General features: G+C 30.3%; 61 protein-coding genes and 5 tRNA genes (1 of these 66 only partly in view). 42 read left to right on the forward strand and 24 right to left on the reverse strand.

The genetic code is table 11. The features are described 5' to 3' along the window. From ACKGJI_RS00615 to ACKGJI_RS00655, 9 genes are all read left to right on the forward strand, one after another. Positions 1 to 1032, forward strand: the 3' portion of a protein-coding gene (locus tag ACKGJI_RS00615; RefSeq protein WP_458700637.1) for an NAD(P)H-hydrate dehydratase. Its footprint begins 363 nt before the window's first position; the window shows 1032 of its 1395 coding nt (coding positions 364-1395); its start codon lies beyond the left edge, outside the window; the stop codon is at positions 1030 to 1032. Beyond that, on the forward strand, positions 1014 to 1595 hold the full coding sequence (gene purN / locus ACKGJI_RS00620) for a phosphoribosylglycinamide formyltransferase (protein WP_458700638.1): 582 nt from the start codon (positions 1014 to 1016) through the stop codon (positions 1593 to 1595). The genes ACKGJI_RS00615 and purN overlap by 19 nt, the downstream gene beginning before the upstream one ends. Positions 1596 to 1693: 98 nt before the next feature. Beyond that, positions 1694 to 1771 (forward strand) — tRNA-Pro (locus ACKGJI_RS00625). A gap of 9 nt (positions 1772 to 1780) precedes the next feature. Beyond that, positions 1781 to 1857 (forward strand) — tRNA-His (locus ACKGJI_RS00630). A gap of 15 nt (positions 1858 to 1872) precedes the next feature. Beyond that, positions 1873 to 1949, forward strand: a tRNA-Arg gene (locus ACKGJI_RS00635). A 10-nt stretch (positions 1950 to 1959) separates the two neighbouring features. Further along, a tRNA-Arg gene (locus tag ACKGJI_RS00640) sits at positions 1960 to 2036 on the forward strand. Positions 2037 to 2052: 16 nt separating this feature from the next. After that, positions 2053 to 2137: transfer RNA gene (locus ACKGJI_RS00645), tRNA-Leu, on the forward strand. Positions 2138 to 2305: 168 nt separating this feature from the next. After that, complete coding sequence (locus tag ACKGJI_RS00650) at positions 2306 to 3310, forward strand: BMP family ABC transporter substrate-binding protein (RefSeq protein ID WP_458700639.1); 1005 nt, start codon at positions 2306 to 2308, stop codon at positions 3308 to 3310. Further along, positions 3307 to 4476, forward strand: a complete 1170-nt coding sequence (locus tag ACKGJI_RS00655) for a sensor domain-containing diguanylate cyclase (RefSeq protein ID WP_458700640.1) — start codon at positions 3307 to 3309, stop codon at positions 4474 to 4476. Before ACKGJI_RS00650 ends, ACKGJI_RS00655 begins: the two co-directional genes overlap by 4 nt. Position 4477: 1 nt before the next feature. Here the strand turns inward: ACKGJI_RS00655 and namA are convergent, their stop codons facing one another. After that, complete coding sequence (gene namA / locus ACKGJI_RS00660) at positions 4478 to 5482, reverse strand: NADPH dehydrogenase NamA (protein ID WP_458700641.1); 1005 nt, start codon at positions 5480 to 5482, stop codon at positions 4478 to 4480. A gap of 122 nt (positions 5483 to 5604) precedes the next feature. Here namA and ACKGJI_RS00665 point away from each other — a divergent pair, with 122 nt between their 5' ends. Both ACKGJI_RS00665 and ACKGJI_RS00670 read left to right on the forward strand, forming a co-directional pair. Continuing rightward, positions 5605 to 6888: a GGDEF domain-containing protein gene (locus tag ACKGJI_RS00665; RefSeq protein ID WP_458700642.1), complete on the forward strand. Its 1284-nt coding sequence runs from the start codon at positions 5605 to 5607 to the stop codon at positions 6886 to 6888. 18 nt (positions 6889 to 6906) lie between these two features. Then, positions 6907 to 8196 carry an NAD(P)/FAD-dependent oxidoreductase gene (locus ACKGJI_RS00670; protein WP_458700643.1) on the forward strand — a complete coding sequence of 430 codons (1290 nt, stop codon included), beginning with the start codon at positions 6907 to 6909 and terminating at the stop codon, positions 8194 to 8196. Between the two features lie 46 nt (positions 8197 to 8242). Here ACKGJI_RS00670 and ACKGJI_RS00675 read toward each other — a convergent pair whose 3' ends face one another. Genes ACKGJI_RS00675 through ACKGJI_RS00685 form a run of 3 tightly spaced genes read right to left on the reverse strand, consistent with a single transcriptional unit; the run spans position 8243 to position 11011 of the window. Next, on the reverse strand, positions 8243 to 9778 hold the full coding sequence (locus ACKGJI_RS00675; protein WP_458700644.1) for a SagB/ThcOx family dehydrogenase: 1536 nt from the start codon (positions 9776 to 9778) through the stop codon (positions 8243 to 8245). Further along, on the reverse strand, positions 9768 to 10667 hold the full coding sequence (locus tag ACKGJI_RS00680; protein ID WP_458700645.1) for a DMT family transporter: 900 nt from the start codon (positions 10665 to 10667) through the stop codon (positions 9768 to 9770). The genes ACKGJI_RS00675 and ACKGJI_RS00680 overlap by 11 nt, the downstream gene beginning before the upstream one ends. Continuing rightward, positions 10664 to 11011, reverse strand: a complete 348-nt coding sequence (locus tag ACKGJI_RS00685) for a winged helix-turn-helix transcriptional regulator (RefSeq protein WP_458700646.1) — start codon at positions 11009 to 11011, stop codon at positions 10664 to 10666. Before ACKGJI_RS00685 ends, ACKGJI_RS00680 begins: the two co-directional genes overlap by 4 nt. A gap of 132 nt (positions 11012 to 11143) precedes the next feature. On the opposite strand from ACKGJI_RS00685, the gene ACKGJI_RS00690 reads away from it, so the two are divergent. Next, positions 11144 to 11770: an NAD(P)H-dependent oxidoreductase gene (locus ACKGJI_RS00690; protein WP_458700647.1), complete on the forward strand. Its 627-nt coding sequence runs from the start codon at positions 11144 to 11146 to the stop codon at positions 11768 to 11770. On the opposite strand, the gene ACKGJI_RS00695 is transcribed toward ACKGJI_RS00690, so the two are convergent. The 8 genes from ACKGJI_RS00695 to ACKGJI_RS00730 form a co-directional block, all read right to left on the reverse strand. After that, entirely contained in the window at positions 11738 to 12352 is a 615-nt protein-coding gene (locus ACKGJI_RS00695) for a choline/ethanolamine kinase family protein (RefSeq protein WP_458700648.1), read from the reverse strand. The two genes, ACKGJI_RS00690 and ACKGJI_RS00695, sit on opposite strands and share 33 nt — an antisense overlap. Continuing rightward, positions 12349 to 12996, reverse strand: coding sequence for a thiamine ABC transporter ATP-binding protein (locus ACKGJI_RS00700; RefSeq protein WP_458700649.1), 648 nt, complete (start codon positions 12994 to 12996; stop codon positions 12349 to 12351). Before ACKGJI_RS00700 ends, ACKGJI_RS00695 begins: the two co-directional genes overlap by 4 nt. After that, complete coding sequence (locus ACKGJI_RS00705; RefSeq protein ID WP_458700650.1) at positions 12989 to 14605, reverse strand: ABC transporter permease subunit; 1617 nt, start codon at positions 14603 to 14605, stop codon at positions 12989 to 12991. Before ACKGJI_RS00705 ends, ACKGJI_RS00700 begins: the two co-directional genes overlap by 8 nt. Beyond that, positions 14581 to 15579: a thiamine ABC transporter substrate binding subunit gene (gene thiB / locus ACKGJI_RS00710; protein ID WP_458700651.1), complete on the reverse strand. Its 999-nt coding sequence runs from the start codon at positions 15577 to 15579 to the stop codon at positions 14581 to 14583. Before thiB ends, ACKGJI_RS00705 begins: the two co-directional genes overlap by 25 nt. Before the next feature lie 119 nt (positions 15580 to 15698). Beyond that, positions 15699 to 16061: a type II toxin-antitoxin system PemK/MazF family toxin gene (locus ACKGJI_RS00715; RefSeq protein ID WP_458700652.1), complete on the reverse strand. Its 363-nt coding sequence runs from the start codon at positions 16059 to 16061 to the stop codon at positions 15699 to 15701. Then, positions 16051 to 16290 carry a hypothetical protein gene (locus ACKGJI_RS00720; protein WP_458700653.1) on the reverse strand — a complete coding sequence of 80 codons (240 nt, stop codon included), beginning with the start codon at positions 16288 to 16290 and terminating at the stop codon, positions 16051 to 16053. Before ACKGJI_RS00720 ends, ACKGJI_RS00715 begins: the two co-directional genes overlap by 11 nt. Positions 16291 to 16437: 147 nt before the next feature. Next, a complete protein-coding gene (locus ACKGJI_RS00725; protein ID WP_458700654.1) occupies positions 16438 to 17160 on the reverse strand; it encodes a transposase in 723 nt (240 codons plus the stop codon). Continuing rightward, positions 17129 to 17803 (reverse strand): transposase, encoded by a 675-nt coding sequence (locus tag ACKGJI_RS00730; RefSeq protein WP_458700656.1) that lies wholly within the window; start codon positions 17801 to 17803, stop codon positions 17129 to 17131. Before ACKGJI_RS00730 ends, ACKGJI_RS00725 begins: the two co-directional genes overlap by 32 nt. Before the next feature lie 474 nt (positions 17804 to 18277). Between ACKGJI_RS00730 and ACKGJI_RS00735 the strand changes: the two genes are divergently transcribed. The 10 genes from ACKGJI_RS00735 (at position 18278) to ACKGJI_RS00780 (ending at position 26079) form a co-directional block, all read left to right on the forward strand. Then, positions 18278 to 19405 (forward strand): ABC transporter permease, encoded by a 1128-nt coding sequence (locus ACKGJI_RS00735; RefSeq protein ID WP_458700657.1) that lies wholly within the window; start codon positions 18278 to 18280, stop codon positions 19403 to 19405. After that, on the forward strand, positions 19402 to 20130 hold the full coding sequence (locus ACKGJI_RS00740) for an ABC transporter ATP-binding protein (protein WP_458700658.1): 729 nt from the start codon (positions 19402 to 19404) through the stop codon (positions 20128 to 20130). Before ACKGJI_RS00735 ends, ACKGJI_RS00740 begins: the two co-directional genes overlap by 4 nt. Further along, positions 20131 to 21096: an MlaD family protein gene (locus tag ACKGJI_RS00745; protein ID WP_458700659.1), complete on the forward strand. Its 966-nt coding sequence runs from the start codon at positions 20131 to 20133 to the stop codon at positions 21094 to 21096. Then, positions 21093 to 21677 (forward strand): ABC-type transport auxiliary lipoprotein family protein, encoded by a 585-nt coding sequence (locus ACKGJI_RS00750; protein WP_458700660.1) that lies wholly within the window; start codon positions 21093 to 21095, stop codon positions 21675 to 21677. The genes ACKGJI_RS00745 and ACKGJI_RS00750 overlap by 4 nt, the downstream gene beginning before the upstream one ends. Further along, positions 21667 to 22701: an AI-2E family transporter gene (locus ACKGJI_RS00755; RefSeq protein ID WP_458700661.1), complete on the forward strand. Its 1035-nt coding sequence runs from the start codon at positions 21667 to 21669 to the stop codon at positions 22699 to 22701. Before ACKGJI_RS00750 ends, ACKGJI_RS00755 begins: the two co-directional genes overlap by 11 nt. Before the next feature lie 369 nt (positions 22702 to 23070). Continuing rightward, the gene (locus tag ACKGJI_RS00760) at positions 23071 to 23286 is read left to right on the forward strand and encodes a DUF1104 domain-containing protein (RefSeq protein ID WP_458700662.1); all 216 of its coding nucleotides are present in this window, start codon (positions 23071 to 23073) and stop codon (positions 23284 to 23286) included. Then, positions 23283 to 23951, forward strand: coding sequence for a response regulator transcription factor (locus tag ACKGJI_RS00765; RefSeq protein ID WP_458700663.1), 669 nt, complete (start codon positions 23283 to 23285; stop codon positions 23949 to 23951). The genes ACKGJI_RS00760 and ACKGJI_RS00765 overlap by 4 nt, the downstream gene beginning before the upstream one ends. After that, entirely contained in the window at positions 23914 to 25092 is a 1179-nt protein-coding gene (locus ACKGJI_RS00770) for a sensor histidine kinase (RefSeq protein ID WP_458700664.1), read from the forward strand. The genes ACKGJI_RS00765 and ACKGJI_RS00770 overlap by 38 nt, the downstream gene beginning before the upstream one ends. After that, a complete protein-coding gene (locus ACKGJI_RS00775) occupies positions 25065 to 25412 on the forward strand; it encodes a hypothetical protein (protein WP_458700665.1) in 348 nt (115 codons plus the stop codon). The genes ACKGJI_RS00770 and ACKGJI_RS00775 overlap by 28 nt, the downstream gene beginning before the upstream one ends. Before the next feature lie 370 nt (positions 25413 to 25782). Continuing rightward, the gene (locus tag ACKGJI_RS00780; RefSeq protein ID WP_458700666.1) at positions 25783 to 26079 is read left to right on the forward strand and encodes a c-type cytochrome; all 297 of its coding nucleotides are present in this window, start codon (positions 25783 to 25785) and stop codon (positions 26077 to 26079) included. 12 nt (positions 26080 to 26091) lie between these two features. Here ACKGJI_RS00780 and ACKGJI_RS00785 read toward each other — a convergent pair whose 3' ends face one another. Then, a complete protein-coding gene (locus ACKGJI_RS00785; RefSeq protein ID WP_458700667.1) occupies positions 26092 to 26727 on the reverse strand; it encodes a class I SAM-dependent methyltransferase in 636 nt (211 codons plus the stop codon). A 67-nt stretch (positions 26728 to 26794) separates the two neighbouring features. On the opposite strand from ACKGJI_RS00785, the gene ACKGJI_RS00790 reads away from it, so the two are divergent. The 6 genes from ACKGJI_RS00790 (at position 26795) to ACKGJI_RS00815 (ending at position 32423) form a co-directional block, all read left to right on the forward strand. Then, positions 26795 to 27949 carry an ABC transporter substrate-binding protein gene (locus tag ACKGJI_RS00790; protein WP_458700668.1) on the forward strand — a complete coding sequence of 385 codons (1155 nt, stop codon included), beginning with the start codon at positions 26795 to 26797 and terminating at the stop codon, positions 27947 to 27949. Further along, positions 27939 to 29558, forward strand: coding sequence for an ATP-binding protein (locus tag ACKGJI_RS00795; protein WP_458700669.1), 1620 nt, complete (start codon positions 27939 to 27941; stop codon positions 29556 to 29558). Before ACKGJI_RS00790 ends, ACKGJI_RS00795 begins: the two co-directional genes overlap by 11 nt. A gap of 1 nt (position 29559) precedes the next feature. After that, positions 29560 to 30222, forward strand: coding sequence for a response regulator (locus ACKGJI_RS00800; protein WP_458700670.1), 663 nt, complete (start codon positions 29560 to 29562; stop codon positions 30220 to 30222). A 1-nt stretch (position 30223) separates the two neighbouring features. Further along, a complete protein-coding gene (locus ACKGJI_RS00805; protein ID WP_458700671.1) occupies positions 30224 to 30751 on the forward strand; it encodes a peptidylprolyl isomerase in 528 nt (175 codons plus the stop codon). Positions 30752 to 30833: 82 nt separating this feature from the next. Then, complete coding sequence (locus ACKGJI_RS00810) at positions 30834 to 31172, forward strand: P-II family nitrogen regulator (RefSeq protein WP_458700672.1); 339 nt, start codon at positions 30834 to 30836, stop codon at positions 31170 to 31172. 69 nt (positions 31173 to 31241) lie between these two features. Beyond that, positions 31242 to 32423: an ammonium transporter gene (locus ACKGJI_RS00815; protein ID WP_458700673.1), complete on the forward strand. Its 1182-nt coding sequence runs from the start codon at positions 31242 to 31244 to the stop codon at positions 32421 to 32423. On the opposite strand, the gene ACKGJI_RS00820 is transcribed toward ACKGJI_RS00815, so the two are convergent. The 3 genes from ACKGJI_RS00820 to ACKGJI_RS00830 are packed head-to-tail and all read right to left on the reverse strand — an operon-like array spanning position 32420 to position 35605. Further along, entirely contained in the window at positions 32420 to 33595 is a 1176-nt protein-coding gene (locus ACKGJI_RS00820) for a diaminopropionate ammonia-lyase (RefSeq protein WP_458700674.1), read from the reverse strand. The two genes, ACKGJI_RS00815 and ACKGJI_RS00820, sit on opposite strands and share 4 nt — an antisense overlap. Positions 33596 to 33631: 36 nt before the next feature. Beyond that, positions 33632 to 34591 carry an arginase gene (gene rocF / locus ACKGJI_RS00825; protein ID WP_458700675.1) on the reverse strand — a complete coding sequence of 320 codons (960 nt, stop codon included), beginning with the start codon at positions 34589 to 34591 and terminating at the stop codon, positions 33632 to 33634. A gap of 9 nt (positions 34592 to 34600) precedes the next feature. Next, complete coding sequence (locus tag ACKGJI_RS00830) at positions 34601 to 35605, reverse strand: ornithine cyclodeaminase (protein WP_458700676.1); 1005 nt, start codon at positions 35603 to 35605, stop codon at positions 34601 to 34603. A gap of 275 nt (positions 35606 to 35880) precedes the next feature. Here ACKGJI_RS00830 and ACKGJI_RS00835 point away from each other — a divergent pair, with 275 nt between their 5' ends. The 6 genes from ACKGJI_RS00835 to ACKGJI_RS00860 are packed head-to-tail and all read left to right on the forward strand — an operon-like array spanning position 35881 to position 42846. Beyond that, on the forward strand, positions 35881 to 36798 hold the full coding sequence (locus ACKGJI_RS00835) for a cytochrome-c peroxidase (protein ID WP_458700677.1): 918 nt from the start codon (positions 35881 to 35883) through the stop codon (positions 36796 to 36798). After that, positions 36779 to 39238, forward strand: coding sequence for an EAL domain-containing protein (locus ACKGJI_RS00840; RefSeq protein ID WP_458700678.1), 2460 nt, complete (start codon positions 36779 to 36781; stop codon positions 39236 to 39238). The genes ACKGJI_RS00835 and ACKGJI_RS00840 overlap by 20 nt, the downstream gene beginning before the upstream one ends. Then, positions 39235 to 40239, forward strand: a complete 1005-nt coding sequence (gene pyrC / locus ACKGJI_RS00845; protein ID WP_458700679.1) for a dihydroorotase — start codon at positions 39235 to 39237, stop codon at positions 40237 to 40239. Before ACKGJI_RS00840 ends, pyrC begins: the two co-directional genes overlap by 4 nt. Continuing rightward, the gene (locus ACKGJI_RS00850) at positions 40221 to 40886 is read left to right on the forward strand and encodes a response regulator transcription factor (protein WP_458700680.1); all 666 of its coding nucleotides are present in this window, start codon (positions 40221 to 40223) and stop codon (positions 40884 to 40886) included. Before pyrC ends, ACKGJI_RS00850 begins: the two co-directional genes overlap by 19 nt. After that, positions 40876 to 41727, forward strand: a complete 852-nt coding sequence (locus tag ACKGJI_RS00855; RefSeq protein ID WP_458700681.1) for a sensor histidine kinase — start codon at positions 40876 to 40878, stop codon at positions 41725 to 41727. Before ACKGJI_RS00850 ends, ACKGJI_RS00855 begins: the two co-directional genes overlap by 11 nt. A 6-nt stretch (positions 41728 to 41733) precedes the next feature. Continuing rightward, positions 41734 to 42846 carry a PilZ domain-containing protein gene (locus tag ACKGJI_RS00860; protein WP_458700682.1) on the forward strand — a complete coding sequence of 371 codons (1113 nt, stop codon included), beginning with the start codon at positions 41734 to 41736 and terminating at the stop codon, positions 42844 to 42846. Positions 42847 to 42865: 19 nt separating this feature from the next. On the opposite strand, the gene ACKGJI_RS00865 is transcribed toward ACKGJI_RS00860, so the two are convergent. The 5 genes from ACKGJI_RS00865 to ACKGJI_RS00885 form a co-directional block, all read right to left on the reverse strand. Then, entirely contained in the window at positions 42866 to 43834 is a 969-nt protein-coding gene (locus tag ACKGJI_RS00865) for an amino acid ABC transporter permease (RefSeq protein ID WP_458700683.1), read from the reverse strand. Between the two features lie 3 nt (positions 43835 to 43837). Continuing rightward, positions 43838 to 44641 carry a transporter substrate-binding domain-containing protein gene (locus ACKGJI_RS00870; RefSeq protein WP_458700685.1) on the reverse strand — a complete coding sequence of 268 codons (804 nt, stop codon included), beginning with the start codon at positions 44639 to 44641 and terminating at the stop codon, positions 43838 to 43840. Positions 44642 to 44667: 26 nt separating this feature from the next. Further along, entirely contained in the window at positions 44668 to 45408 is a 741-nt protein-coding gene (locus ACKGJI_RS00875; protein ID WP_458700686.1) for an amino acid ABC transporter ATP-binding protein, read from the reverse strand. 144 nt (positions 45409 to 45552) lie between these two features. After that, positions 45553 to 45873, reverse strand: a complete 321-nt coding sequence (locus tag ACKGJI_RS00880; protein ID WP_458700687.1) for a cytochrome C — start codon at positions 45871 to 45873, stop codon at positions 45553 to 45555. Between the two features lie 13 nt (positions 45874 to 45886). Beyond that, positions 45887 to 46210: a c-type cytochrome gene (locus ACKGJI_RS00885; RefSeq protein ID WP_458700688.1), complete on the reverse strand. Its 324-nt coding sequence runs from the start codon at positions 46208 to 46210 to the stop codon at positions 45887 to 45889. Positions 46211 to 46371: 161 nt separating this feature from the next. On the opposite strand from ACKGJI_RS00885, the gene ACKGJI_RS00890 reads away from it, so the two are divergent. The 8 genes from ACKGJI_RS00890 to ACKGJI_RS00925 all read left to right on the forward strand — a co-directional run bounded on the left by ACKGJI_RS00890 (position 46372) and on the right by ACKGJI_RS00925 (position 54984). Beyond that, on the forward strand, positions 46372 to 47265 hold the full coding sequence (locus tag ACKGJI_RS00890; protein ID WP_458700689.1) for a DMT family transporter: 894 nt from the start codon (positions 46372 to 46374) through the stop codon (positions 47263 to 47265). Next, positions 47258 to 47734, forward strand: a complete 477-nt coding sequence (locus ACKGJI_RS00895; RefSeq protein ID WP_458700690.1) for a hypothetical protein — start codon at positions 47258 to 47260, stop codon at positions 47732 to 47734. Before ACKGJI_RS00890 ends, ACKGJI_RS00895 begins: the two co-directional genes overlap by 8 nt. Then, complete coding sequence (nfo, locus tag ACKGJI_RS00900; protein WP_458700691.1) at positions 47731 to 48576, forward strand: deoxyribonuclease IV; 846 nt, start codon at positions 47731 to 47733, stop codon at positions 48574 to 48576. The genes ACKGJI_RS00895 and nfo overlap by 4 nt, the downstream gene beginning before the upstream one ends. A gap of 16 nt (positions 48577 to 48592) precedes the next feature. Next, positions 48593 to 49870, forward strand: a complete 1278-nt coding sequence (locus ACKGJI_RS00905; RefSeq protein ID WP_458700692.1) for an OmpP1/FadL family transporter — start codon at positions 48593 to 48595, stop codon at positions 49868 to 49870. A gap of 1 nt (position 49871) precedes the next feature. Next, the gene (locus ACKGJI_RS00910; RefSeq protein ID WP_458700693.1) at positions 49872 to 51437 is read left to right on the forward strand and encodes a fatty acid--CoA ligase; all 1566 of its coding nucleotides are present in this window, start codon (positions 49872 to 49874) and stop codon (positions 51435 to 51437) included. 149 nt (positions 51438 to 51586) lie between these two features. Continuing rightward, on the forward strand, positions 51587 to 53323 hold the full coding sequence (locus tag ACKGJI_RS00915) for an ATP-binding protein (RefSeq protein ID WP_458700694.1): 1737 nt from the start codon (positions 51587 to 51589) through the stop codon (positions 53321 to 53323). Between the two features lie 50 nt (positions 53324 to 53373). Beyond that, positions 53374 to 53865 carry a sensor histidine kinase gene (locus tag ACKGJI_RS00920; RefSeq protein ID WP_458700695.1) on the forward strand — a complete coding sequence of 164 codons (492 nt, stop codon included), beginning with the start codon at positions 53374 to 53376 and terminating at the stop codon, positions 53863 to 53865. Positions 53866 to 53871: 6 nt separating this feature from the next. After that, positions 53872 to 54984: a PilZ domain-containing protein gene (locus ACKGJI_RS00925; RefSeq protein ID WP_458700682.1), complete on the forward strand. Its 1113-nt coding sequence runs from the start codon at positions 53872 to 53874 to the stop codon at positions 54982 to 54984. Between the two features lie 19 nt (positions 54985 to 55003). On the opposite strand, the gene ACKGJI_RS00930 is transcribed toward ACKGJI_RS00925, so the two are convergent. From ACKGJI_RS00930 to ACKGJI_RS00940, 3 genes are read right to left on the reverse strand one after another with little or no spacing between them, the layout of a single operon-like run. Then, complete coding sequence (locus ACKGJI_RS00930; RefSeq protein ID WP_458700683.1) at positions 55004 to 55972, reverse strand: amino acid ABC transporter permease; 969 nt, start codon at positions 55970 to 55972, stop codon at positions 55004 to 55006. A 3-nt stretch (positions 55973 to 55975) separates the two neighbouring features. After that, positions 55976 to 56779 carry a transporter substrate-binding domain-containing protein gene (locus ACKGJI_RS00935; protein ID WP_458700685.1) on the reverse strand — a complete coding sequence of 268 codons (804 nt, stop codon included), beginning with the start codon at positions 56777 to 56779 and terminating at the stop codon, positions 55976 to 55978. 26 nt (positions 56780 to 56805) lie between these two features. Continuing rightward, positions 56806 to 57546, reverse strand: coding sequence for an amino acid ABC transporter ATP-binding protein (locus ACKGJI_RS00940; RefSeq protein ID WP_458700686.1), 741 nt, complete (start codon positions 57544 to 57546; stop codon positions 56806 to 56808). Between the last annotated feature and the right edge of the window lie 125 nt (positions 57547 to 57671).

Below are 57671 nucleotides of genomic sequence, written 5' to 3' on the forward strand. Positions count from 1 at the left end.
AGAGAGCTTAGTGAAGAAGTAAATAATATCATAGATAAAGTAAATGCAAAAGATGGACAAAAAATTGCATGTGATATTCCAACTGGAATTGATTTTATGGGAAATATAAAAAGCAAATGCTTTAAAGCAGATGTAACAATTACAATGGGAGCTTTAAAAGAATCACTTTTTAGCGATAGTGCAAAAGATTTTGTAGGAAAAATAAAAGTTGCCAATCTTGGTATATCAAGAGAAAATTATGAGAGAGAAGCTAAAACATTTTTATTGCAAAAAAGTGATTTAAAACTTCCTTTAAGGAACAAACAAAAGACTAACAAAGGAAGTTATGGACATGTTAGTATTATTGCTGGAGATAAGGTAGGTGCATCTATACTAGCGGCATCTAGTGCTTTTAACTTTGGAGCTGGGTTAGTAAGTATAGTTAGTAAAAGTGAGTTTGATTTTCCAGTTTTCTTGATGAAAAACAAAGTAGTTCCTAAAACTTCAAATACAATGGTTTTTGGAATGGGATTGGGAGATATTTGGAGAGAAGAAGAGTTAAGAGATTTTGCAAATAGTAAATCTTTAGTAATTGATGCTGATATGTTTTATAAAGATTTAGTTTTAGAATTTTTAGATAAAGAAGTAGTACTAACGCCTCATCCAAAAGAGTTTAGCTCGCTTTTGAAAATAAGTGGTTTTGGAGATTTCAGCGTTGATGAAATACAAAGCAACAGATTTGAATTAGCAAGAAAATTTAGTTTAAAATATCCTAGTGTTGTATTGTTGTTAAAAGGAGCAAATACTCTTATAGCTCAAAATGGTATAATCTATATAAATAATCTTGGCTCATCCATCTTAGCAAAAGGCGGAAGTGGAGATGTTTTAGCAGGACTTATTGGTGCTATGTTAGCACAAGGTTATAGCCCAATTGAGAGTGCAATAAACGCAAGCCTAGCTCATGCTCTAGCAGCAAAAAAAATAAAGTATGCAAATTATGGATTAAATCCATTAGATTTATGTGAAGGTATAAAATGGTTACAAAAAAAATAGCAGTCTTATTTAGTGGAAGTGGATCGAACTTAGAAAAAATTTTAGAAAAAGTTCACAATAAAAGTTTTTCTATATGTAAAGTAGAAGTTGCTTGTCTTATTTGCAATAAAAAAGATGCTTTTGGGATAGAAAGAGCAAAAAAGTTTGGGCTTGAAACTACTATTGTAGAACATAAAAATTTTAAGAGTAGAGAAGAGTTTGATAAAGAATTGGTAAAAATTATAAACAAAAGTGGAGCTGAACTTAGTGTACTTGCTGGTTTTATGAGGATACTAACACCAGAATTTACAAAAAATATAAAAGCTATCAACTTGCATCCATCACTTCTTCCTTTATTTAAAGGAGCTCATGCGATAGAAGATAGTTTTAATAGTGATATGAAAGTTGGTGGAGTTAGTGTTCATTGGGTAAATGAAGAGTTAGATGGTGGAGATATTATAGCTCAAGAGTGTTTTAGTAAAGTAGGTATGAATTTAGAAGAATTTGAAGATAGAATCCACAAAATTGAGCATGAACTTTTACCAAAAACAATCATAGATATATTAGAAGGTAAAATTTTATAAAAAATTTTACAAAATTTGCTTTTTTGCTTGACAAAGTTTGTTTATTTGGGTAAAATTTCAGCCTTATTACGGAAGCTGGTCTTTTGTTTTGAGAGGCTCGGGGCGTAGCGCAGTCTGGTTAGCGCACCTGGTTTGGGACCAGGGGGCCGAAGGTTCGAATCCTTTCGCCCCGACCATTTATTATGGTGAGTGTAGCTCAGCTGGTTAGAGCATCGGATTGTGGTTCCGAGGGTCGTGGGTTCGAACCCCATCATTCACCCCATGATTTCGCGGGTCAGCGCCCGTAGCTCAATTGGATAGAGCAACGGACTTCGGATCCGTAGGTTGTAGGTTCGACTCCTGTCGGGCGCACCATTTTTTATATGCTTCCTTAGCTCAGCTGGATAGAGCAACGCCCTTCTAAGGCGTAGGTCACACGTTCGAATCGTGTAGGGAGTACCACTTTTTATTGTTAGGTGCGGATGTGGTGGAATTGGTAGACACGCTAGACTTAGGATCTAGTGCAGCAATGCGTGAAGGTTCAAGTCCTTTCATCCGCACCATTTTTTACCCTGTTTTATGGGCTTTAATCCCCCCCCCATTTTAATAATCAATTATATTTCCTTATAATTTTATATCTTTTTTAAGTATTTTTAGAATCTTTAAAGAGTATAATTACTTGTTCTATTGGATTGTAATTTATCCTTTAAATCTAAAATATAGGGTTTATTTTGTTAAAAAAAGTTTTTCTTTTAGTAATAGTGTCAGTATATTTGTTTTCAAATGAAATAAAGCCTGTTGTTATGTATGATGGTTCAGTGATTTTTGATAAAGGCTGGAATGAAACTATATACAATGGTGTTAAAAAATTTGAGAAAAAAACGAATATTAAAGTTAAGATAGTAAATGAACCAGATGCTAATAAGTCAATCAAACTTATTGATGAATTAGTAGCTAAAGGGCACAATCCTATTATATTAAGTGCTACAAAATATACAGAAAATACAGTTAGAAAAATCTTGGGAAATCATCCAAAAACTAGATTCATTGTTCTTAGTGGCTACACTGACATGCCAAATGCTCGCTACCTGTCTTTTTCAAATCAAGAGAGTTCGTTTTTAGCTGGATATTTGGCAGCTAAAAAAAGCAAAACTAAAAAAATAGGTTTTGTTGGTGGAGCTGATATACCTGTTATTCAAAATTTTCTTTGTGGTTACATAAAAGGTGCAAAGTATGCAGATAAAAATGTAGTGGTTGATTATAAGTATCTTGGTCATACTTTTGCAGAATGGATTAAATCAATCAATCAGTACGAAATTACTGCACAAATGATAAAAAATGGCGCAGATGTCATATTTGCACCAGCTGGAGATAGAAGTGTTGATATACTAAAAGCTGCGCATGATCATAATGTATATGGGATTGGAGTTGATTCTAATCAAAATTATCTGTTTGCCGGCAGTGTTCTTACATCTACTATGGTTAGAATAGATAATGCTATCTATAGAGAGCTTATGGCTGCAAAAGCTAATGTTTGGGGAGACCAAATACAAAAGATGGGGCTTCAAGAAGAAGGTGTAGAATTGGCATTTGATGAATACAACGAAAACTTAATATCAAAAGAATTAAGAAATGAATTGAATCAAATAAAATCAGATATAATTTTAAAAAATATTGATTTACCATACTATACTATCTCTCAAGGATGTATATATGAGGGGAAAAAATTGTTTTGAAGAATAAATTTTCTTTATCATTAAGCACTTACATTTTACTTGCTGTATTTGTTAGTGTTTTTGGTTCATTTCTTTTTGCTAAAATGTATATTGAAAAGCAAAATAGCGAGGCATTGTACAAATCTTTCAAAGAAGAAAGAGAAGAAATTACTAAAAATATCGCTAGATATATGGTGGAGCCTATCAAGAAATTTTCTCCAAGTGAGGGTTCAAAAGCTCTTGAGATTACAAAAAACGATAAAAAAATCGTAAAAATTCTAATATATGATGAGCTTTTAGATATTGATTTTATAAATATCTATATACCAAATAGAGCAAAAGGAAATTTATTTAAAAATCGTGAAACTATTTATGATAACTCTAAAAAGATTGGATGGGTAGAGATAACTTTTAATGATGCAAAAATACAAAAAGAGTTAGAAAGTGCAAATAGTATAATTTTCAATATTTTGCTTTTTTCATCTTTAATCCTAATGATAACTATGTATAGTATCTTACAGTATAAAATATTGCGTCCTATAATGGTGCTTAACAATCAAGCTTTGGATTTTCAAAATAATAGATTAGATAAACAATATTTTTGGTCTGGTAATGATGAGCTTAGTTCACTTGGTAAGAGTTTTGAGTCTGCAAAAGTATCGATTTTGAATTTATTAAAAAAGCTATCTAAAAAGAATGAAGAGCTTGAGAGGTTGTATATCACAGATAAGTTAACTGGTATTTATAACAGGCATAAACTTGATATTGTGCTTGAAGAAGAAGAAAGAAGATGTGATAGATATAAGCAAAGCTTTGGGGTTATAATTGTAGATATTGATAATTTTAAATATATAAATGATACTTATGGACACTTAGTAGGAGATAGAGTTTTAAAAGAGATAGCATGGATTTTAAAAGAAAATGTTCGCAAAACTGATACCCTTGGCAGATGGGGAGGAGAAGAATTTCTTATCATAGTTCCTCAGTGCAGTAAAGAAGATTTATTTGAAATATCTAAAAAATTGAAAGATTATATCTCAAATTATGATTTTAAATTAGACAAGCACATCACTGCAAGTTTTGGTATATCTATGTATAAAAACGATTTAAATACTCTTTTAAAAAATGCAGATGATGCCTTGTATCAAATAAAAACAAATGGTAAAAATGCCATCTTATTTCTTTAGATTACAAATAAGCTCTTTCGTAAGCTTTAGGGTATAGTTTTATACCTTTTTTATTTGCTTCATTGATTGCCCAGTATGGCTCTTTTAGTAGGGCTCTTCCTAAAAAGATTAAATCAGCAAACTTTTCTTCTAGTAAAAATTGAGCGAAATTTGCATCTTGTATGAGTCCTACTGTGCCAGTTTTTATCTCTGCTTTTTGTTTTATCTCTTTTGCATATAAGCTTTGATATCCAGGATAAAATTTTGGAGCAATTGGAGCTACTCCACCTGAGCTAACATCTACAAGGTCAACTCCAAGGCTTTTTAACATTTTTGCTGTTTTTATGCTTTGGGATATGTGGTTGCCCTCTTTTAGTGTTTCATCTGCCGAAATTCTTACAAAAAGTGGTCCCTCAAATATATCTCTTATGTCACTTACGATTTCTTTTAAAAGTCTATTTCTATTTTCAAAATTTCCTCCGTAAATATCGTCTCTCTTATTTGAGATTGGAGATAAAAATTGGTTGATTAAGTAGCCATGTGCTGCGTGTATTTCTATGATGTCAATGTCAGCTTTTATCGCTCTTTTTGTTGCTTCTAAGAAATCATTTTTGACTTTATCGATGTCGCTTTGGCTCATTTTGTTAGGTACTCTAAAATCTTCTTTAAAAGCAATTGGACTTGGAGCAATTGGTGTGTCTTTTGCTTCAGATTTTCTTCCAGCATGAGCTAATTGTACTGCTATTTTAGCACCATGAGCATGGATTTTATCTGACAATTTTTTATACATGTAGATTTGTTCATCATACCATAAACCAAGGTCGTTATTGCTTATTCTACCTTCAGTAGATACTGCAGTTGCTTCAGTCATAATCATACCAATTTGTCCAGCAGCCCTTGTTTCGTAGTGATTTAAATGCCAAGGTGTTAATATGCCATCTTCTTTAGCACTATACATGCACATAGGACTCATAACCAAACGATTTTTTAAAGTTATATCTTTTGTAGTAAAGTTTTCAAACAGCATGGATTTCCTTTTTTGTTTATTATATCAAATTTTAAAAATCTAATTAAATTGATTTATTATAAGCAAATCTACAAAAAAGTGATATAATGTTTGCTACTAATTAAGTGGATAGGATTATGAGATTGTTTAAATATATAGATATGCTAGAAAAAGATATAGAAGAGGCTTTCAAAGAGTTTTACGAAACTATGTTAAGCGATACGAGGTTGGGAGTTTTTTTTGATTCTCAAGCACAAGTAGATGCTCTCATACAAAAGCAAAAAGAGTATTTTAGAGCTTCTTTGCATATGGATAAGTCTACTTTAAAAAAGGTTTATGTAAAACTTGGAGAGTATCATTATGATATACGAATTCCGTATATTGATTTTATCAAGGGAGCAGATATACTAGAAGAGCATTTTTTGATGCACTCCTATGATATCTCTAATTCAAATGATTTGATGGAAGAGATACTTTACTATTTTAAAATCATGAAATCATATACTGCAAAGGGTTACTTAAACCGTATGATTCAACAAGACCAAAAAGATATTGATCTATTTTTTAATCAAACACTTGAAAAAAGTGATGATGACTATCTTCCAAAGCAAGTAATCTTTAAAAAAATTGAGTGGCTTAAAAATCTTTTAAATGCCATTGAAAAAAGTGAAGATTTTGAGATAGATGCTAACTCAGCTTTGTTTACAGATTGGATAAATTTATCAGATAATATCTCTCCTGAGAGAAAAGAGATGTATCTTGAGATAGAAAATCGTATATTTATTGATGCTCAAAATTTATTTTTCTTTTTGTATAGAGAAGAGTACTTGGAGATTTTACCTCTTTACTCATCACTTTTAAACATATATAAACTAACTCTTATTTTAAATAATGCTTTAACTGTTGAGTACGCAAGTCAAGTTATTGATCACATGAAAACAGATCCAATGACTGGCTTGTTTAGAAAAGAGATTTTTAAAGAGCTTTTAAAAAAGAAAATTGCTTTTTTAAAAAGAAATCCTGATAGGATATTTTCTATTATTTATCTAGATATTGATGATTTTAAAAATATAAATGATAGATATGGGCATTATAGTGGGGATAAAGTCATAGAAAATCTTGGTAAAATTATCAAGAAAAACATAAGAGCATCTGATCTTGGATTTAGAATTGGTGGTGATGAATTTGCTATCATTTTAGAAGATGCAAACCTGAAAAATGCACAAAAAGTCGGTAAAAAGATTTTATACGAATTTGCAGAAGCAAAGTATAAATTTAATGAAGAGATAAATTTCAACTCTACTCTTAGCATAGGTATTGTTGAAGTAAATGATGATAAAGATTTAGATGAAGAAAAATTAATAAAAGAGGTTGATAACAAATTATATATTTCCAAAGAAAATGGAAAAAATCAAATATCAGTTTAATTAAGGGTATATTTTTTTATGAAAGAACAAAGTATCAATTCTTATTATGATGTTATCATAGTTGGCTCGGGTCCAGCTGGTTTGGGTGCGGCTTTTAAGGTGGCTGAAAATTCTGATAATTCTGTTTTATTGATAGAGAAAAAAAGAATTAGCTCAGGTGGTCTTAGAAATGATTGTAAACAAAACTATACTTATCCTGTTGGTTTTCCCTTTGAGCATTGGGAAGAAGATGAGGCAAATGAACTTTTAAAAGAGGTAGAAGCTCATCTAAAGCCAACACATAAAACAAGATTGAGTATAGATAAGTATGTAAAAAGAGCTAAAAAAATAGGAGTAAATATCTTAGCGATTGATCAAGCTCATGTAGGAACAGATAAATCTTCAGCGCTTATAAATGGCCTTTTAGAAGAACTAAGGGCTTTACATGTAGATATAGCTTTAAAAACAGAAGTTAGCAGGCTTGAAAAAGATAAAAAAGAGATAGTACTAAGTGATGGAAGAGTTATAGAATTTAAGCACATCATATTAGCACCAGGTAGAGCTGATTATGACTGGCTTCAAGACCAGATGGACACTCTTGGAGTTAAATATAGCGATAATATAGTAGATATTGGTGTTAGAGTAGAGATGAAAGAGGAGAACTACTCTATTGTTAAGGATTATTATGATCCAAAGATTTTACTTCCAAATAAAGTAAGGACATTTTGTACTAACTCAGGGTGTGCTCACATCGTTAGAGAAAAATATAAAGGTTATTACTCTGTAAATGGGCACTCTTTATCCAGCGATAACGAACCAAACCATCTTGTAAACTTTGCTCTTTTAAAAACGATAAGACTAACAGAACCTGTTGTTAGTGGACAACAGTTTGGAAAGATTTTGGGTGAAATGGTTATGCAACTTAGTGGTGGCTCAGTCATCATGCAAAGAGTTGGAGATTTTAGGATGGGAAGTCGAAGCAAAAAAGAGACTTTCAATAGTGACTTATATGATTTTAAACCAACACTAAAAAGTGCAGTTGCTGCTGATTTATCTCTTAGTATGCCAGCTAAAATTCTAAGAGATATTTGGAAAGCTCTAAAAATGCTTGATACAATAATCCCCGGAGTTTTACATCCCTCAACGATACTTTATTATCCAGAGATAAAAACTTACTCAAATAAGCCAGAGTTTATTGATAAATATTTTATGGTCAAAGATGGATACTACATCATTGGAGATGGCGCAGGAACTAGTAGAGGAATTACTGCTGCTTGGGCATCAGGTATCAGAGCTGCCAATGGGATTTTGAAACAAAAAGGTACTTGATAGTACCTTTTTAATTTTCTTAATAGTTCAAATTATTTATTGTCTACTAGTCATCAAAAATATTTATATCTAAAATGCGATTATCTCTTAATGCTTTTCCAATTGTAAAGTGGTAGAGTGATTGAAATTGATTTGATTGAAAACCTAAAAGTTTGTGAAATAAATCATCCAAAAAACAACCAATGCCAGTTGCACTCAAATCCAGTGATGTTGCTTCTAGATAAAGTTGCTGGCCTATAGCTCCACACTCCCAATGAAGTTCTTTGTATCTGTGAGTTCCTTGACTTATTATCTCTTGGCTAAAAGGAGCTATCATGCCTAAAGAAAAAGAGTCATCACTTGCTATGTCTTGTGAACAAGAGATTTGTTTTGCAATGCTTCTAAAATCTCCACTTTTGAGTAGATACAAATCATCAGCAACCATTTCCCATAAAAATTCATTTTTGCAGACTTCTTTTAACTCTTTTAAGTATCTATTTACTCTTATGTACATGTAAAGCCCACTTTGTAAGCCTTTTACATCATGAACAAATAAAGCTAGATTAAGAAAACTCTCATCCTTATAAAAATGCTCTTTAGTGCTTTTTAGCAGTGCCAAAAAATCTTCTAGCTCTATTTTTGTATTTGATTTATCCATGTGCTGAGCACTTCTTCTTTTTAGTATTACCTCTTTTGCCTCTTTTGTTTTTTCTCTTTTTATTTTTTCGAATTCAAACGGATGAGCAAAGGCTTTGTTTTGTAGAACAGTAGCTTTTCTTACCTCTTTGATTATAGGCCAGTTTTGATGGTTGCTAGCAAGCTTGTTTGGTAGTTTATCACAAGTAAAATCAAACTCTACATGTAGAGGTTTTTTTATATCGTTTTTACTTACTAAAAGAAGTATATCAGCATGTTCTTCTTCTGCTTTTATAGGGTTTTTATCAAACCCAAAATGTTGGCTTAATTTTTTCTCTTCTATGCAAGAGATTATTTCATAATTCCAGCCCAAAGTTTTAGCACTGATTTGTGCGCTTCTTAGAGCATGACCAGCATCTAAATTTACATATCTAAAAGCTCTTTCTCCATACTTCCAAATCTCTCTATAATCAATCGAACTTATGAGCAAAAAAAATGAATCTTTTGGAAACTTATCCCATGAAAAATCCATATGACAAAGGATTTCTAAAGAGTGATGCAAAGAGTTATAGTGAGCAACACTACTTTTTTTTGATATATTTTCAATAGGTGGCAAAATTACATATGCTTCAGTTGGATGAAGATTTCCACTTGATGCATTGCATCTAAGGGCCCACTTATTTACTCCATTTGATTTTATCGATGAAATTCCAAAAGAAAATTGCAAAAATTGAGATATTGAAGCCATAGATAAAGGTATATCTTGCTTTTTATCAAATATTTCGTGATAAGGTGGTGTTTGATTTTTAAAAGAGTTTATAAGCTCAATCTTTTGTGCCGTATCGTACTGTCTAAATGGGTTTGGCTGATTGTCCCAATCTAAATATCCTAGTGATTTTGCATATCTATATGGAGTATGTTTAGTTTCTTCGTGGTATCTAAAAACTACTTGTTTATCACTTTGCATTTTGAATTTCCTTTTTTACAAACAATGAAAGATAAATCCCGCTTCCTATCAAAAAAGCCCCGATTATATGATACATGTACAATCTCTCACCTAAAAATATATAAGCTAGTATTGCTCCAAAAAATGGCATCAGATGAGTAAATTGCCCAGTTTTATTTGCTCCTATATGGTGTATGCCTTGGTGCCAAAAGTAGTAAGATAAAACTGAAGTAAACAAAGAAACATATAAAAATGCTGGATAAAACTTGATAACTAAGTGCAAATCTTCTTTTATAGAATATCCAAAAAAAGTATAAGCTAAAAATAGCCAAAAAAGACCTATGTAAACAATAGTCGTAAAAAACTCAAAATCACTTAAATTTTTTGGTTTAAACTTTACAAATACGGAGTATGCAGCCCAAGTAACAGATGAGCTTATCACCCAAAAATCGCCACTATTGAACTTTACATGTAAAAGATTTGAAAAATCTCCTTTTAGTACTAAAAAAATAACTCCAAAAGTAGATAAAAGTATGCCTATAAGTTGTCTTTGATTTATGGAAATTTTTAAAATAAAATATGAAAAAATTAGTATCAAAATAGGAACAAAAGAGTTTATCAAAAGAGCATTTGTAGCTGTTGTGCTTTGTAAACCGACATATAAAAGTGTGTTAAAAAGAGTGATTCCTAATAGTGCTAAAAAGTTAATCATAATAAAGTTTGATTTTATAGTTTGAAATATATTGTTATAGCTTTTTATAAAAATTGGAAGCATTAAAATAGCGGCTCCAAGCCACCTAAAAAAGGCTAGTTGCATAGGCTCAATTTCTTCGTGTACATATCTTCCTATGATAAAATTGCCTGACCAAAAAAGTACGCAAAGCGTTATTAAAAAATATATTCTTATCATTTTTGTGTACAAACTTGACCATGTTCTTTTACATACTCAATTCCCCAATCATACATCCCTTCAAGAACAGGCCTAAGTTTTTGTCCGATAGGAGTTAAAGAGTAAACAACTTTAGGTGGAACTTCGGCGTATACTTCTCTGTGGATTATTTTTTTTTCTTCTAGCTCTTTTAGTTTTATGCTCAAAGTTTTTTGTGTTATTTCGCTTATGAGTTCATGTAAATCTTTAAATCTTTTTTCTCCACTTAAGAGATACCAAATGATTGAAAGTTTCCATCTGTCATTAAATATATCAAGAGTAACCGCAACTGAACACACATATTCTTTGTTGTTTATAATATACATTTCTATCCTTCTTATCTGTTGATTTGTATTATATCATAACTTATATAATTTACTCTTACTTACCTAAAGTAAAGTAAGAGTAAATTAAGTAAAAAACAATTATAATTTTAAAAAATTAATTAGGAGAAATATATGAAAAATGATTTTTTAAAGGCTATGGATTTTAGACATGCTTGTAAAATATTTGATGAAAATAAAAAAATAAGCAAAGAAGACTTGCATTATATACTAGAAGTTGGAAAAAAATCACCATCTTCTTTTGGAATGGAGCCTTGGAAATTTTTAGTGGTACAAAATCTTGAATTAAAAGAAAAAATAAAACCATTTTGTTGGGATCAACCTCAAATTACTACATGTAGCGATTTAGTTATCATACTAGCAAGAATTGAAGATGTAAAACCAAGCTCAGGAGTTCCTGAAAAAAGATTTGCTAGACGAGAAATGCCTAAAGAAAAAAGAGATTTTTATCTTGATTTATATGCAAAACATTTGGCCAATACTCTAAGTAGTGATGAAAACATATTGGCTTGGACAGCTAGACAGTGCTATATTGCAGCTGGCAATATGATGAGTGCTGCTGCATTTATTGGTATAGATTCTTGTCCTATCGAAGGTTTTGAGAAAGAAAATCTTGAAAAATTATTAGAGCTTGATACTAAAAAATACCAAGTTGCAATGGTATTGCCATTTGGTTATAGACTAAATGAACAACCAGCTCAACAAAGACTACCTTTTGAAGAAGTAGTTGAGTTTAGATAATTTTCTTTGGAATTTTACTTTTTGGTTTAAATAATCTCTTTGTTTAAACCAGCTTATACATAAAAGAAGATACTTTTTTTTAAAAAAAAGTACCTTCTTATAATTTATTTGAAATTTGTTTTTAAAATAACTTTTCAAAAGTATTTTTTCTTCTTTTTTGCTTAAGTTAAATTCTATTATCAAACAAGCCAAATCAAAATAACAATCATCAAAACTTGCATATTCCCAATCAATAAATTTGATTTTTTTACCAAATATTATATTTTGTGGATTTAAATCTTTATGACAAAAAACACGCTTTTTGCTATCTTTTATAGAGTGTAATATTTTTAGAGTTTTTGCTAGATTAACGATGTCAATTCTTTTTAATTTTGTTTTGTGAATACCCTCATATAGCCCAAAACACATAATGTCTCTTTTTTTATCAAAAAATATTGGCTTTGCTCCAACTCCTTTTTTGTATGCTAGTATGGAGTTTGTAAACTCTTTTTCTACATGTAAAGATGAAATTTTTTTTATGATATAGTTTTTGTAGATGTAAGTGCTGTGTGATAGTCCTTGATTTTTTAGTCGTTTTATCATATAGCTACAGTTTTACCATCTTTTACTTCATAAACTCTATTTGCGATTTTTTTACAATCATTTAAATCGTGAGTAACCATCAAAACATAAAGCCCATTTTTTAGAGCTATTCTTTTTACCAACTCCAAAATTTTTTCTTTTGTTTGGTAATCAAGCGCAGAAAATGGCTCATCCAAAAGAAGTATAGGCTGACTTCTAAGAAGCGATCTAGCTAGTGCTACTCTTTGAGCTTCTCCTCCTGAAAGCTTGCTTGCTTTTTTATCTTCAAATCCTTCAAGCCCAAGCTCTTTTAAAATCTCTTTTGCTCTGTTTTTTTCTTCATTTGAATATGTAAAAGAGTTTTTGATTCCTAATAAAACATTTTGTAAAACTGTTAAATGCTCAAAAATATTGTAATTTTGAAAAAGAATTGTAAGAGGTCTTTTCTCAACTTCTAGTGTTGTTATATCTTGGTTTTTAAATTTTATCTCTCCACTTATCGGAGTTAAAAAGCCAGCGATTAAATCTAGCAAAGTAGATTTGCCACTACCACTTTTGCCGATAATCCCAACTATCTCACCTTTGTTTACATGTAAAGAAAAATCATAATCATATTTTTGGGATTTTTCTTTGTATGAGTATTTTAATTTTGTGATTTTAAGCATCTGATTTCCTCTCTAGTAGTTTAGGTAGAAATATAAATACACCAAGTACTAAAACTAACAACATAAGTGCAACTCCAGCACCATCTTTACTTTGGTATGAACCAATTAATTGATACAAATACCAAGGAAGAGTTGTAACTTCATCACTTCCAAAAAGTGCAATAACTCCTAAATCTCCAAGCGATAAACAAAAACTAAGAGCAAACACATAAATTGCTGGAGTTTTTATGTAGCCAAACTCACAAAAATACCATCTTTTAAGCCCGCTAAGTCCCAATGAGAGTGATAGTTTATCATATCTTTGTGCAACTTTTTGCATTGCAGGATAGATTACTGACATAGAAAAAGGAAGTGACATTAAAATATTTGCACAAATTATGGCAATTATTGCTAGATTTGGGATTTGTATCTTTAGTGATAAAAGAAAAAATCCAAGTCCGATTATCAAAGATGGGATTGCTAAGTAAACATTTGTTGAAAGAGAGATAAGTATATTTGCAATATTTGTTAAAAAAGATGCTCTTATTCTAACTTGTATAGTCCTTTTTACTTCACTAATAAAAATACTACATGTAAGAGTTAAAATAGCCGAAATAAAAGCAATGTAAAGGCTTGTGAAAAAAGACTTTATAAAAATAGGATTTGAAAAAAGTTTTGAAAAATTTGCTTCGTAACCATCTATGAAAATCGAAATCAAAGGTAAGATAAATAAAAATGAACAGATAAAAATAACAAATACTTGAAAAATCTTAGTTTTTTTTGTTTCTTTTATTGTAAAGTTGTTTGCTTTTATGTTTGAACTTGAAACTTTTATCTTTGAAGAAATTAATACTAAGATAGTTGTTATGCTCAATTGAATCAGGGCTAATTTTAAAGCCATAGGTATGTCAAAATCAAGTCTAACAGCTTCATAGATTGCAACTTCAAGTGTGTTATAAGCTGGACTTCCCCCAAGTGTTAAGACAATTGCAAAAGAACTAAAACATAGTAAAAATATTGTAATAGAAATACTTTGTAAAGTTAACTTTATAGCTGGGAATTCAACGAGTAAAAATCTTTTAAACAAAGAAAAATTCAAACTTTTTGCAAGTTTATATCTCTCTTTTGGAATTGATTCTAAGGAGTGAAGAATCGCTCTTGTTGCAAATGAGGCATTTAGATAAACATGAGCAATTAAAATGCCACTTAATCCGTAAACATAACTTCCAAGATTTATATCAAATAGATACATTAAGGCTCTGTTTATCCAGCCATTTTGTCCAAGTATCGATATAAGTCCAAAGACAACTACTAAAGTTGGAAGAACAAGCGATGAAGAAAGCAGAGCTATTAGAGTTTGCCTTCCTGTAAAATTATTTTGATGGACTAAAGACCAAGCTAGAAGAGTTCCTAAAACAATTGATATCATAGTGGATAAAAAAGCTTGAAATAGAGTAAATTTTAAAAGCGATAAAATTCTAGGGGGGATTGGAAAAAAATCATCAATACCTTCAAAATTAAAAAGTTGATATAAAAGACTAAATGCTAAAAGAAGAATCAAAAATGAAATGAGGCTTCCAAATCGAAGCCCCAAAGTTGTTTTTGTCATCTTGGAATTGAATTTAACCACTCATTTAACCAAGTTTTTCTATTTTTTTCTAAAGTTTCATCATCAATCAAAAGCATTTTTGCTGGAATTTGAAGCTCTTTAAATCCTTGTGGTAAACCTTTTTTTGTTTTAACTACCGGATAAAGCCAATTTGTTGTTGGGATAATATTTGCAAAAGTTTCGCTTTGTGTAAATTGTAAAAACTTTTTAGCTAATTCTTTGTTTTTAGAAGATTTTAGTATCGCTAAAACTTCTATTTGTCCGTAGTGTCCCTCTTTGAAATTTGCCGTTTTGTAGTTTGTTTTTTTCTCAGCTATGATGTGATAAGCAGGAGATGTAGTATAAGAAAGCACCATATCTGCTTCGCCTTTTAAAAATAATCCGTAAGCCTCACTCCAACCTTTTGTAATTGTTAAGATATGAGGAGCAAGTTTTTTCCAATATTGATTTGCTTTGTTGCCATATACTTTTTTTATCCAAAGCATAAGTCCCAAGCCTGGAGTTGAGCTTCTTGGGTCTTGTATGATGATTTTAAAATCTTTTGGCATATTTACAAGTTCATCAAAAGAATTAGGAATTTTTTTTGTTTTATTTGAATCATACACAAAAGCAAAATAACCATAATCATATGGCAAAAATACTTTATCGCTCCATTTTACAGGCAAATCAAGATTTGAAGTATCAATGCCGTGTTCTACAAACAATCCAGTCTTTCTAGCAATTCCAGCAGAGCTTGTATCTAGCCCTAAGAGTACATCAGCTTTTGTATTCTTACCTTCTAGCTGAATTTTTCGCAAAGTTCCAATCGCACTTGGAGTTGCAACAAACTTTAGATTACACCCACACTCTTTCTCAAAAGCCTCTTTCACTTTAGGCCCAGCACCCCAAGAAGCAGTAAAAGAATCATAAGTATAAACCACCAAAGTAGGTTTGTTTGCTTGTAACAGAGTTGTAGCAAAAATCAAAACTACTAAATATCGAAATAAATTTTTCATAAGTACATTCCTTTTAAGTAATAACTTTGCATAAAGTTAGTTATTGAATTTTAGCTTTTAGCCAGTTAAAGTATCATAAAAAAATCAGAAGTAAGAGGGGAAAACCTTAAACTCAATGCCTAGTTTTCTAATCCATAGTATGGATTGAGTGTTTTTAATATAGTAGAGTGTATCTCTTTTGTAAGATTTGTAGAAATAACTCCTATTTTTTTAATAAATCTTTTTTCTGAAAAACTTTTTATTTGAAAACATTCAGCTCCTGATGTTTTTGTTAAGCCTGTATCTCCATTAAGTGGTATTTTAACAATCCATAGATAATCAACATAATAATCCTTCCAGGTAGTTATTGGCACAACTATTTTGATACCAAACCTTCCTACTCTATCATCATTTACAACGATACATGGTCTTTTCTTTTGAATTTCAGAGCCAACACTTGGATCAAAATTTACCAGCCATACTTCACCCTGTTTAATGTTCATAAAAATCATCCCCTACATCCATATTTAATGCCTCGTTTTTATAATCACTATTTTTTGCAGCTTTTTCTGCACCTTTTATCCATCTATCTACCTCATTTTTTTTAACATATTCTTCAATAGCTTTATTTACTATTGAGTTTATAGAGGTTTTAAATTTTTTTTTAAGCTCAACAATTTCCGTTTTTAAATCGTGAGGCAATATTATAGTTAATTTTTCCTGTTTTACCATCTATTTTATCCTTATTTTTTTATGGTAAATTATACCATAAAATTTTATTGCAACCAAATATTAAGCAGTACACTAGCAATTTAGGTTATATAGTCAGTCCTGAAAAACCAAAAATCCAGCAGACTTGCAAATTCTAATATTTCAAGTTTACCACAATTTTAGAACCAACAAAAAAATCTGCAAATATTTTTGTCTCTCTTGGGGCTTCTCTTGTTGGATAGCATAAATTATCATCGCTATTCTCAGTAAAATAATAAGCCGGATGAAGTTATTTATCCATTTCTTGAGATTAAAAGCGCTGGCTGCAAGCAGAAGATTCATTTCATCTCCGATAAATCCTTTGAGATAGTTCCTTTCCATTCTGTGATCAGACTTGATATGTCCTATAACAGGTTCTATTGCGGCACGTCTTCTAAACTTTTCTCGTTTTATTTCTCTTTGGTATTTGGTATCTCGTTTGCGTACTTTAGAGGGGATGGAGACTTCTATACCGAGCACCTCTTTCTTTCCTTGATAACCTCTATCACAGATTGCTTCTTTGATCGGTTTATCTCTGTTTGAGAGTGCTGATGTAAGTGCGACTTCTAATGTTTTTGAATCATGCTCGTTTTTCTCATGTGCTGCGACACCGATAATGACGCCACTCTTTTTTGTTATGACAAGAGAGGCTTTGGTGCCATATTCCCATCTCTTGTGATCTTTACCTTTGCCAACTGCATAAACATGTGGTTCATGGAGTGAGTAGATCTTATGTTTGGAGTTTTTCTCTTGAAGCAATACTCTCATGTAGAGGTAGAGTGCCACTGCATATTTTTGGTGTTGTGCATCATTGAAATTTCTATCTAAAATCTCTGATAAGTGTTTTTGCAATAGTTGTTAATCGTTTCATTGCACTTCTTGCTTTTTTTATTTTCCTTGGATGTCTGAAAAATCTTAACGATATACGATGCCCCTTGATCTCTTTCATGTAGGTACGACGTAGTTGTATTTTTTCTGCTTTGGCAATTTTATGAAGATGATTGATGATTTTAATGGCAAGTTTTCCATCGGTAGGATATGTGATATTGTTCTCTTGTACTGTTGTATCAACAATAACCTGTTTCTCCTCTTTTGCATCACCGAGAAGATTGACACTCATGGCAAATATCAACTGCATTCCCTCTACTCCAATACGCTTACGAAAGTAAACCAGATCTGTAGGATGACAGGGCTCTTTTATTTGCAGTTCATCAAAGCCACAGAAGTATTGAAAGTATGGATTCTGTTTCCACTGCACTACTATCTCTTCATCGCTAAGATTTTTCAGCTGTTTTAGAAGAAGTATCCCTACCATTAAGCGTATCGGCTTGGCAGGTCTGCCATCTTTTGAATAATATTTCTCGAAACTCTCTTCAAATATTTTCCAGTCAATCGTATCTGCCAATGCGATCAAGGGATCGTTCATATCAAGCATTTGAGAGAGTGGAGGATAAAAGAGATTGGGTTGTTGTTTTTTAAGAGGAGTTTTAAGCATCTTTTTTAGTCCGTTTCGACAGGAAATTGGGTTATATTTTAAACTTTATTGGTCGAAATTATAGGATAAAAGTGCTTTTATACCCCTAAATTTAGGGATTTATTTGGTTTTTCAGGGGTGACTATATAGTACCAAGAGATAATCTGAAAGAAAAGAGTTTTATAGTGGCTAACTGGCTTTGCACGCTTGATTTTAAAAAAATACAACTAGATAAAGGTGTTATCACTAAACTTTCACCTGATGAATTGCAACAGTTAAAAACAAAAATTTGCGATTTGATATAGTTATGAAAACAAGTTAACCAATCGTTTACCCTGTTATCTTATACTTTCAATAAGCAAATTTCATATGTCTTCAAAATAATTAATAAAAATCAGGAGAGGTTTCGCCAAGCGCTTCTCCTCCTTTTTTTAGCTACCTTCTTACAAATGTGTGATATAATAAGCAAAATTGGATATTCATTTAGGGTTTATTATGAGTCATACGCCTTTTTTTTCACAAACTATTAACAACGATGACTTGATTACTTATACATGTAAAGGTGATTGGACTTTGTTACATGTAAATAAAATCTATAAAACCATCAATAATACCCATAAAAACAAAACAATTATTTTTGATTTTAATGATATAAATTCGTTTGATACAAATGGTATCGTGTTACTGCTTGATTGGATGAATAAATTAGAAACAAGAGGATGTGAAGTAAAAACAAAAGGTGGAAGTGATAAATTTTTAAAACTTTTTGGAGTTTGCAAAAAGAATTTTCCAAAACAGATTGTAATTTCTCCTCCAAAAGAAACTTTTAGCGAATTTTTTTACAGTATTGGAAAGACTACACTAAACTCTTTTTCTACGCTTATTAACTTTTTTTCTTTTGTCGGAGGTATGAGCTCAGCTATTTTAAAACTCCTACTAATTCCTCATAAGATTCGTTTTAAAGCTACATTTTTTCACATAGAAAATAGTGGATTAAGAGCAATTCCGATTATATTTTTAACATCTTTTTTGATTGGTGTTGTAATCGCTTTTCAAGGTGCAGTTCAGCTTGAAAAGTTTGGTGCAAATATTTTTATTGTTGAAATGGTAGCAATCTCAGTTGCAAGAGAGTTAGCCCCACTTTTAACAGCCATTGTCATTGCAGGACGAAGTGCAAGTTCATTTAGTGCTGAAATTGGAGTTATGAAGATAACTGAAGAGATTGATGCTATGAAAACGATGGGATTTTCTGTTTGGAATTTTTTGATTATTCCAAGAGTTTTTGCTCTTATGCTTTCTCTTCCTTTACTTGTATTTTTTGCAGATATTGTTTCAATCTCAGGAGGTATGGTCGTAGCTTCAGCAAAACTAGGAATTGGTTTTGAAGAGTTTTTAGCTCGTATGCAAGAGAGTGTTGAAATAAAACATGTGATTATTGGGCTTGTAAAAGCTCCTATATTTGGTTTGATTGTAGCATCTATCGGGTGTTTTAGAGGATTTCAGATAAGCGGAAGTACTCAAAGCGTTGGCAAATACACAACCATAAGCGTTGTTAATGCTATCTTTTGGGTGATTGCCATGGATGCATTGATTTCAGTACTTTTAACGGAGATTGGACTTTGAGTATCATAAAAGCAAAAGAGATAGTCACTAAGTTTGATTCAAATGTAATTCACGATAAAATAAGTTTTGAGGTAAATGAGGGAGAGATATTTGGTATCTTAGGAGGCAGTGGAAGCGGTAAAACTACGATTTTGCGAGAGATAATCCTTCTTGGAGAATATCAAAGTGGAGAGTATGAAGTACTTGGTAAAAATTTAAAAAATTTAAGTGACAGCCAAAAGCATGATTTAATGAGTAATTGGGGAGTTTTGTTTCAATTTGGAGCATTGTTTAGTTCACTTAATGTGATTGAAAATATTTCAATAGCACTTAAAGAGTATACAAACTTAACAAATGATATGATATTAAAATCAGCTTTGACTAAACTAAGTATGGTTGGACTTCCTAGCAAAAGTGCTTATTTGTATCCTAGTGAGTTAAGTGGAGGGATGAAAAAAAGAGTTGGTTTGGCAAGAGCTTTGATTAGAGATCCAAAGATTTTATTTTTAGATGAGCCAACAAGTGGACTTGATCCAAAAAGTGCTAGAGATTTTGATGAACTTATAGTTGCACTAAGAGATACTTTGGGCATTACAGTAGTTATGGTAACTCACGATAAAGAGACGATTAAATCAAGTTTAGATAGATTTATTATCTTAGGAGATAAAAAAATCAAGTTTGAAGGTACATTTAGTGAGTTGAAAAAAAGTCAAGATGAAAGTTTAAGAGAGTTTTGGGAAGATTAAATGGAAAATAGAGTTAGTTACATAATAGTTGGAATTTTTGTTTTTGTTCTTGGACTCTCTACCGCTGGTTTTATACTTTGGCTTGGAAAATACGCTCATAATGAAGCATATACTTACTACAAAGTTATCACAAAAGATAGTGTTTCAGGCTTAAATCTAAAAGCCCCTGTGAAATTAAGAGGAGTTAGTGTTGGAGAAGTTAAAGACATATACATAAGCAAAGAAAATTCTGAAGATGTAGTTATCTTGATACAAGTAAAAGAGGGAACTCCTATAAAAGAAGATACTTATGCACTTATTAGTTTACAAGGTATTACAGGGCTTAGTTATGTAGAGCTTACTGGAGGAAGTAATAATGCACCTTTTTTAAAAACAAAAGAGGGTAAACTAGGTGTCATTTATACAAAATCTTCAATGTTAAAAAGAGTAGATGAAAGTATAAGTGAAATAGGAGAAAAAACTCAAAAGATTTTGGATAAAACACAGCGTGTGATGAGTGATAAAAACATAAAAAATATTGAATTGATTTTACAAAATTTTGCAGATGCTACAAATTCTCTCAATAAAACTTTAAATATGATAAATAAACAAGAAAAAGATTTAAAAGATGTTTTAATTGGTATGAAAAAAACTGAACAATCAGCTACTGAGGCATTTGATAAAATTTCAAAAATGGCTGAAATTTGGTCGGTATCAGGTGATAAAACTCTTGCTAAGATGAGTGGGGCATCTGATACTACTTCAAGAGTGATGAATAGTTTAAATAAAAAGCTAAATGATGGAAGTTTGGATTTAGATATCATCATAAGAGAAAATCTTCTTCCAGTTCAAAGAGATTTAGAAGATTTAAGAACTCTTATAAACGAGGTAAATTCTTTGGTTGAAAATCTAAAAGATAGTCCAAGTGATATCTTATGGAAAAAGAGTGAGATAAGCGAAGCTCCAAATGAAAAGGTAGAAAAATGAGATTTTCTTGGCTGATTGTATTAGTTTTGGTTTTAACAGGATGTAGTTTAAAAGAGGTTCAAACAAGACCAGTTGAGTATAAGTTAGAAGTTAGCACAAATCAATATATAGAACCAAAAAATGATAAAAGAGTTTTAAGAGTACAAAGATGTGAGGGTGATAGGGTTGCTAATAGTAGATTTTTATTTTATAAACAAAACTCAGCTATAAAACCGTATAAGTATGCAAGATGGAGTGAAATTCCATCTGTTAGATTACAACAAATCTTGACTGAGGCACTTGAAAATCAGCATATATTTTCTTCAGTTGTCTCAAGCTCATCCTTTGTAGTAGCAAATCTATTTTTAGAAAGTATTATTGAAAATTTTGAAGAGTTATATGTAAAAGAAAAATCATTTGTACATGTAAAGATTAGATTTAGGCTTGTTTCTAGGAAAAATGCTAAGTTAATAGATTCTAAGTTGATTGAGCATAAGATTGAAGTGAAAGAAAAAAATACGAAAGCAGTTATAAAAGCTTATCAAAAAGCATTAGGTTTGGTTATAAAAGATTTAAGCGAGTGGCTATATAATGCAAAATGAAAAATTTAATGTTTATAGATTTTTAGTAGGCTTTGCTGCATTTGTTATTGTCATTGCTGGTATAAAAGCAGCCTCTAGTATAGTTGTGCCAATCCTTTTATCTGTTTTTATAGCAACTATTTCAGCTCCTGCAATTTTTAAGTTAGAAAAATTTGGGATACCAAAGATTGTTGCCTTTTTTATAGTACTATCTTTTGTAGTTTTTATACTTTTAGGGTTTGTATATATCCTCTCAACTTCGCTTGATAGTTTTTTAGCTAATACTCCAGTATACAGCTCAAAAATCATTAGTCTTATTGGCTCTTTAAAAGATGTTTTAGAAAAATTTGGGATTATTGTTTCAAAGAGTGATTTAGAAACTATGTTTAATCCAAGTGGTGCTTTAAACTTCGCAGGAGGTTTTTTAAAATCTTTTAGTGCGGTTCTTTCAAAATCATTTTTGATTTTTTTAGGCGTAACTTTTATGCTTTTTGAATCTTCAAGTTTAAAAACAAAGATATATTTACTAACAGACAAAGAAAATTCAAGCAAGAATCCATTTGATGAATTTAGTGAGAAATTAAATAGTTATCTTGCTATAAAAAGTATCGTAAGTTTGATAACAGGAGCGTGTATAAGCTTAGGGCTTAGCATCATTGGTGTGGATTTTGCACTTTTACTTGGTGTTATTGCATTTTTGCTAAATTTCATCCCTGCTATTGGCTCAATCCTGGCTGCAATTCCTGCTATATTAGTGGCTTTAGTTGGGCTTGATTTAAACTCTGTTTTTTGGGTAGTATTGCTTTATCTTGGTGTAAATGTTTTGATGGGAAATATAATAGAGCCTAAATTTTTAGGAAAAGGTTTAGGACTTAGTGTTTTAGTGATTTTTATATCTTTATTGTTTTGGGGCTGGGTTTTGGGTTCAGTTGGTATGTTTTTAGCTGTTCCAATTAGTATGACTTTAAAATTGGCACTTGAATCAAACCCAAAAACAAAAAAAATTGCTATGCTGTTAGGCACAATAGATGAAAAACAAAGTTAAGGGCACCTCTAAAAACCCTAAAAGGTCCCAGAGGGAAGAAAAAAAGATGAGATTGTAAAAAATCTTTTTTGAAGCGTAGCCGTAGCTACGGTGATAAAAAGTTTTTTGCAAGATCGCTTTTTTTATCCCTCCCGTAGGGCTTTTCATAGAGAGTAGTACTCGGCGTTAGATAACCTTCAATGTAGCTATGGCTACACTGAAGAACATCTGCCTTGATTACAACTCTCTATGAAAAGCTGAGACCATTTAGGGTTATTAGAGGTGCCCTTAAGTTTTATACCAATTAAAAATTGATATAAAACTTAAAATGTGAGGAAAATTCACAATAAATTCACTTTAAAACAATACAATTTTATTAGGAGTTAGCATATGAAGTATATTTTGATTTTTATGTTTGGTTTTACTTTTCTTTTTGCAAAAGTTGATTACTCTGAGATGAGTACTGAAGAGCTTTTTGCAATGATTGGATATGTAAAAAAAGAGAATAAAAAAGATTTTGCAAAAGAGCTTGAGATGCGTTTTCCTAAGATGAGTGAAAAAGAAAAGAAAGTATATATCAAAAACTTAGATAAGATAAAAAAATGAATAAGATTTTATTTTTAGAGGATGATGTAAATTTAAATGAAACAGTGTGCGAATTTTTAGAAGAAAGTGGGTTTGAAGTAACTAGTGTGTATGATGGAATTGAAGCTAGCGATGCAATATATGAAAACTCTTACGATCTTTTGATACTTGATGTAAATGTTCCTGGAATCAATGGATTTGAATTATTAAAAAACCTAAGAGAACAAGACATTAAAACTCCAGCACTTTTTTTGACTTCCTTAAACTCCATTGATGATGTGGAGATTGGATTTGAGAGCGGTTGTGATGATTATATAAGAAAACCTTTTGAGTTAAAAGAGTTACTTTTAAGGGTAAAAACACTTTTAAAAAGAGAGTTTTTTCACAACAAAAAAGATACCATAAAAATCGATGAAAACATAGAATATAATGCGCTAGATAACTCTTTACATGTAGAAGGTAAAGAGGTAAAACTTCAAAACAAAGAAGCACTTCTTTTAAAGCTTTTTTTACAAAAAAAAGAGCAAATAATCTCTCACGAAGTCATACTAAATACACTTTGGGATTATGATGAGAGTCCAAGTGATAGTGCTCTTAGAACTTATATAAAAAATCTACGCAAAATCATAGGAAAAGAGAGGATAATTAGTGTTAAAAAGCTGGGATACAAATTTACTCTCAAGTGAGAAAAAAACACTTTTTTCGTTTTTTATTCTTTATTTGATTTTTACTATTACTCTTTTATCAATCTTGGGTTACATGTACTATAATTTTCAAAAAGATTTGATTTTACAAAAATATAGAATTGAGCTTTCAAATTTAGCAAATGAACAAATTTCAAGATTAAAACAACTTCATAGAAACTTTGACAAGCAAAGAGTATATCCAAGAGACAAAAGATTTAATTCAGCCATATATGATAGTTCATATAAAAAAATTTTTTCAACTTTTGATGCAGATGAGATAGATTTTTCAAAAGTAATTTATATGAAAGATGGAAAAATTTATCTTATAAAAGAGCCAGAATCTTACTACCTTGGAACTAAATACTTAGTTCTAGAAGTTAAAGAAGAGACAAATTGGTTGCAAAGTAGATTAAAAACTATGTTATTTTATGGTTTCATTATATTTTTTTTGTTAGTTGTGTTTGGATATTTTTTGATGAAACTTTTACTAAAGCCTATGAGAGAAGCGATAGAACTACTTGATAGATTCATAAAAGATACAACTCATGAGTTAAATACTCCGGTAAATGCAATTATGTCAAATATCGAGATGATAGATGAAAGTAGTTTGGATGAGAAATTATCAAAAAAGATAAAAAGGATTGATATAGCAGCTAGAACAGTGTCTAATTTGTATCAAGATTTAACTTATCTTACACTAGGACATAAAATTGTCTCTACTGATGAAAATATCAACTTAAAAGAGCTAATGCTAGAGAGGCTTGAGTATTTTTCTCTTTTTGCAAATTCCAAGAAATTGGTTTTAAGTCATGATTTAGATGAGGTTTACTTAAAAATAGATAGAAAAAAAATCGCAAAACTTATAGATAATTTACTCTCAAATGCTATTAAATACAATAAGCTAAAAGGTAGTTTACATGTAGAGCTAAAGAAAAGTTATTTTATTGTAAAAGATGGCGGTAGAGGAATTGCAAAAGATAAACTTAGCTACATTACAAAAAGGTATGCAAGAGCAAATAAAAGTGTTGGTGGCTTTGGTATAGGGCTTAGTATCGTTATGATGATAGCAAGTGAGTATAATTTAAAAGTAGACATAACTTCAAAGGAGGATGAATGGACACAAGTAAAAGTATCTTGGTAAAACTCCTTTTAGCGTTTCTTTTCGCTGTCGGATTAAATGCTTCAGTTTATGAACAAAACTGTGTTAGTTGTCACGAAAAATTGCCTGTAAAAATTGATAAATTCTTTTACAGATATCTTTTAAAATATAGCTCCGAAGAAAATCTAAAAAATTCACTAAAAGATTATTTAAAAAATCCAAGCAAAGAAAAAAGTATACTCCAAGAAGAGTTGATAGATAGATTTGGCATAAAAAAACCAACAACACTAGATGAAAAAGAACTCCAAGAAGCAATTGATGAGTATTGGGAGATATATAAAGTTTTTGGTAAATTAAAATAGTTTAATTATGTTATGGACTAATACATACTATTGAAAAATAATATTATTTATTGTATACTTTTTTCAAAGAAAACATGGGAAATCTTTTTGGATTAACTACCTAAAAAGTGACGTAGAGGGTTAAGCTTAACAGCTTGACCCTTTTTTTTTGCCTGAAAAAGGCGGATGGAGTGGGTGGGAGCGTCACTTGAAAGGTTCCCATGAATTCTTTTAGGGTGGTAGCAATATTGATACTTCTTTTAGTTCTTGTAACTAAGTTGTATTAATTTACCAGCAAGAGGGATTAGTTACCCCTCTTGGCTACCGCTCTTTTCACAATCACTTCACTTTTTTATTTTATACTTTAAATATCAAAAATAAGGAGTTTGAAATGAAAAAGATAGTTTTACTTTTAACGACAGTGTTTGCCTTAACTCTTATGGCAAATGATGGAGCTAGTTTGTATAAAAAGTGCTCAGCTTGTCATGGTGCAAAGGCTGAAAAAAAAGCTTTAAACAAGTCACATGTTATTCAAGGTTGGGATAAAGAAAAAATTGTTAGTGCTTTAAAAGGCTACAAAGATGGCTCATATGGAGGAGCTATGAAAGGTCTTATGAAAGGACAAGTCTCTAGTTATAGCGATGAAGATATTCAAAAAGTTGCTGAGTATATTTCAAAGTTAAAATAAACAAGAGGGTGATTAACCCTCTTGTAATACAATAACTCGTTTGTTATCACATTTACTAACGCGTAAGTTAGTTTCTTTTGCTAAAAATTCAAATGTTTTTGATCTAAAAAAGCCTATATGAGTGGGATCTCTTCTATACCACCACTTTAAGAAATCATCTTGTTTGTTAGTGTGAAAAAGTGTCATAATAGCAATCTTTCCTCTCTTTTTTAAATGGTTTGTTAGTAACTTTAGAACTTCTTTAGGGTGCTCTAAATGTTCAAAAACTTCAGTAGAAGTAATTAAATCATATGATTTATTTTCATAAATTTTTTTAGGCTGATAAAACTTGTCATAGTAATCTACTTGTAAAGCTCTTTTTTTTAAAAGTTCAGCCAAAACTGGTGTTGGTCCGCTTCCAAAATCTAGTGCAGATTTTATTTTTTCATTTTCACAAGAAAAGTCCAAAAAATCCTCGAACATTTTTACATATCCTTGATTTTTTAAAGAATTGTTGTGTTGGTCGTATTGTTTTTTTTCATCACTTGCACTTTTGTAAAATTTTTTATCCAAAAATATATATTCACACTTAGAACAATAATAAAAAATTTTTCCTAATTCTTTATCTTCAAAACTACTTGCTATTTCGTTACAAATTTTACATTTCATTTAATTTTTCCTATTTTTAGTAAAAGTTTATTTACTAATTAAGCTATATATTGCTATTATAGCATTTATGTATAAAATTTTAATAGGATTAGTAATTACTTTAGTATTGTCATATGCTTTTTTTAACTATGGGTCATACTATAATGAAAAAGAGATACGTCTTGGAATGAGCGGACCTTTTAGTGGGACATTGAGCTCTTTAGGGGAAGAGCTTGAGATGGGTGCTAGTATATATTTTAAACATATAAATGAACAAGGCGGTATAAATGGTAGATTTTTTAGACTTATTATAAAAGATGATAAGTATGAGCCAAGAATCGCAGCAGAAAACGCAATAGACTTTATCGAAAAGTATAAAGTTTTTGCTTTTTTGGGTTTTGTTGGAACTGAAACTAGTAAAGCTGTACTTCCAATTGTAAATAAATATAGAATTCCATATATTGGAGCATTTAGTGGAGCCGGGATATTAAGAAAAGAGCCAAGAAATTCACTGATTTTAAATGGAAGAACTAGCTATGAAAAAGAGATTGAAGAGCTTATTAAATATTATGTAGATGAAAAGCATTACGAAAAAATAGGAGTTTTCTATCAGAATGATAGTTATGGAAGGTCCGGTCTTAAAGGTGTAAAAGAAGCTCTTAAAAAAAGAGATATGAAGCTTTCAGGCGAAGGAAGTTATAAAAGAAATACTTTGGCTGTAAGTCACGCTTTGTATGAGATTTCTCATCAAAATCCCGAAGTTGTAATCATGATTGGAGCAACTAAGCCAACAGCAGAATTTATAAAACGAGCAAGAGAGCATGAGCCAACAAAAAATCTTCATTTTGGTATCGTATCCTTTGTTGATTCAAGTATGTTGATGAAAGAGTTGGATGAAAAAGCAAAAAATATAGTTTTTTCACAAGTTGTGCCTTCTCCTTGGGGTTCTCTTTCAAAAGAGGTGAGAATTTATAGAAAATTAATGGACAAATATAACCCTAGAAAAGATTATAGTTATGTTTCATTAGAGGGGTATTTTGTAGCTAGGATGACTGTTGAGCTTTTTAAAAGAGTTGGAAAAAAATTTACAAAAGAAGATTTTATAGATGAGATGAGAAATCTGTATCTAGAAATTGAAAGATCAAAAGATTTAGACCAATCAAAGAGAATTTGCAAGTGCCTAAATAATGTTTATTTAACCAGATATGATGATGGAATTTTTTGGGATTTAGATGAAGAATAAAATTAAAAACCCTTTTAAAGAATTTATGGGCAGTATTGATGATATGACCATAGCAAAAAAAACAAGCTTGCTGTTTTTGATTATGGTAATTGGTATGCTCTTTATTGGAAGTTTTGCCCATATGAGCCTTAATAGAATAAAGGGTGATTTTGATATTTTATATGACAAAAGGATGATTCCTGTTATTAAACTAGAGAAGATAAAAGATATATACAGTATCAATGTCTTAGATACTTTAAGAGATGTTGAAAATAGATTAATAAGCGAAAGTGATGGAGGAGCTGTCATAAGGTTAGCTAGAGAGTTAATCATAAGAGATTGGAAAGAATATAAAGAGAGCTTAAATATAGACGAGAGTGATTGGATAGTTTCATTAGCAGTTTCTATGGGTTTGATAAAAGAAACAAAAAAAGTTGAAGATAATTCTTTAGAAGATGATATGAGAATGAATATAGAAAATAAAATTAAAAAAATTGATTCTATATTGGTAAAAATTTTTAATCTATTTAATCAAGGAAACAAAGAAAAAGCATACAAAATTTTGCAAGAAGATTTATATCCTAGTATAAATTCTATAAATATACAGCTAACTCAGTTAATAAGCTTAAATCTTGAAGCAGCTAGCTATGGTAAGCAAAGAACAGAGGCAGTTTATGATAGTACTTTTGAGTGGATTGTTGCTGCAACTGTTGGAACAATTGCAGTTGCAGCACTTTTAGCGATTGTTATATTGCAAAATATTAGATTGTTGCATAATCAATTAGAAAAAATGGTTGATGAAAAAACAAGAGAATTACAGAAACTAAATAAAGAGTTAGAAAAAAGAATTAAACATGAAGTTGAACAAAGTAGGCAAAAAGATGAGATTATGTATCGTCAATCAAGACTTGCTGCAATGGGAGAAATGGTAGGTAATATTGCTCATCAATGGAGGCAACCTTTAAATGCAATAGTTTTGATAATTCAAAGCTTTCAAATGAAAAAAATGGTTGGAAAGCTTGATGATGAGTTTATAGATGCTCAAGTACAAGAGGGTATAAAACTTGCAAGTTCTATGTCAAAAACAATAGATGATTTTAGGAACTTTTTTAAGCCAAATAAAATCGAAGAAGTTTTTAGTGTAAAAAAATCTGTAAAAGAAGCGATTGATTTAGTTTCAGCATACTATGGAAAAATAGAAATTAATATCAACTTAGTTTGTAAAGAAGATTTTGAAACATTAGGATATCCAAATGAATTTTCTCAGGTTTTGATGAATCTCTTTTCAAATTCAAAAGATGTTTTACAAGAGTTAGATGATGAAGTGAATAAACGTATAGAGGTGATAATAGAAAAAAATGATGACAATAAAAATGGAGTTATATTAGTAATTGATAATGGAGGAGGTATCAAACAAGATATCTTAGATAGGATGTTTGAACCATACTTTACGACTAAGCACCAAAGTAGTGGTACTGGGATTGGACTTTATATGTCTAAAGAAATAGTTGAAAAGCAAATGCATGGTTCAATTTGGGCTGAGAATATATCTCATAAGTTTGAAAATGATGAACAGGTATATGAGAATTGTGCTTGTATAAATATAGTAATGCCGATAAAGGAGGAATGAAATGGATTTAAATGCTCTAAAAGATTGTGTAATCTTGTATGTTGAAGATGAAGATAGTGTTCAAAATCAAACTAAAATGATTTTAAGTGATTTTGTAAAAGAGGTAAAAACTGCAAATGATGGTGAAGAGGGGCTAAAAATTGCTCTTGAAGAAGAGGTTGATTTGATTGTTACTGATATCATGATGCCTCATATGAATGGAATTGATATGTTAAAAACATTAAAATTTGAGCATGAAAAAGAAATCCCTGCGATTATAACTACAGCTTTTACTGAAACAGAGTATTTGATGGAAGCTATAAAGCTAAAAGTTGATGGGTTTATAACTAAGCCAATAAATATAAAAGATTTGATTAATTCGATATATACTGTAATGCTTCCAAAAATACAAAATGAAGAGCTTCAAGGATGCTCATATATGGTTGATGCTCTTTCAATCCTTGTTGGTGGTAAAAAGATAGAGATTTTAAAATACATAATCGATCATTTAGATAAAGATCATGTATTTTATGGTTCATACCAAGATATAATGGATGATATTGGAGTTAGTAAACCAACAGTAGTAAATATGTTTAAACAATTAATTCAAGCTGGTGTTTTAGAAAAAATCAAAAACAAAGTGTATAGATTTCAAAATACTAGATTTATAAAAGATGAGGGATAGAATGAAAAAAATTATTTTAATATTTTTCTTATTTTTTTCAACTTTTCTTTTTTCTGCAACTCCTAATGTTGTGTTTGAAACAAGTAAAGGAAAAATGGTTTTTGAGATGTATCCCCAAATTGCTCCAAAGGCAGTAGAGAATTTTACTAAGTTAGTTGAGAGCGGATATTATGATGGAATTATATTTCATAGAGTTATTAAAAATTTTATGATTCAAGGTGGTGATCCTAGTGGTACAGGTATGGGAGGAAAATCGATTTGGGGTAAACCTTTTGAAGATGAATTTAAACCAAATGTAGTTTTTAACAGAAACGGCCTTTTAGCTATGGCAAATCGTGGAAGAAATACAAATGGAAGTCAATTTTTTATAACAACAGTTCCAACACCTTGGTTAAAGGGAAGGCATACTATATTTGGAGAGCTTATTGAAGGTTATGATGTACTAGAGAAGATAGAAAATGTTGAAGTTGATTCTAGAAAAAAACCTCTTGAAGATATTAAAATAATCAAGGCTTATCTGTTAAAATGATTAAAATTTAAGCAAAAATCCGAAGTAATATATAGTAAAACTGGTTATAATTGTAAAAGTTAAAAATATTACGGAGGAAAAGATGAAAAAGATTGAAGCAATTATCAAGCCTTTTAAACTAGAGGATGTAAAGGATGCACTAACAGCTATAGAAATTACTGGTATGACAGTAAGTGAAGTAAAAGGTTACGGTCGTCAACAAGGACACTCTGAACTTTATAGAGGTGCTGAGTATGTTGTTGATTTTTTACCAAAAATCAAAATTGACATCATAGTAAATGATGCTGATGTAGATAAAGCAATAAAAGCGATTGTAGATGCAGCAAAAACTGGAAAAATTGGTGATGGAAAAATCTTTGTATCAGATGTTGAAAAAGTAGTTAGAATTAGAACTTCAGAGGAAAATGAAGAAGCAATTTAGTCACTTGATTAAAAATTAAACAACTTAGTTGCTCTTTTTTTAGTATAATTTAACTAAAAAAGGGCAGCTATGGAAATTACTCAAATAAAATACGCAATAGACTCACTATTTCTTATATTCTCAGCAGTACTTATCGTACTAATGGTTCCAGGTTTTTCTATGTTAGAAGCTGGTTTGGTTCGTACAAAAAATGTAACAGCAGTACTTACTGGTAACGTTTTATTATATGCAATTTGTTCATTTGTTTTTTTAATATTTGGATATAACTTAATGTTTGGGGGAGATGGATTTTTTCTCAATGGTGTTGAAGTTAATGGTTATAGTCCTTATGCATTTTTCTTTTTTCAAATGGCTTTTGTTAGTAAAACAGTTTCTATAATGAGTGGCGGTGTTAGTGAGAGGATAAAAATCATTCCTTTTATGGTTTTTGCTATTTTAATGAGCGGTTTTATATATCCGTTAGTTGGTCATGCTATTTGGGCTGGCGGTCTTTTAAGTGATGTTCATGATTTAGCTGGAAGTACAGTAATTCACTCAGTTGGTGGATGGGCTTTGCTAGCAGGAATTCTTGTTTTAGGTGCTAGAAATGGAAAATATACAAAAAGTGGTAAAATTAGACCAATTCCAGCTTCAAATATCCCATTAGTTACTCTAGGAGGTCTTCTTTTATGGATTGGCTGGTTTGGATTTAATGGAGGAAGTGCCTTTAATATCTCTTCAAAAGAATCTGCCGATTTAGTTGGACTCATTATACTAAATACCAATACAGCAGGTCTTGCAGGTGCAATAAGTGCAACCTTGATAATTTACGCTGAATATAAAAAACTAGATATTACCATGATATTAAATGGAGCTTTAGGAGGCTTAGTTGCAATCACCGCTGGAGCAGATGTATTTGGGCTTTGGGAGCCTATAATCATAGGAACTATTGGTGGAGCATTGGTTGTTTTTGCTGTTCCATTTTTTGATAAATTAAAGATAGATGATCCTGTTGGTGCACTTTCTGTTCACTTAGTAAATGGTATTTGGGGGACTATTGCAGTTGCTTTATTTGCAGACTTTTCTCTTTTAGTACAATTAAAAGGTGTAGTTGTTGTAGGTATTTTTGTATTTCCTATTTCATTTTTAGCATTTATTATAATCAAAAAGATAATTGGCCTTAGAAGTGATGAAGAGCATGAGTATGAAGGGCTTGATATTGAAGAGTGTGGAGTAGAGTCTTATCCTGAGTTTATCAAATCTAAAATTTAGGAATTGATTATTGTTTTGTACAATAACTCATCTGTATTGCCCTCTGTTCCAAAAAATAGAATTTTAGAGCTTTCATTTAGCTCTAAAATTTCTCTGCATTTTTTAGAGTTTTGTAAAATCAAAAACCCAGCTAATCCAGCAACTGCTGATTCGCCAGCTATGATTGAGTCTTTTTGATTTGCTAAAAACCTAATCGCATCTAAAATAGGCTCATCAGGAATTGATACAAAAGCTTTTACTTTATCTTTTAGTACTTGCCATGCTATAAGTGAAACTTCCCCGCAAGAAAGTCCAGCCATTATGGTATCTAGTTCACCTTCAATTATGGTTGGGGTTTTGTTTTTTGCACTTTTTAGCAAACAATCTGCATTTTTAGGCTCAACCATGACAAAAATTGGACTATTTTTGGGATATTTTTCTTTCATATATGATACTATCGAAGCAGCTAAACCCCCAACTCCTCCTTGCATAAATATATGCGTTGGAATATCTCGCATTTGCTCTAGAGCTTCATATACCATAACACTATAGCCTTGCATAACATCTTTTGGGATTTTTGTATATCCTTCATAAGAAGTATCAGAGATAACTATATATCCTTTTTCTTTTGCTATTTTATCTGCTATTTTAACTGACTCATCATAGTTACCTTCAATCCTATGCACAACTGCATTGTATTTTTCTATCTCTTTTTTTCTATTTTTGCTAACTTTTGAGTGGATAAATATTTCACATTTACAGCCAAACATATTAGCTCCCCAAGCAACAGATTTTCCATGATTACCATCTGTTGCACAAACTACTGTTATGTTATTTGTAAATGAAGCATATTTCTTAGAAAAGAGATCTTTTGAGTTAGCATTCATGCCTTTTTCTTTTAGTTTTTCAAGAAGTATATTTAATAGTGCATATGCTCCACCCAAGGCTTTAAAGCTTTTTAAATCAAATCTAAAGTGCTCATTTTTATAATAAATCTTAGATACACCAGTCTCTTTTGCTAAGTTATCTAATGATACTAATGGTGTTGGTTTATAATTTGGCCATGAACTTATCTCGTTAAAAGCTTTTTTAAAACCTTTTAAACTAAGTATATCTTGATTTGTATAAGGTAAGTTTGTCAAATTTTTTGAATTATCAAAAAATTCAATTTGATCAAGGTAGCTTTTTAGCATGTCATTTCCTAAAAGACACCCCTTGGGCGAGGTGTCTTAATAATATTTGATAAGAGTATCTGTTACTTTTTCTAGTATTTTAAATACTCTTGTTGAATCTTCATCGCTATTGTTATAAATCGGATTAATTTCAGCCATCTCCCAACAACAAACTTTTTCGTTTTTTATCAATTCTAGATTTAATTGCATTGCTTGTTCGTAAGAGAGACCATTGCTCACAGGAGTTCCAGTTCCTGGTACATAAAGGGGATCTATACTATCAACATCAAAAGATATATAGATGTGCTTACAATAAGATAATTTTTTAAAAATCTCTTCTACTACTTTTTGGATACCTTTATAAGTAATCTCTTCTACGCTATAAACTGGAATTTTATACTTTTTGATTAAAGCATCCTCTTCTGGCTCATAATCTCTTAATGCACAAAATACTATATTTTCAGGTTTTATCGCGGCTTCATCTCCTGATAGCTTTTTTAGTTTATCCCAAAACTCTTTTTCTTTGTCGCTAACTTCATTTCTTTTACACTCAGTATTGTCAATATCACAGGCAATTGCCAAAGGCATTCCGTGCATGTTTCCTGAAGGTGAAGTATAGGGTGTATGAATATCAGCATGAGCATCTATGTAAACCACTCCAATCTCTTCATTAGGATGAGCCATCTTAAGTCCATGCATAGTTCCAGCACAACTTGAGTGATCTCCTGCTAGGATGATTGGAAATAATTTATCCTCTCTCATTTTTTTAACTTTATCTGCAAGTTGAGAGATGACAGGATAGACTTTGTCTATATATTTTGCATTTGTAAATTTTTCATTTTCATCAATGTTGTTATCTTGCTCTATCTCTTCTACTTCAAACTTTTCGTAATATTCTGGGTTTACTTCTCGTGAGCTTTTCCTTAGTGCTTTTAAGCCAAGAGCAGCACCTTTTCTATGACCTGCAATGTCTGCATAAACTTCTACTAGTTTTATGTGTTTGTAAATTTCTGGCATGCTAGACCTCTAAAGAAGTGAAAACAAATCTTTAACATCAGGGATGTTAGGGATTAGGTTCATCTCTTTGCCAACATTGTTTTCTTTGGCAAGTTCATATATAAGTCTTAAAACAGAGTAATCTTCAAGCGCAAACCCAACAGAATCAAATAAAATAGTACCATGAGTTTGCACATTTAGCTTTTTTTCACCTCTAATAACTTCATAAAGTTCTGTACATGTATAATCTTTTGGCATTTGTTGTATATCGCCCTCAATTTTTGCTTGTTCAAGATACTCTACAACAACTGTTGAGCTTTCAACCAACTCTTTTTGTATTTCAGTTTTTCCAGGACAATCACCACCAAGACCAGCTATAAAAACATCTTTTTTAATCATATCTTTAGTTAGCACAGTTTGATATCTTTTGTCAGCTGTACATGTAATGATAATATCAGCTCCACTAACTGCTTCATAAGAGTCTTTACAAGGAGTTAGTTTTACATCATAGCTTTGCATATTTTTAGCAAATTTTTCCATAGCTTTTGGGTCTGTATCAAAATATCTTACTTCTTGTAAATCAAAATAGTCTTTATATGCAAGATATTGAAATTCACTCTGAGCTCCAGTTCCAATAAGAGTTAAAACTTTAGAATCTTTTTTTGCAAGATAAATTGCAGCTAAAACAGAGTTTGCAGCTGTTCTAAAAGCAGTTAATAGGGTCATTTCACTAAACATTAAAGGCTCACCAGTTTCAGTTAGACTCAATTGCCCTGTTGCCATAACAGTAAATTTATTTTGAAGTGGGTTTTTTGGATGACCGTTTACATACTTAAAAGTATATAGTTTATCATCACTTACAGGCATCAGCTCAATCACACCACCATCTACATGGTTAGCAACCCTTGGACACTTATCAAACTTTTCCCAGTTTGAATAATCCTCTTTTAGGGTTTCTATAAGTCTTTTATAGAACTCTTTATACCCAATTTTAGATATAAGTGATTTTATATCTTCTATCTCTAATACTAACATTTAATTTCCTTTGTAATATCAAGAGAGAAAAAAGAGAGGTCGCCTTATGGAAAATTTGTATCAACACTCTCTAAAGCTCTTAATATGTATGTTTATTAAAAGTTAAATAGAGAAAAATCGAATTTTTCCATTACAGCGGTAAACATAACAAGAGGTTATATCTACTTGTTTATCTATTAACACCGTAATTCTATTAAATAACTTCTTAAGAATAAATTAATATTAATTTTTACCAATCTTGGATATAATGATATATTAGTCTCAAGGAAATATAAATGAAAATGGTTTTAGTAGCTTTTTTTCTATTCTGCTATGTAAGCTTATCGGCTGAGCCAATTACTCCGATTTCTCTACATGTAGATGATGTCGACATTCAAAAAGCTAAGCTTGGAAAAGAGCTTTTTTTTGATCCGATTTTATCTCGTGATGGGAGTGTGGCTTGTGTAAACTGTCATGTTTTAAATGATGGAGGGGATGATGGACTTAAAGTTTCTTTTGGTATAGAGGGTAAAAAAGGAAGCATTAATTCTCCTACGGTTTTAAACGCTAGGTATAATTTAGCTCAATTTTGGGATGGAAGAGCAAAAGATTTAAAAGAGCAAGCTAAAGGTCCGATAGAAAATCCAGTTGAGATGGGTCATGATTTTAAAAATTTAGTTAAAAAACTAAAAAATACACCTTACAATGAAAAATTTAAAAAAATTTACAAAGATGGAATTACAAAAGACAATATAACTGATGCACTAGCTGAGTATGAAAAAACTCTTATCACCCCAAATTCACCTTTTGATAAATTTTTGAGAGGTGATAAAAATGCGATAAGTAAAAAGGCTAAAGAGGGGTATAAACTTTTTAAGTCAATGGGATGTGTAGCTTGTCATAATGGGGTAAATATAGGTGGAAATACATATGCTAGATTTGGTATTTTTGATGAGTATGAAAAAAAAGACTTGGGTAGATATAGCGTAACAAAAGATCCTGATGATGTAGGAGTTTTTAAAGTTCCAACTCTTAGAAATATAACTAAGACAGCTCCATATTTTCATGATGGGAGGTTTGATAGGCTAGAAGATGCAGTTAGTGCTATGATGAATTTTCAACTTGGTTTAGAAGCAGATAAAGAAAAAGTCAAATCGATTATAGAGTTTTTAAAAACATTAGATGGTGAAGTTTATGATTTTGAAAATAATTAAAAAGATTGATTTTTTAGTCTTAACTATCATATTTTTAGCTCTTGTTCTGTCTGGTTCATATGTTTACTTAAAACAGACAAAAGAACAAAATAACAAATATAAAAATTTGTATGAAAATTTGTTGCTTATGCAAAATATAAATATAAAATTAGATTCTTTTATCTTTGCTCAAAGTGAAGTTAAAAATTTTGATAAATTAGAGCAAAATATAAAGCAGTTTGAAAGCTTGATGAAAGATTTTGAGGATGAAAGCTTATATCAAAGTTTAGGTGAAGAGTTAAAAAAACATTTTTTTAAAGTAAAGTATGATTTTGATGCAAAAAAGCATATACTAGAAAAGTATAAATCTAAAAATGCATTAACACTTTTTTCTCTTAATTACATCATAGCTCTTCAACAAAAAATTGCAAAAAATAATGATATTGAGATGATAGAAGATCTCTCAAGTGATTTAGTTTATTTGATATTAAAAAATTATATGAATTTTTCTAATAATTCGGATGATATATTAGATAAAATTGAAATGTTAGAAAACTTAAATGTTGGCATCAATGATGAAGCTTTAAATCAATTTTTAAAGTATTCAAAATTTCTAGAAGATAGTATTTTTAATTTAAAAATTTATAAAAAGAATTATCAAGATATAAATTTAGTGCAATCTATAAAAGGTTTTCAAGAAGTCTTTTTAACTAGATTTAACGATATAAAAAGTATTCAAGATAGAATATATGATGTTATTTATCTGCTCTCCGGTATTTTAACAATTATGATTATTATTGGTTATATTAAATCTCTTAGTTTAAAAGATGAACTTGCTTCGTTTAAATATGCAGTTGAAAATAGTGATGATTCTATCTTAGTTACTGATAAAGAAAGAAGAATTACATATGTAAATGATGCTTTTTGCAAAGCTAGCGGATATAGCAAAGAAGAGATTTTTGGTAAAAATCCAAATATTTTAAAATCAGGAAAGATGTCTGAAGAATTTTATAAAAATATGAATAAAACTTTAGATGAAGGTAAAAAATGGTCCGGAGAGTTTATCAATAAAGATAAATTTGGAAATATTTACTACGAACAAGCTTCTATTACTCCTATGTTTAGAAATGGAGTATTAAAAGGTTATTTAGCGATTAAACTCAATATCACAGATTATGTAAGACAAAAAAGGGAAGTAGAGTTTCTAGCACTTCATGATAGTTTAACTAAACTTCCAAATAGAAGATATATGAGACAAGAGCTAGAATCTTTGCTTGGTGATGATAACTATGATGTTGATTTAATGTTTTTAGATTTAGATGGATTTAAGGTAGTCAATGATTCTCTTGGACACAATGTTGGAGATATCCTTCTTAAAAAAGTTGCACTTAAACTTAATAACCTAATAAAAGATAAAGGTTTAGTTTTTAGAACAGGTGGTGATGAGTTTGCTGTTATTTTGACATACAAACAAACGAAAAGCATAAGTGCACAATTGGCAAAGAAAATAGTAAACGAGATAAATAAAAAATTTACCATTGAAAAACATAGGATTAAGATTGGAGTTAGCATAGGGATATCAAAATACAACAAAGATAAAGATGATATAAACTCTTTCTTAAGACATGCTGATATTGCTATGTATGAATCAAAATTAAAAGGTAAAAATAGATTCAAATACTATACAAAAAGTTTGTCTCATCGTTTACAAAAGAAGATAATAACTCAAAATCTTTTACAAAATGCGATACATAAAAATGAAATGTATGTTGTGTACCAGCCAAAGTATGAGTTAAGAAGTAAAAAAGTTACGGCTTATGAAACTCTTATTAGGTGGGAATCTAATGAGTTAGGTTTAGTAAGTCCGGCTTATTTTATACCAATTGCTGAGAATATGAAAATCATTAACGATATTGGTTTATTTGTTTTTACAAGGGCTTGTTTAGATTTTAAAAAGCTAAAAGAATCAAATAAAGATTTACAATCAATCTCAGTAAATCTATCGACTGCACAACTTTTAAATAAAAATTTATTTGATGAATTTATAACTATAGTAAATGAACTAGGAATTGAACCTAAAAATATAGCTTTAGAGATAACAGAAACAAATATAATTAAAAATATAGAAAAATCTTCAGAAATGCTACAAAAGATGCGAGAGTTTGGTTTTGAAATAGAGCTTGATGATTTTGGAACAGGTTATTCATCTATGAGTTATATCAAAAAGCTTCCAATTTCGAGGATTAAAATTGATAAATCTTTTGTTGATGATATACTAGAAGATAGAAGTGATATAAAGATCATTGAAGCTATGGTTTTGATGGCTAAAAGTTTTGATTATGAAACGATTGCTGAGGGTATTGAAACTCGTGAGCAAGAAGAAGTTTTAAAAGATTTAGGTGTTGATTTTGGGCAAGGATTTTACTTTAGTAAACCAAAAAGAATTGAGGAGTTGATTTGAAAAAGATAGTTTTAAACTCACCACTAGATATGCATCTGCACTTAAGAGATAATGAAATGTTAAAGATTGTAGCTCCTCTTAGCAGCAAAAGTTTTGCAGGAGCCATTGTAATGCCAAATTTAGTACCTCCTATTGTTAGTATAGATGAGGTTCGGGCATATAAAAAAAGGATTTTAGAGTCTACATGTAAAGATGAGTTTGAACCATATATGACACTATTTTTTAAAAGTAGTTATGATTATGAGTTTTTAAAAGAGGCAAAAAAATATATTAAAGCTATAAAGCTTTATCCTTCAGGAGTTACAACAAACTCTGAAGGAGGTGTAAGTAGCATGGATATAGAGGAGTTAAGGCAAACTTTAGAAGCTATGAGTGAGCTTGAAATTCCACTTTGCGTTCATGGTGAAACAAATGGCTTTGTAATGGATAGAGAAAAAGAGTTTGGCTCAGTTTATGAACAGTTTGCATCTAATTTCCCAAAATTAAAGATTATTATGGAGCATATAACCACTAAAGAGAGTGTTAGTTTACTTGAAAGATATGAAAATCTTTATGCTACTATAACAGTACAACATCTTTTTATAACTCTTGATGATGTAGCAGGAGGCTTGCTAAACCCTCATCTTTTTTGTAAACCAATTGCTAAAAGGCCAGAAGACAAAGAGGCACTTTTAAGTGTTGCACTTAGTGGACATGAAAAAGTTATGTTTGGAAGTGACTCAGCTCCTCATCCAGTTAGCAAAAAAGAGAGTTGTGGATGTGCTGCTGGGGTATTTAGCGCTCCAATTGCTCTTCAAGCACTTGCTGGATTATTTGAAAAGCATGATGCTTTGGAAAATCTTCAAAAATTTGTTAGTGATAATGCGCAAAGGATATATGGTCTAGAACCAGTAAAAAAAGAAATTGTTTTAGTTAAAAAACCTTTTAGAGTGCCAAGTAGTTATGAAAATGTGGTGCCTATGTTTGCAAATGAGGAGCTTTCTTGGAGTATAGAGTTTTAGTTTTAGAAGACAATGAACTTTTGCTTGAAACTTATGAAGATTTTTTAAGCCTAAAGGGATGTGATACCGTTTTGGTTGATAGTGCACAAAAGGCAATGGAAGTTGTTTATAGACAAAAATTTGATATCTATCTTTTAGATGTAAAGCTTCCAAACTCTAGTGGTTTTGAGTTTTTAAAATCACTTAGAGATTCTGGAGATTTAACTCCAGCTATATTTATAACATCTTACGAACAACAAGAAAAGCTAAAAGAGGGATTTAGACTCGGTGCAGATGATTACATAAAAAAACCATTTGATTTAGAGGAGTTATGGCTTAGGATTGAAGCAATTCTATCAAGAGTTAAAGGCTACAAACAAGATAAGATAAAGATAGATGAAGATTTTTACTTAGACATAAAAAGAAAAAATTTAATGAGAAGTGGCGAAGAGGTTTTGATAAATCTAAAAGATTTTAAACTTTTAGAACTACTTTTGGAAAATAGAGGAAAAGTAGTAACAAAAGAGATGATTGAAAATAGACTTTGGAGCCCAAATGAAGTTCCAACAGGAGGAGCTATTAGAGTTTACATAAATAATCTTAAAAAGATTTTTGGAAAAGAGCAAATTACAAATATAAGAGGCATTGGGTATAGGTTTGAAAAATAAAGAAAAAAGTATTATTATTTTTGCCACTTTTAGTGTAGTTTTTTTATCTTTATTGTTTGTAGTAGGATTTAGGTATATTGAGATATTAAAAGTTGATGGATACTTGTATATTGTTTTAAACCTCTTCTTTTTTGGTGTCTATTTATTTTTAGTGTATAACAGTATAAACTTTTTTTTAGCTCCAATGTTTAAAACAAATAAGATTTTAGATTTACTTTTAAAAGATACTTTGCATGAACTAAATATTCCACTTAGTGTAATAAATGCAAATTTGCAACTTTTAAGACTAGAAGAAAAAAGTAGCTCAAAAATAAAAAGATTAGATAGGATAAGTTTGGCTTGTTTGGATTTGACAAGGCTTTATAAAGATGTTGATTACTACATCAAGAAAGAGGTTTTAGAGGATTTAAAAGAGGAGTTTGAATTAAGTGAAGTACTCAATAGTGTTATTGAAAAATTTGCTTCTTTAAATCTACATGTAAAGATTAATTATGATGGAAAATCATTAAAACTTAAAGTAGATAAACATGGCTTTATAAAGATTCTTACTAATTTATTAGATAATGCCATAAAATATAATAAAAATAATAATCCAATAAATATAGAGCTAAATGATACAAAATTGTGTATAATAGATAATGGGATAGGTATGGATGAGAGTGAAGTTTTTAATGTATTTAATCGTTACTACCAAGAAGATAACAAAAACATGGGTTATGGTATAGGTCTTAGTATAGTAAAAGCTTATTGTGATGAAGAGAAGATATTTATCAAAATTGACTCAAAAAAAGAAAAAGGAACTAAAATTTCTCTCGATTTGAGTAAAGTTATAGCGGAGTAATGTAAAATGATTGAAGAAGAAACTAAAAATTTTTTAGATGACTCAATTGAATTTATTGAAAGTTTTAAAGATGAATTTGTAGATTATTTTATTGAGTTATGTAGAACATATAAAAACAACTACGAAGAAAATACTCTACGAGATGTTGGTGCTTTGATATACCAAGATATTTTTAAAGATGATATTTTCATCACTACTTTTGAAGGAAATATCTTTAGTGAGATGAAAGAAGATGGTGTATTAGTAGGATTTCTCATAAATAAGTTAGGCTTTTTTCTAATAGAAAAATATATTGAATTTTTTAAAAATAAATCAGTAGATTATAGTAACAATTTAGAATTGCTTGTAAGATTGGTTCATAAATATACGATTGATTTTGAAATAGAAATTTGTAAAAAAAATATTCAAGAACCATATTCCTTAAACTTTGATACAGAAGAAAGCCATAGGGATGATGAAAAAATATATAAAATTTTAGAAAATATAGGTAAAAACAAAAAAAATGTAACATTTTTTAATTTATACGAAGGCATTCCAATTTCTAGTGAAGGTAAAATTATAAAAATAGAAAATGATGAAATAACATTTAATGTAGATAAATTGCAAAAAATAGCCATGTTGGATGAGAGAGTTGCTTATATATTAAAAAATGACGATTTTACAAAATACATAAAAGCAGATATTATTGAGAATTCATTTCATGAAGACCAAATTGTATTGGGAAATTTTAGTTATCTTTTTAATATGCCAGCCATGAATAGAACACATATTAGAGTTTATCCAGAAGCATTAGTACATGTAAAATTAGAGCTTGAACCAAATTTGATCACAAATGGAATTTTATATGATTTATCTGTAAGTGGACTTGGTGTTATTAGCTCGCAAAACAATGGCATATTTGCAGGTGCAAAAGTGGATATAAGCTTTGATTTAGATTTTAAAGATGGTTTGAGAAAAGTACTAGTTTATGGAGAAATTTTAAATATAATAGAGTATAAAGAATCATATAGATATTGCATAAAGATTTTTCCTAATTCTCGTGATGAGAATCTCATAAATCAATATGTAAAATCAAGGGAAATTAATATTTTAAATACTTTAGAAGAAAAGACAAATTAAAGAGGATGTAAGCAAAAGCTTACATACCTCCACTAGCTTCCATTTTTTTCTCTAATTTACCACCGATTAGTGCTAAAAGTGCTGTTATACTAAAGTACATACCAGCAACAATTAGCCATGTTTCAAATGGTGAAAATGTGTTTGCAACAATTTCTCTACCCACCTTAGTTAAATCTGTAATTGAAATTACTGATACCAAAGATGAGTCTTTAACAAGAGCTATCATTTCGCCAACTAAAGCTGGAAGTGCTCTTTTTAAGGCTTGAGGCATAATGATATAAACCATAGTTTGAACATAATTCATACCAAGTGATTTTGCAGCTTCGTATTGACCTTTATCGATTGATTGTATAGCACCTCTTAGTACTTCAGCTATGTAAGCACCAAAAAAGAGTCCTAAAGATAATGCCCCTGCTACAAATCTCTCCAAGTTAAATATAGTAGCAACTATAAAGTAAAATATAAATATCTGAACCAAAAGAGGCGTACCTCTTATGACGGTAATATATGCTGTTGCAATATCTCTTAGAAATTGATAACTAGATATTCTCATAAATGCAAGAGTAATACCAATACTAAAAGCTAAGATAGCAGATACTCCTGAGATTTTAAGAGTAACTCCAAGACCTTTTAGTAAAGGTCCAGTTTCCCAAGCAGTTTTTGAAGCTATTGGGTCATACTCATAAACTTCATCACCATCTTGTGCTACTAGCTCATATCCGCTTGGAATTTCTATCTCTTTTATACCATCTTCATTTTTTATTCGAACTTTGTTACTAGGTGTTATCTCTAGAATTCCTTCATATGGAGCTTCTATGTTAAATACTTTTTCGTATGCAAAGTATTTAGGAACACTTGTCCATTTCCAAATATAGTTCATATTGGAAGCAGCACCATATAAAAAATATCCTATCATTACATAAAAAAGAACGGCCACTATGTGACCGAACAGTTTGTTGTGTAAAAGCGATTGCTTTGATTTTGCCATTGATTAGTTAACCTTTTTCAACCAAGCATCTTTTTCAAACCATTTGTTGTATATTCTATCATATACACCATCATGTTTGATTTGATTTAAGAAGTTATTTAACCAGTTAAGAAAATCTGGATCACCTTTTCTTACAGCCCATCCTAAAGGCTCATATGTTAAGTCTTCATCCATATGTACTATTTTTCCAGTTGCTTGCTTTTGAGCATAGAAAATTGCATTGTATGGTTTGTCATAAACAAATGCATCTGCATTTCCATTTAGTACTTCTTGAGCTGCGTCAGCTTCAGTTTCAAAAGTTCTGATTTTTGCTTTTCTAAACATTTTTCTAGTTGCAATTTCACCAGTAACTCCTAGTTTTGTAACTATAGTGTATTCTGGTTTATCTAGGTCTTTCCAAGTTTTTCCAGCATGCTTTTTATTTGCAATGATAGTTTGACCAACACTTATGTAAGGATTAGCAAAGTTGATTTTTAAGTTTCTCTCTTGAGTTACAGTCATACCACTCATAAGAATATCAAACTTATCAGTTAAAAGACCAGCTATGATTCCATCCCATGCAGTTGGAACAAGTTTTAGTTTAACACCCATTGCTTTTGCCATAGCCTTAGCTATATCAACATCAAAACCAATGATATTACCTTTTTTATCTTTCATCTCAAATGGCATATAGCCAGGTTCCATTCCAACTCTTAATTCACCTCTTTGTAGAACTTGATTAAGTGTTGATTTTTGCCATAAACTGATATCATCAGCCATTGCGTTTAGTCCAAGCATTAAAAATAATGCAACAAGAATTTTTTTCATTCTATCTCCTTTTGATTTTTTGTTTATTAGTGTACTAATACTTCTTGTAAGAATTTTTGTGCACGCTCAGTTTTTGGATGTTTAAAGAAATTTTCCGGCGTATTTTCTTCTAAAATTTGACCTTCATCCATAAATACAACACGATTACTAACCTCTTTTGCAAAACCCATTTCGTGAGTTACACAAACTATAGTATAATTTTCGTGCGCTAGATCTCTCATAACATCTAAAACACCACCTATCATTTCAGGATCAAGTGCACTTGTTGGTTCATCAAAAAGTATAACTTTTGGTTTCATTGCAAGTGTTCTAGCGATTGCAACACGCTGTTTTTGACCACCACTAAGCTCATTTGGATATCCTTCAGCCTTGTGAACAAGTCCAACTTTTTCTAAAAGTTTCAAAGATATTTCATTTGCATCATGCTTTGGAGTACCTTTAACTTTAACTTGTGCTATTGTTATGTTTTCTAGTATTGTTAAGTGAGGAAAGAGATTGAAATGCTGAAAAAGCATACCTGTTTCAGCTCTAAGCTCATTTACATTGACTGATTTGTCGTAAAGATTTTGTCCATCAACAAAAATGTCTCCACTATCAATATCTTCTAAGCGATTTATACATCTAATTAAAGTTGATTTTCCACTTCCACTAGGTCCGCATATAACTACTATCTCACCTTCATTTACATCAAAGTTGATATTTTTAAGTACATGAAAATCTCCATAGTACTTTTCAACATTTTTCATGCTAATTATTGGTTTTTCCATATAACCCTTTCTTTAATTGCGTAATAGTGATTTTATCAGCTTATCATAAAACGAATATAAAAAAAAGGTATTTCGTGTATATTTTTTAAACAATGTATATTTTTGTTACATTTATATATACTATTAATGTTATTGTATTTACATTTAGTTACAGCTTGGCACGTTTCCACTATCACTAGCAAATGAGCTGAAAAAATGATATAAGTTTTTTTGTTTCTTTTTTGAAGATATGTTTGGTGCTTTTGGACATATTCTTTGAATTTCTTCTGCTAGTTTACCACTTCTATAGATATTTCTCCATTCTCTTTTTGTGTGATATTTACCCATAACGTCACCTTTAAATCCACAAGGTTTTTTTAGAAGCTGGATGTAATATCTTTTTCCTTTAACAACGCTAGCGTTTGCTTGTTGTGTAAATGCAACTAAAGTAAGTAGTACAATTAGAGATGAAAATATCTTTTTCATTTTATTTCTATCCTTATTTTTTTAGGTTTGATATGTAATTTGCGAGTTCTTCTATCTGTTTATCATTTAGTACTTTAATTTTTTTAGCCATTACTTTTGTCACGCCTCTGCCTTCAAATTTTGAATCTTTAAAAAAATTCATACTATCTATCAAATCTTCAACGCTTTGACCTGCTATGGCATCACTCATCCCAAAAGCCTTGTTTTTCCCATCTTTACCATGACATTTTGCACATCCTTTGAAAATTTCTTTGGCTTCTTTAAAATCATTTATTGAGTTTGCTTGCAATAAAGAAAATGAAAATAAAACTGATAAAATTAATCTAAAAAAATTCATAATGACAACCTTCATGGCAAAATTTCAATATTATAGCACTATTTTGTTAAAATGTTAAATAAAATTTACTAAAAAGTTCAAAGTAGAGTTGATTTATATTAAATTATGAAATATTTTCGATATATGGTAGAATACGCGTTTTTATAATAAGGATATAAAATTTGATAAAAAGTAAGATAAAAGAGTTTGGAGCTGATTTTTCACTTTTACTTGTAGCAATTGCTTGGGGAGGAACATTTTTTATTGTTCAAGATGCCATAGAAGATACTCCAGTTTATGTTTTTTTATTTTGGCGTTTTTTTATGGCTGCAATTTTTATGGCTGTTATTTCATATAAAGAGTTTTTACATGTAGATAAAAAAACTATAAAAGCAGGATTCCTTCTTGGTTTATTTATGTTTTTAGGATTTGCTTTTCAAACTTTTGGTTTAACTTATACTTACTCTTCAACAGTTGCGTTTATAACAGGCTTAAATGTTGTAATTGTGCCTTTGTTGGTTTATCTACTTTTTAAGAAAAAAGTTTCTACTTACTCATTGATGGGAGCAATTTTAGCTACAATTGGACTGTATTTTTTAACAAACAATGAGATAGGATTTGCAAGAGGTGAATTTTATACTTTTATTTGTGCAATTATGTTTGCTCTTCATATAGTCTTCACAGGAAATTACTCGAAACAATATAGTCCATTTTTATTAGTTACAATCCAATTTAGTGTTGTGGCTTTGTTTAGTTTAATAGGAGCTATGGTTTTAGATGGTAAGATTATGCCTAAGAGTTTTGATGGAATATTTTTACAAGCATTAATAATAACGGTACTTTTCGCAACAGTTTTTGCTTTTTTTGTTCAAACTGTTATGCAAAAATTTACAACTCCGGCAAAGACTGCTATTATATTTACAATGGAACCAGTGAGTGCAGGATTTTTTGGATACTATTTTGCAAATGAGAGTTTGTTAGCTACTCAGCTTTTTGGAGCAGGATTGATTTTGGTAGGAACATTAAGTGCAGAGCTTGGAACTTACTATAAAAACAAAAGAAGCTCTAGTGATTAGATTTTTTGTAGTTGTATCACTCGTTTTCTTACTAGGCGGATGTTCTTTTAAAAATCCTTATATGTCATCTAAATCTTATCATGTTGTGATTAAAAATAAGCAGATTGCTTTGAGTGATACTGGTTTTATAAAAAAAGATAGTAAAAGATTTAATTTGCAACTTTTTTCAGCAGGGACTCCTGTTTTGGATTTGCTTATAAAAGATGATGTATGTTTAGATTATGTGTGTGTGAGTAAAGAAAAGTTCAATAGCGATTTTTTTGGATACTCTCATTACAAAACTTTTGTGGATGATTTGTTTAATTTTAAGCCAATCTACAACGGAAAGAGTTTAAAAAAGTTAAAAAATGGATTTAATCAAAGTTTAAAAACAAAACACTATGATGTATTTTACGAAATTAAAGAAGATAGTTTATATTTTAAAGATAAACAAAATAGAGTTTTAATAAAACTTAAGGAAATAAGATGAAGTATATTGGTGCTCATGTAAGTGCTAGTGGAGGAGTATTTAATGCTCCTATTAATGCAAAAAAGATAAATGCAAAAGCCTTTGCACTTTTTGTGAAAAATCAAAGACAGTGGAATGCAAAACCACTTGATGATAAAATTATAAAAAAATTCAAAGATGAATTAGAAAAAAGTGAGATATTACCTAAACATGTTTTACCTCATGATAGCTATCTTATAAATCTAGGACATCCTGAGCTTGAAAAAAGAGAAAAATCTTTAAATGCTTTTATTGATGAGCTTCAAAGGTGTGAACTTTTAGGACTTGATAGATTAAATTTTCACCCAGGAAGTTATTTAAAACTTATTAGTGAAGAAGAGTGTTTAGAAAATATAAGCAAATCTATGAATAAAGCTTTAGAGGTAACAAAAGATGTAAAGCTTGTGATAGAAAATACAGCAGGTCAAGGTAGTAATCTTGGCTATAAGTTTGAACATCTTGCATATTTGATTGAAAATAGTATAGATAAGAGTAGAGTAGGTGTTTGTATCGATACTTGTCACATGTTTGTAGCAGGTTATGATATACGAACTAAAGAGGCATATGAAAAAACTATGCAAAATTTTGATACAATTGTCGGTTTTGAATATCTTATGGGAATGCACATAAATGATTCAAAACCTGAGCTTGGCAGCAAAAAAGATAGGCACGAGTCTATTGGTAAGGGCAAAATCGGTCTTGATGCATTTAGATTTATTATGAATGATGAAAGGATTGATGATATACCAATGGTGCTTGAGACCATAGATGAGACTATATGGGATCAAGAAATCGAACTTTTATATAGTCTTATTGAAAATTAATTATTTAGGAGAACATATGAATACATATACAAAGGCATTAGTACTACTAGGGGTTGGTGCATTGAGCTTAAATGCATCAGGATATAGAATCCCTGAGCAATCATCAAACAGTGTGGCTTTAGGAGCTGCTTATGTAGCAAATGCAAATGGTGCAGATGCTAGTTATTATAACCCTGCAAATATGGTTTGGAATGATAATGCTAGTGAGATGGAATTAGCATTTACTTATATAAATCTTCCAAAAGTTAAATATACAGATAATAGAACGTCAACTTACAATGGTGATTCTAAACAAGAGAACTTTTATGTACCTACATTTCACTATGTATCACCTGAAGTAAACAACTGGAGATTTGGTCTTTCTTTTGTAGCTCCTGGTGGACTTTCAAAAAGATGGGATGAGGCTTTTTCTAAAACTTTTTCTGAAGAATTTACACTAAAAATATTAGAATTAAACCCAACTGCAGCATATAAAGTAAATGATAAATTTTCTATAGGTTTTGGTTTAAGAGGTGTTTATACAGATGGTATAGTTAAGAGTGATGGAGCAGCACCAGCTGATTTAAATTTAGATGGTACCAATGAGTCTTATGTTAATGTAAAAAGAGATATGACAGGAGATTCAATTGATTTTGGTTATAACTTAGCGCTAAGTTACAAACCAATAGAAAATTTAACTCTATCGACAACTTATCGCTCAAAAGTGGACTTGACTGTAACAGGAGATGCGAAATTGTCAAATATTGTTCTTTCAGGCTTAGCACCATATGGTACAGTTTTAGGAACATATAATGGTGGGGCAAGTGTTACTATCCCTCTTCCAGCTACATTGGCAATTGCTGCTGCTTATACATTTAATAAAACAACAGTTGAATTAGTTTTAGATAGAACATATTGGTCAGATTATAAAAATTTAGATTTTAATTATGATAGTGATTTAACAACCGGAGCGTTGGCTACTTTTGATAATGTTAAACCAAAAAATTGGAAAGATGTAAATGCATATCGTATCGGTATAACACATCAGTACAATGATAAATTAAAATTAATGGCAGGCTTTTCTATCGATAAAACTCCAGCACCAGATGCTACTTTAGGATTTGAGCTTCCAGATAGTGATGCTTACCTTTACTCAGCTGGTTTAGAGTATAAAGTAAATGACAAAATGAAACTTGGTTTTTCTTATCTCTTTAGTGATAAAGATACAAGAAGTGTAAATAATGGTACATTAGATGGAACTTTTACAGATTCAGCAGCACACTTAGTAACAGCTTCACTAAAATATAGGTTCTAATATGCAGCTAGAGTATAATTATCAAAATTTTTACGAGGCAATTGAGCATAATGCCAAAGTAAGTCCTAAAAAACCAGTTATATTTATAGATGATAGAAAGGTTGATAATTTAAGATTTAAGCAAAAGATAGATACTTTTGCTAGGTTTTTAGAGTTTAGTGGTGTAAAATCAAAAGATAGAGTTGCTATGATAGTTGGCAACTCTGAAGAGTTTATGGTTTCACTATTTGCTATTACAAAGATAGGTGCTATTGTAGTACCTATCAATAACTTTTTAAAAAGAGAAGAGTTTGAGTACATAGTAGGTGATTGTGGAGCAAAGATGCTCATAACATCTTCTAAATTTGCAAAAGAAACAAAAAATCTGCTTTTTTCTACAAATGTTGAAAAGATTGTTTGGACTGATGCTTATGATGGTCTTGATGAAAGAAATTATAGTTTTACAGAGATTGTTGGAAGTATGGAAACTCATGAGCAAATTGCAAACCCTCCAAAACTAGATGATTTAGCTTGTATTGTATATACTTCAGGCACAACTGGCAAACCAAAAGGTGCAATGCTTAGTTATCGCAATATCTTATCAAATGTAGTAAGTGGAACAAGAGCTTTTAGAATAGATGAAAAAGATAGATTTTTAGTTTTTTTACCTATGTTTCACTCTTTTACACTCTCAATCATGGTAATTTTACCTGTCATGGTAAATAGCTCAGTCATCATCGTAAAATCAGTTTTCCCATTTGCAAATGTACTAAAACAAGCACTTTTAAAAAGAGCTACTATATTCTTAGGAGTTCCAACTCTTTATAATTCACTCATAAAAGCAAAAATTCCATGGTATTTTATGTGGTTTAATAAAATAAGAATCTTTATAAGTGGTTCAGCTCCTCTTAGCGAAGCAGTTTTAAATGATTTTTCTAAAAAATTTAAAAATGCAGTTTTAACTGAAGGATATGGTTTGAGTGAATGCTCGCCAGCAGTTGCTGTAAATAGATTAGATAGACAAAAACCACTCTCTGTTGGTTTGCCTTTAGATGGATATGAAGTAAAAATTGTCAATGATGAGATGGTAGAGCTTCCAGTTGGCGAAGTAGGAGAAATCATAGTTAAGGGTGATTGTGTCATGCAAGGTTATTTAAATCGTCCTGATGCTACTGATGAAACTATCGTTAATGGTTGGCTTTTAACTGGAGATTTAGGAAAAGTTGATGAAGATGGTTTTTTATATATAGTCGATAGAAAAAAAGATTTGATTATCTCAAAAGGAATCAATATATATCCAAGAGAGATTGAAGAAATTATCGCTAAATATGAAGGTGTTGATAGTGTAGCTGTTATTGGTATGCCAACAGAAACTAAAGATGAAGAAGTTATGGCATTTATCCAGGCTAAAGATGAGGTTACATTAGATGAAATGAAACTAAAAAAATATCTAAAATCACACCTAGCCAATTTTAAATTACCTAAACATATCTACTTTGTTGAAGAACTTCCTAAGAATGCAACAGGAAAAGTTTTAAAAAGAGTTTTAAAAGATGAAGTAAAAAAAGGAAAATTTACTAAATCTTGATTTACATGTATAGTTTGAGGCAGTAATTTACTGTCTTAAACTATATCATCTGTTTGTTATGTTATGATACTAGAATAACAAATTAAGTATTTAATTTGTATAGAAAATGTTGAATTGAAAAATTTCATTAGATATCATAAGGAATATGCTTGCATTACTTGATTGACTTTTTAGAAAGTTCAAATATTAAAGATAGTAAAATTTTTGAACACTTAAAATGTACAGAAATAGAAGCTAAAATTCTTCAAGAAATTACAAAAAGCTACATAAAAGGCAGTGTTGAAGTTGTTGTATTAGATACATTGATTTCAATTTTTGGCGATAAAAACTATGCTCACATAAAAGAATTACATCACATAAAAAACTTACTTGAACAAGGATGGATTACTCATGGGGCATTTGTAAACCTAAAGCTTTCTGAGGTATCTAATCTAGAGTTATTAAATTCATCCATATCTTTGAGTAATGCATTTTTAAAATTATTAGAAGATGGCTCGCTTGACATTGAGTTGCCTGAAATTACTCCATATAATGATCATTTAGAATATTTAAAAGATCAATTTTTAAGAATTGAAATGTATCAAAAACTAAATTCAAATAAGCAAAATTTAGCAGAAAATTCTGTAAATAGTTCTAGATTAAAAACAAAGTTAGAACTATTAGAATCACGTATTCAAGCAAGACTTGAAGTAAGTGAAATCCAAATTGTAGTTGAAGAAATTTTTAATGAACACAGCTTAAATCAAAAAGAACAAATTATTTTTTTAGCACTTTTAAAAGAGGAATATGCAGGAGAGTTTGAAAGCTTAAGAGATATGAATACTCTTATTAGTCTTATTAGTTTTGATGAGTATGAAAAGATACAAAACAGAGCTTTGTTAGAAGAGGGTTCAAAACTTATTGAAGAAGATATTATAGATTATGATGAAATGCTTAATGGCTTTGGAGGAGTTAGTAGAAGCTTTTTCATAAGTGAAGAGTTACTTCAAAAGATTATGCATCCTAATAAAGATAAAAAAGTAAAAAAGATAAAATTAGATATGCTTGTTAGAGAACAAGAACTTTTTGAGTTGATTGAGCCAAAAAATACTTTAGAAGATGTTGTGCTAGATTCTCAAACAAGAGAGCTTTTAAATAATTTATTAAAACAAGTAGATAGAAAAGTTATAAGATTATTAAGAGAGTGGGGGATTAAAGAAAGAAGAAGCGGGATTGATGCAAAAGTTATATTTTATGGACCTCCAGGAACAGGAAAAACAATGAGCGCACTTTCTCTTGCTAAAAGTATGAAAAAAAGAGTACTTAGTTTTGATTGTTCTAAAATTTTATCAAAATATGTAGGTGAGAGTGAACAAAATGTAAGAAAAATTTTTGATACTTACAGAGATTTGAGCCAAAAAACAAAGAGTGAACCAGTGTTACTTTTAAATGAAGCTGACCAATTTTTAAGCACAAGAGTTAGTGAAGGAGCTTCAAGTAGTGATAAAATGCATAATCAAATGCAAAATATATTTTTAGAACAAATTGAAAATTTTAGTGGAGTTTTAATAGCTACTACAAATATGTTAGATTCTATCGATCCAGCATTTTCAAGAAGATTTGATTATAAGATAGAGTTTAAGAATCCTAATTTTAAACAAAGAGTAGAACTTTGGCAAAAACTTTTGCCAGAGAGTGCAGTTTATGAGGAAAATTTCTCTATTGAGGAGTTGGCTAAATATAAATTAAGTGGTGGACAGATTAAGCTAGTGCTTAAAAACTGTGCTTTAAGGGTAGCGCTTAAAGATGAGCCAATATTTTATATGGAAGATTTCATATTAGAAATAAATAGAGAAAAAGGTGGAATGTTTGGCGAAGAAAAGTCTATGGGTTTTGTAAATACTTGATTTATATCGTTTAAATTAAGATAAATTTATTATATCATATGGCGAAGAAATTGACAAGGCTTTATAAAGATGTTGATTACTACATCAAGAAAGAGGTTTTAGAGGATTTAAAAGAGGAGTTTGAATTAAGTGAAGTACTCAATAGTGTTATTGAAAAATTTGCTTCTTTAAATCTACATGTAAAGATTAATTATGATGGAAAATCATTAAAACTTAAAGTAGATAAACATGGCTTTATAAAGATTCTTACTAATTTATTAGATAATGCCATAAAATATAATAAAAATAATAATCCAATAAATATAGAGCTAAATGATACAAAATTGTGTATAATAGATAATGGGATAGGTATGGATGAGAGTGAAGTTTTTAATGTATTTAATCGTTACTACCAAGAAGATAACAAAAACATGGGTTATGGTATAGGTCTTAGTATAGTAAAAGCTTATTGTGATGAAGAGAAGATATTTATCAAAATTGACTCAAAAAAAGAAAAAGGAACTAAAATTTCTCTCGATTTGAGTAAAGTTATAGCGGAGTAATGTAAAATGATTGAAGAAGAAACTAAAAATTTTTTAGATGACTCAATTGAATTTATTGAAAGTTTTAAAGATGAATTTGTAGATTATTTTATTGAGTTATGTAGAACATATAAAAACAACTACGAAGAAAATACTCTACGAGATGTTGGTGCTTTGATATACCAAGATATTTTTAAAGATGATATTTTCATCACTACTTTTGAAGGAAATATCTTTAGTGAGATGAAAGAAGATGGTGTATTAGTAGGATTTCTCATAAATAAGTTAGGCTTTTTTCTAATAGAAAAATATATTGAATTTTTTAAAAATAAATCAGTAGATTATAGTAACAATTTAGAATTGCTTGTAAGATTGGTTCATAAATATACGATTGATTTTGAAATAGAAATTTGTAAAAAAAATATTCAAGAACCATATTCCTTAAACTTTGATACAGAAGAAAGCCATAGGGATGATGAAAAAATATATAAAATTTTAGAAAATATAGGTAAAAACAAAAAAAATGTAACATTTTTTAATTTATACGAAGGCATTCCAATTTCTAGTGAAGGTAAAATTATAAAAATAGAAAATGATGAAATAACATTTAATGTAGATAAATTGCAAAAAATAGCCATGTTGGATGAGAGAGTTGCTTATATATTAAAAAATGACGATTTTACAAAATACATAAAAGCAGATATTATTGAGAATTCATTTCATGAAGACCAAATTGTATTGGGAAATTTTAGTTATCTTTTTAATATGCCAGCCATGAATAGAACACATATTAGAGTTTATCCAGAAGCATTAGTACATGTAAAATTAGAGCTTGAACCAAATTTGATCACAAATGGAATTTTATATGATTTATCTGTAAGTGGACTTGGTGTTATTAGCTCGCAAAACAATGGCATATTTGCAGGTGCAAAAGTGGATATAAGCTTTGATTTAGATTTTAAAGATGGTTTGAGAAAAGTACTAGTTTATGGAGAAATTTTAAATATAATAGAGTATAAAGAATCATATAGATATTGCATAAAGATTTTTCCTAATTCTCGTGATGAGAATCTCATAAATCAATATGTAAAATCAAGGGAAATTAATATTTTAAATACTTTAGAAGAAAAGACAAATTAAAGAGGATGTAAGCAAAAGCTTACATACCTCCACTAGCTTCCATTTTTTTCTCTAATTTACCACCGATTAGTGCTAAAAGTGCTGTTATACTAAAGTACATACCAGCAACAATTAGCCATGTTTCAAATGGTGAAAATGTGTTTGCAACAATTTCTCTACCCACCTTAGTTAAATCTGTAATTGAAATTACTGATACCAAAGATGAGTCTTTAACAAGAGCTATCATTTCGCCAACTAAAGCTGGAAGTGCTCTTTTTAAGGCTTGAGGCATAATGATATAAACCATAGTTTGAACATAATTCATACCAAGTGATTTTGCAGCTTCGTATTGACCTTTATCGATTGATTGTATAGCACCTCTTAGTACTTCAGCTATGTAAGCACCAAAAAAGAGTCCTAAAGATAATGCCCCTGCTACAAATCTCTCCAAGTTAAATATAGTAGCAACTATAAAGTAAAATATAAATATCTGAACCAAAAGAGGCGTACCTCTTATGACGGTAATATATGCTGTTGCAATATCTCTTAGAAATTGATAACTAGATATTCTCATAAATGCAAGAGTAATACCAATACTAAAAGCTAAGATAGCAGATACTCCTGAGATTTTAAGAGTAACTCCAAGACCTTTTAGTAAAGGTCCAGTTTCCCAAGCAGTTTTTGAAGCTATTGGGTCATACTCATAAACTTCATCACCATCTTGTGCTACTAGCTCATATCCGCTTGGAATTTCTATCTCTTTTATACCATCTTCATTTTTTATTCGAACTTTGTTACTAGGTGTTATCTCTAGAATTCCTTCATATGGAGCTTCTATGTTAAATACTTTTTCGTATGCAAAGTATTTAGGAACACTTGTCCATTTCCAAATATAGTTCATATTGGAAGCAGCACCATATAAAAAATATCCTATCATTACATAAAAAAGAACGGCCACTATGTGACCGAACAGTTTGTTGTGTAAAAGCGATTGCTTTGATTTTGCCATTGATTAGTTAACCTTTTTCAACCAAGCATCTTTTTCAAACCATTTGTTGTATATTCTATCATATACACCATCATGTTTGATTTGATTTAAGAAGTTATTTAACCAGTTAAGAAAATCTGGATCACCTTTTCTTACAGCCCATCCTAAAGGCTCATATGTTAAGTCTTCATCCATATGTACTATTTTTCCAGTTGCTTGCTTTTGAGCATAGAAAATTGCATTGTATGGTTTGTCATAAACAAATGCATCTGCATTTCCATTTAGTACTTCTTGAGCTGCGTCAGCTTCAGTTTCAAAAGTTCTGATTTTTGCTTTTCTAAACATTTTTCTAGTTGCAATTTCACCAGTAACTCCTAGTTTTGTAACTATAGTGTATTCTGGTTTATCTAGGTCTTTCCAAGTTTTTCCAGCATGCTTTTTATTTGCAATGATAGTTTGACCAACACTTATGTAAGGATTAGCAAAGTTGATTTTTAAGTTTCTCTCTTGAGTTACAGTCATACCACTCATAAGAATATCAAACTTATCAGTTAAAAGACCAGCTATGATTCCATCCCATGCAGTTGGAACAAGTTTTAGTTTAACACCCATTGCTTTTGCCATAGCCTTAGCTATATCAACATCAAAACCAATGATATTACCTTTTTTATCTTTCATCTCAAATGGCATATAGCCAGGTTCCATTCCAACTCTTAATTCACCTCTTTGTAGAACTTGATTAAGTGTTGATTTTTGCCATAAACTGATATCATCAGCCATTGCGTTTAGTCCAAGCATTAAAAATAATGCAACAAGAATTTTTTTCATTCTATCTCCTTTTGATTTTTTGTTTATTAGTGTACTAATACTTCTTGTAAGAATTTTTGTGCACGCTCAGTTTTTGGATGTTTAAAGAAATTTTCCGGCGTATTTTCTTCTAAAATTTGACCTTCATCCATAAATACAACACGATTACTAACCTCTTTTGCAAAACCCATTTCGTGAGTTACACAAACTATAGTATAATTTTCGTGCGCTAGATCTCTCATAACATCTAAAACACCACCTATCATTTCAGGATCAAGTGCACTTGTTGGTTCATCAAAAAGTATAACTTTTGGTTTCATTGCAAGTGTTCTAGCGATTGCAACACGCTGTTTTTGACCACCACTAAGCTCATTTGGATATCCTTCAGCCTTGTGAACAAGTCCAACTTTTTCTAAAAGTTTCAAAGATATTTCATTTGCATCATGCTTTGGAGTACCTTTAACTTTAACTTGTGCTATTGTTATGTTTTCTAGTATTGTTAAGTGAGGAAAGAGATTGAAATGCTGAAAAAGCATACCTGTTTCAGCTCTAAGCTCATTTACATTGACTGATTTGTCGTAAAGATTTTGTCCATCAACAAAAATGTCTCCACTATCAATATCTTCTAAGCGATTTATACATCTAATTAAAGTTGATTTTCCACTTCCACTAGGTCCGCATATAACTACTATCTCACCTTCATTTACATCAAAGTTGATATTTTTAAGTACATGAAAATCTCCATAGTACTTTTCAACATTTTTCATGCTAATTATTGGTTTTTCCATATAACCCTTTCTTTAATTGCGTAATAGTGATTTTATCAGCTTATCATAAAACGAATATAAAAAAAAGGTATTTCGTGTATATTTTTTAAACAATGTATATTTTTGTTACATTTATATATACTATT

The sequence above is a fragment of the Sulfurospirillum sp. 1307 genome (genome assembly GCF_054408545.1).

Bases quoted from the DNA above. Each gene is read 5' to 3' on its own strand.
- ACKGJI_RS00810 (WP_458700672.1), top strand. From the start codon at position 30,834: ATGAAAAAGATTGAAGCAATTATCAAGCCTTTTAAACTAGAGGATGTA.
- rocF (WP_458700675.1), bottom strand. From the start codon at position 34,591: ATGCCAGAAATTTACAAACACATAAAACTAGTAGAAGTTTATGCAGAC.
- ACKGJI_RS00785 (WP_458700667.1), bottom strand. From the start codon at position 26,727: ATGAAATGTAAAATTTGTAACGAAATAGCAAGTAGTTTTGAAGATAAA.
- ACKGJI_RS00925 (WP_458700682.1), top strand. From the start codon at position 53,872: ATGATTGAAGAAGAAACTAAAAATTTTTTAGATGACTCAATTGAATTT.
- ACKGJI_RS00935 (WP_458700685.1), bottom strand. From the start codon at position 56,779: ATGAAAAAAATTCTTGTTGCATTATTTTTAATGCTTGGACTAAACGCA.
- ACKGJI_RS00940 (WP_458700686.1), bottom strand. From the start codon at position 57,546: ATGGAAAAACCAATAATTAGCATGAAAAATGTTGAAAAGTACTATGGA.
- ACKGJI_RS00885 (WP_458700688.1), bottom strand. From the start codon at position 46,210: ATGAATTTTTTTAGATTAATTTTATCAGTTTTATTTTCATTTTCTTTA.
- ACKGJI_RS00865 (WP_458700683.1), bottom strand. From the start codon at position 43,834: ATGGCAAAATCAAAGCAATCGCTTTTACACAACAAACTGTTCGGTCAC.
- ACKGJI_RS00730 (WP_458700656.1), bottom strand. From the start codon at position 17,803: ATGCTTAAAACTCCTCTTAAAAAACAACAACCCAATCTCTTTTATCCT.
- ACKGJI_RS00700 (WP_458700649.1), bottom strand. From the start codon at position 12,996: ATGCTTAAAATCACAAAATTAAAATACTCATACAAAGAAAAATCCCAA.
- ACKGJI_RS00780 (WP_458700666.1), top strand. From the start codon at position 25,783: ATGAAAAAGATAGTTTTACTTTTAACGACAGTGTTTGCCTTAACTCTT.
- ACKGJI_RS00870 (WP_458700685.1), bottom strand. From the start codon at position 44,641: ATGAAAAAAATTCTTGTTGCATTATTTTTAATGCTTGGACTAAACGCA.
- ACKGJI_RS00675 (WP_458700644.1), bottom strand. From the start codon at position 9,778: ATGCAAAGTGATAAACAAGTAGTTTTTAGATACCACGAAGAAACTAAA.
- ACKGJI_RS00715 (WP_458700652.1), bottom strand. From the start codon at position 16,061: ATGAACATTAAACAGGGTGAAGTATGGCTGGTAAATTTTGATCCAAGT.
- ACKGJI_RS00860 (WP_458700682.1), top strand. From the start codon at position 41,734: ATGATTGAAGAAGAAACTAAAAATTTTTTAGATGACTCAATTGAATTT.
- ACKGJI_RS00790 (WP_458700668.1), top strand. From the start codon at position 26,795: ATGTATAAAATTTTAATAGGATTAGTAATTACTTTAGTATTGTCATAT.
- ACKGJI_RS00800 (WP_458700670.1), top strand. From the start codon at position 29,560: ATGGATTTAAATGCTCTAAAAGATTGTGTAATCTTGTATGTTGAAGAT.
- ACKGJI_RS00880 (WP_458700687.1), bottom strand. From the start codon at position 45,873: ATGAAAAAGATATTTTCATCTCTAATTGTACTACTTACTTTAGTTGCA.
- ACKGJI_RS00760 (WP_458700662.1), top strand. From the start codon at position 23,071: ATGAAGTATATTTTGATTTTTATGTTTGGTTTTACTTTTCTTTTTGCA.
- ACKGJI_RS00930 (WP_458700683.1), bottom strand. From the start codon at position 55,972: ATGGCAAAATCAAAGCAATCGCTTTTACACAACAAACTGTTCGGTCAC.
- ACKGJI_RS00765 (WP_458700663.1), top strand. From the start codon at position 23,283: ATGAATAAGATTTTATTTTTAGAGGATGATGTAAATTTAAATGAAACA.
- ACKGJI_RS00775 (WP_458700665.1), top strand. From the start codon at position 25,065: ATGGACACAAGTAAAAGTATCTTGGTAAAACTCCTTTTAGCGTTTCTT.
- thiB (WP_458700651.1), bottom strand. From the start codon at position 15,579: ATGAAAAATTTATTTCGATATTTAGTAGTTTTGATTTTTGCTACAACT.
- namA (WP_458700641.1), bottom strand. From the start codon at position 5,482: ATGCTGTTTGAAAACTTTACTACAAAAGATATAACTTTAAAAAATCGT.
- ACKGJI_RS00720 (WP_458700653.1), bottom strand. From the start codon at position 16,290: ATGGTAAAACAGGAAAAATTAACTATAATATTGCCTCACGATTTAAAA.
- ACKGJI_RS00820 (WP_458700674.1), bottom strand. From the start codon at position 33,595: ATGCTAAAAAGCTACCTTGATCAAATTGAATTTTTTGATAATTCAAAA.
- ACKGJI_RS00905 (WP_458700692.1), top strand. From the start codon at position 48,593: ATGAATACATATACAAAGGCATTAGTACTACTAGGGGTTGGTGCATTG.
- ACKGJI_RS00680 (WP_458700645.1), bottom strand. From the start codon at position 10,667: ATGATAAGAATATATTTTTTAATAACGCTTTGCGTACTTTTTTGGTCA.
- ACKGJI_RS00690 (WP_458700647.1), top strand. From the start codon at position 11,144: ATGAAAAATGATTTTTTAAAGGCTATGGATTTTAGACATGCTTGTAAA.
- ACKGJI_RS00795 (WP_458700669.1), top strand. From the start codon at position 27,939: ATGAAGAATAAAATTAAAAACCCTTTTAAAGAATTTATGGGCAGTATT.
- purN (WP_458700638.1), top strand. From the start codon at position 1,014: ATGGTTACAAAAAAAATAGCAGTCTTATTTAGTGGAAGTGGATCGAAC.
- ACKGJI_RS00835 (WP_458700677.1), top strand. From the start codon at position 35,881: ATGAAAATGGTTTTAGTAGCTTTTTTTCTATTCTGCTATGTAAGCTTA.
- ACKGJI_RS00735 (WP_458700657.1), top strand. From the start codon at position 18,278: ATGAGTCATACGCCTTTTTTTTCACAAACTATTAACAACGATGACTTG.
- nfo (WP_458700691.1), top strand. From the start codon at position 47,731: ATGAAGTATATTGGTGCTCATGTAAGTGCTAGTGGAGGAGTATTTAAT.
- ACKGJI_RS00875 (WP_458700686.1), bottom strand. From the start codon at position 45,408: ATGGAAAAACCAATAATTAGCATGAAAAATGTTGAAAAGTACTATGGA.
- ACKGJI_RS00805 (WP_458700671.1), top strand. From the start codon at position 30,224: ATGAAAAAAATTATTTTAATATTTTTCTTATTTTTTTCAACTTTTCTT.
- ACKGJI_RS00745 (WP_458700659.1), top strand. From the start codon at position 20,131: ATGGAAAATAGAGTTAGTTACATAATAGTTGGAATTTTTGTTTTTGTT.
- ACKGJI_RS00695 (WP_458700648.1), bottom strand. From the start codon at position 12,352: ATGATAAAACGACTAAAAAATCAAGGACTATCACACAGCACTTACATC.
- ACKGJI_RS00750 (WP_458700660.1), top strand. From the start codon at position 21,093: ATGAGATTTTCTTGGCTGATTGTATTAGTTTTGGTTTTAACAGGATGT.
- ACKGJI_RS00830 (WP_458700676.1), bottom strand. From the start codon at position 35,605: ATGTTAGTATTAGAGATAGAAGATATAAAATCACTTATATCTAAAATT.
- ACKGJI_RS00685 (WP_458700646.1), bottom strand. From the start codon at position 11,011: ATGTATATTATAAACAACAAAGAATATGTGTGTTCAGTTGCGGTTACT.
- ACKGJI_RS00815 (WP_458700673.1), top strand. From the start codon at position 31,242: ATGGAAATTACTCAAATAAAATACGCAATAGACTCACTATTTCTTATA.
- ACKGJI_RS00910 (WP_458700693.1), top strand. From the start codon at position 49,872: ATGCAGCTAGAGTATAATTATCAAAATTTTTACGAGGCAATTGAGCAT.
- ACKGJI_RS00840 (WP_458700678.1), top strand. From the start codon at position 36,779: ATGATTTTGAAAATAATTAAAAAGATTGATTTTTTAGTCTTAACTATC.
- ACKGJI_RS00670 (WP_458700643.1), top strand. From the start codon at position 6,907: ATGAAAGAACAAAGTATCAATTCTTATTATGATGTTATCATAGTTGGC.
- ACKGJI_RS00755 (WP_458700661.1), top strand. From the start codon at position 21,667: ATGCAAAATGAAAAATTTAATGTTTATAGATTTTTAGTAGGCTTTGCT.